The sequence below is a fragment of the Paenarthrobacter sp. CCNWLY172 genome, from assembly GCF_037402035.1.
Taxonomy (GTDB): Bacteria; Actinomycetota; Actinomycetes; order Actinomycetales; family Micrococcaceae; genus Arthrobacter.
In genome coordinates this window covers 1-55,061 of sequence record NZ_JBBEGB010000005.1, presented here as the reverse complement: position 1 = coordinate 55,061, position 55,061 = coordinate 1, and the positions used below count along the sequence as shown (strand labels likewise).

The 55,061-nt window shown below is 64.4% G+C and carries 55 protein-coding genes (1 of these 55 running past the window's edge); 38 read left to right on the top strand and 17 right to left on the bottom strand.

The window, feature by feature from the left end:
• Nucleotides 1-1,366, bottom strand: the 5' portion of a protein-coding gene (gene pgm / locus WBN73_RS08880) for a phosphoglucomutase (alpha-D-glucose-1,6-bisphosphate-dependent) (RefSeq protein ID WP_337340200.1). The gene continues 296 nt to the left of window position 1, outside the view; 1,366 of the gene's 1,662 nt are visible here — the first part of the coding sequence; the start codon lies at nt 1,364-1,366; the stop codon falls past the left edge of the window.
• A gap of 201 nt (nt 1,367-1,567) precedes the next feature.
• On the bottom strand, nt 1,568-2,323 hold the full coding sequence (locus tag WBN73_RS08875; RefSeq protein WP_337340201.1) for an SDR family NAD(P)-dependent oxidoreductase: 756 nt from the start codon (nt 2,321-2,323) through the stop codon (nt 1,568-1,570).
• A gap of 217 nt (nt 2,324-2,540) precedes the next feature.
• Here WBN73_RS08875 and WBN73_RS08870 point away from each other — a divergent pair, with 217 nt between their 5' ends.
• The gene (locus tag WBN73_RS08870; RefSeq protein WP_207595696.1) at nt 2,541-3,248 is read left to right on the top strand and encodes a DUF4190 domain-containing protein; all 708 of its coding nucleotides are present in this window, start codon (nt 2,541-2,543) and stop codon (nt 3,246-3,248) included.
• 96 nt (nt 3,249-3,344) lie between these two features.
• Here the strand turns inward: WBN73_RS08870 and WBN73_RS08865 are convergent, their stop codons facing one another.
• The 3 genes from WBN73_RS08865 to WBN73_RS08855 form a co-directional block, all read right to left on the bottom strand.
• Entirely contained in the window at nt 3,345-4,844 is a 1,500-nt protein-coding gene (locus WBN73_RS08865; protein ID WP_207595697.1) for a peptide MFS transporter, read from the bottom strand.
• Nucleotides 4,845-4,918: 74 nt separating this feature from the next.
• Nucleotides 4,919-6,322, bottom strand: coding sequence for an amidase (locus WBN73_RS08860; protein ID WP_337340202.1), 1,404 nt, complete (start codon nt 6,320-6,322; stop codon nt 4,919-4,921).
• Nucleotides 6,323-6,347: 25 nt separating this feature from the next.
• Nucleotides 6,348-7,091 (bottom strand): peptidase E, encoded by a 744-nt coding sequence (locus WBN73_RS08855; protein ID WP_337340203.1) that lies wholly within the window; start codon nt 7,089-7,091, stop codon nt 6,348-6,350.
• A gap of 155 nt (nt 7,092-7,246) precedes the next feature.
• Between WBN73_RS08855 and WBN73_RS08850 the strand changes: the two genes are divergently transcribed.
• From WBN73_RS08850 to WBN73_RS08840, 3 genes are all read left to right on the top strand, one after another.
• Nucleotides 7,247-7,573 (top strand): rhodanese-like domain-containing protein, encoded by a 327-nt coding sequence (locus tag WBN73_RS08850; RefSeq protein WP_024818941.1) that lies wholly within the window; start codon nt 7,247-7,249, stop codon nt 7,571-7,573.
• A gap of 30 nt (nt 7,574-7,603) precedes the next feature.
• On the top strand, nt 7,604-8,539 hold the full coding sequence (pheA, locus tag WBN73_RS08845) for a prephenate dehydratase (RefSeq protein WP_337340204.1): 936 nt from the start codon (nt 7,604-7,606) through the stop codon (nt 8,537-8,539).
• A gap of 105 nt (nt 8,540-8,644) precedes the next feature.
• Complete coding sequence (locus WBN73_RS08840; protein WP_280625687.1) at nt 8,645-8,875, top strand: hypothetical protein; 231 nt, start codon at nt 8,645-8,647, stop codon at nt 8,873-8,875.
• Here WBN73_RS08840 and WBN73_RS08835 read toward each other — a convergent pair.
• A complete protein-coding gene (locus WBN73_RS08835; protein ID WP_207595702.1) occupies nt 8,872-9,933 on the bottom strand; it encodes a diacylglycerol/lipid kinase family protein in 1,062 nt (353 codons plus the stop codon). The two genes, WBN73_RS08840 and WBN73_RS08835, sit on opposite strands and share 4 nt — an antisense overlap.
• A gap of 111 nt (nt 9,934-10,044) precedes the next feature.
• Here WBN73_RS08835 and serS point away from each other — a divergent pair, with 111 nt between their 5' ends.
• Nucleotides 10,045-11,325, top strand: a complete 1,281-nt coding sequence (serS, locus tag WBN73_RS08830; protein ID WP_207595703.1) for a serine--tRNA ligase — start codon at nt 10,045-10,047, stop codon at nt 11,323-11,325.
• On the opposite strand, the gene WBN73_RS08825 is transcribed toward serS, so the two are convergent.
• Nucleotides 11,322-12,062, bottom strand: a complete 741-nt coding sequence (locus WBN73_RS08825) for a class I SAM-dependent methyltransferase (RefSeq protein ID WP_337340205.1) — start codon at nt 12,060-12,062, stop codon at nt 11,322-11,324. The genes serS and WBN73_RS08825 overlap by 4 nt on opposite strands.
• A gap of 176 nt (nt 12,063-12,238) precedes the next feature.
• Here WBN73_RS08825 and helR point away from each other — a divergent pair, with 176 nt between their 5' ends.
• The 4 genes from helR (at nt 12,239) to WBN73_RS08805 (ending at nt 16,726) form a co-directional block, all read left to right on the top strand.
• A complete protein-coding gene (gene helR, locus WBN73_RS08820; protein ID WP_337340206.1) occupies nt 12,239-14,437 on the top strand; it encodes an RNA polymerase recycling motor ATPase HelR in 2,199 nt (732 codons plus the stop codon).
• 73 nt (nt 14,438-14,510) lie between these two features.
• Entirely contained in the window at nt 14,511-15,356 is an 846-nt protein-coding gene (locus tag WBN73_RS08815) for an HAD family hydrolase (RefSeq protein WP_337340207.1), read from the top strand.
• Between the two features lie 39 nt (nt 15,357-15,395).
• The gene (locus WBN73_RS08810) at nt 15,396-16,250 is read left to right on the top strand and encodes a helix-turn-helix domain-containing protein (RefSeq protein ID WP_207595707.1); all 855 of its coding nucleotides are present in this window, start codon (nt 15,396-15,398) and stop codon (nt 16,248-16,250) included.
• Nucleotides 16,251-16,330: 80 nt separating this feature from the next.
• On the top strand, nt 16,331-16,726 hold the full coding sequence (locus tag WBN73_RS08805) for a DUF1761 domain-containing protein (protein ID WP_337340208.1): 396 nt from the start codon (nt 16,331-16,333) through the stop codon (nt 16,724-16,726).
• A gap of 37 nt (nt 16,727-16,763) precedes the next feature.
• Here the strand turns inward: WBN73_RS08805 and WBN73_RS08800 are convergent, their stop codons facing one another.
• Nucleotides 16,764-17,504, bottom strand: a complete 741-nt coding sequence (locus WBN73_RS08800; RefSeq protein WP_207595709.1) for a GAF and ANTAR domain-containing protein — start codon at nt 17,502-17,504, stop codon at nt 16,764-16,766.
• A 133-nt stretch (nt 17,505-17,637) separates the two neighbouring features.
• Between WBN73_RS08800 and WBN73_RS08795 the strand changes: the two genes are divergently transcribed.
• Entirely contained in the window at nt 17,638-18,414 is a 777-nt protein-coding gene (locus WBN73_RS08795) for a sigma-70 family RNA polymerase sigma factor (RefSeq protein ID WP_207595710.1), read from the top strand.
• A gap of 42 nt (nt 18,415-18,456) precedes the next feature.
• On the opposite strand, the gene WBN73_RS08790 is transcribed toward WBN73_RS08795, so the two are convergent.
• Complete coding sequence (locus tag WBN73_RS08790) at nt 18,457-19,407, bottom strand: glycosyltransferase family 9 protein (protein ID WP_337340209.1); 951 nt, start codon at nt 19,405-19,407, stop codon at nt 18,457-18,459.
• 86 nt (nt 19,408-19,493) lie between these two features.
• Here WBN73_RS08790 and WBN73_RS08785 point away from each other — a divergent pair, with 86 nt between their 5' ends.
• The 7 genes from WBN73_RS08785 to WBN73_RS08755 are packed head-to-tail and all read left to right on the top strand — an operon-like array spanning nt 19,494 to nt 26,299.
• A complete protein-coding gene (locus WBN73_RS08785; protein ID WP_207595712.1) occupies nt 19,494-20,048 on the top strand; it encodes a D-glycero-alpha-D-manno-heptose-1,7-bisphosphate 7-phosphatase in 555 nt (184 codons plus the stop codon).
• A complete protein-coding gene (locus tag WBN73_RS08780) occupies nt 20,045-21,133 on the top strand; it encodes a glycosyltransferase family 9 protein (RefSeq protein ID WP_207595713.1) in 1,089 nt (362 codons plus the stop codon). Before WBN73_RS08785 ends, WBN73_RS08780 begins: the two co-directional genes overlap by 4 nt.
• Nucleotides 21,130-22,197, top strand: a complete 1,068-nt coding sequence (locus tag WBN73_RS08775; RefSeq protein ID WP_337340210.1) for a glycosyltransferase — start codon at nt 21,130-21,132, stop codon at nt 22,195-22,197. The genes WBN73_RS08780 and WBN73_RS08775 overlap by 4 nt, the downstream gene beginning before the upstream one ends.
• A complete protein-coding gene (locus WBN73_RS08770; RefSeq protein WP_337340211.1) occupies nt 22,194-23,462 on the top strand; it encodes a glycosyltransferase in 1,269 nt (422 codons plus the stop codon). The genes WBN73_RS08775 and WBN73_RS08770 overlap by 4 nt, the downstream gene beginning before the upstream one ends.
• A complete protein-coding gene (locus tag WBN73_RS08765; RefSeq protein WP_207595716.1) occupies nt 23,462-24,145 on the top strand; it encodes a D-sedoheptulose-7-phosphate isomerase in 684 nt (227 codons plus the stop codon). Before WBN73_RS08770 ends, WBN73_RS08765 begins: the two co-directional genes overlap by 1 nt.
• A complete protein-coding gene (locus WBN73_RS08760) occupies nt 24,142-25,545 on the top strand; it encodes a PfkB family carbohydrate kinase (RefSeq protein WP_337340212.1) in 1,404 nt (467 codons plus the stop codon). Before WBN73_RS08765 ends, WBN73_RS08760 begins: the two co-directional genes overlap by 4 nt.
• 58 nt (nt 25,546-25,603) lie before the next feature.
• Complete coding sequence (locus tag WBN73_RS08755; protein ID WP_337340213.1) at nt 25,604-26,299, top strand: SDR family oxidoreductase; 696 nt, start codon at nt 25,604-25,606, stop codon at nt 26,297-26,299.
• Here WBN73_RS08755 and WBN73_RS08750 read toward each other — a convergent pair.
• A complete protein-coding gene (locus tag WBN73_RS08750) occupies nt 26,265-27,431 on the bottom strand; it encodes a glycosyltransferase family 9 protein (RefSeq protein ID WP_337340214.1) in 1,167 nt (388 codons plus the stop codon). The two genes, WBN73_RS08755 and WBN73_RS08750, sit on opposite strands and share 35 nt — an antisense overlap.
• Before the next feature lie 110 nt (nt 27,432-27,541).
• Here WBN73_RS08750 and rfaE2 point away from each other — a divergent pair, with 110 nt between their 5' ends.
• Both rfaE2 and WBN73_RS08740 read left to right on the top strand, forming a co-directional pair.
• Nucleotides 27,542-29,110 carry a D-glycero-beta-D-manno-heptose 1-phosphate adenylyltransferase gene (gene rfaE2, locus WBN73_RS08745; RefSeq protein ID WP_337340215.1) on the top strand — a complete coding sequence of 523 codons (1,569 nt, stop codon included), beginning with the start codon at nt 27,542-27,544 and terminating at the stop codon, nt 29,108-29,110.
• Nucleotides 29,111-29,121: 11 nt separating this feature from the next.
• Nucleotides 29,122-30,156: an NAD-dependent epimerase/dehydratase family protein gene (locus WBN73_RS08740; protein WP_207595721.1), complete on the top strand. Its 1,035-nt coding sequence runs from the start codon at nt 29,122-29,124 to the stop codon at nt 30,154-30,156.
• A 3-nt stretch (nt 30,157-30,159) separates the two neighbouring features.
• Here the strand turns inward: WBN73_RS08740 and WBN73_RS08735 are convergent, their stop codons facing one another.
• Nucleotides 30,160-31,242 carry an FUSC family protein gene (locus WBN73_RS08735; protein WP_337340216.1) on the bottom strand — a complete coding sequence of 361 codons (1,083 nt, stop codon included), beginning with the start codon at nt 31,240-31,242 and terminating at the stop codon, nt 30,160-30,162.
• Between the two features lie 184 nt (nt 31,243-31,426).
• On the opposite strand from WBN73_RS08735, the gene WBN73_RS08730 reads away from it, so the two are divergent.
• The 3 genes from WBN73_RS08730 to WBN73_RS08720 are packed head-to-tail and all read left to right on the top strand — an operon-like array spanning nt 31,427 to nt 33,380.
• Entirely contained in the window at nt 31,427-32,359 is a 933-nt protein-coding gene (locus WBN73_RS08730; RefSeq protein WP_337340217.1) for a hypothetical protein, read from the top strand.
• Complete coding sequence (locus WBN73_RS08725; RefSeq protein ID WP_207595723.1) at nt 32,356-32,787, top strand: phage holin family protein; 432 nt, start codon at nt 32,356-32,358, stop codon at nt 32,785-32,787. Before WBN73_RS08730 ends, WBN73_RS08725 begins: the two co-directional genes overlap by 4 nt.
• The gene (locus tag WBN73_RS08720; protein ID WP_337340218.1) at nt 32,784-33,380 is read left to right on the top strand and encodes a DUF3618 domain-containing protein; all 597 of its coding nucleotides are present in this window, start codon (nt 32,784-32,786) and stop codon (nt 33,378-33,380) included. Before WBN73_RS08725 ends, WBN73_RS08720 begins: the two co-directional genes overlap by 4 nt.
• A gap of 120 nt (nt 33,381-33,500) precedes the next feature.
• Here WBN73_RS08720 and WBN73_RS08715 read toward each other — a convergent pair whose 3' ends face one another.
• From WBN73_RS08715 to WBN73_RS08690, 6 genes are all read right to left on the bottom strand, one after another.
• On the bottom strand, nt 33,501-34,100 hold the full coding sequence (locus WBN73_RS08715) for a hypothetical protein (RefSeq protein WP_207595725.1): 600 nt from the start codon (nt 34,098-34,100) through the stop codon (nt 33,501-33,503).
• A gap of 71 nt (nt 34,101-34,171) precedes the next feature.
• Nucleotides 34,172-34,807, bottom strand: a complete 636-nt coding sequence (locus tag WBN73_RS08710; RefSeq protein WP_337340219.1) for a hypothetical protein — start codon at nt 34,805-34,807, stop codon at nt 34,172-34,174.
• Nucleotides 34,794-35,429, bottom strand: a complete 636-nt coding sequence (locus tag WBN73_RS08705; protein WP_337340220.1) for a hypothetical protein — start codon at nt 35,427-35,429, stop codon at nt 34,794-34,796. The genes WBN73_RS08710 and WBN73_RS08705 overlap by 14 nt, the downstream gene beginning before the upstream one ends.
• A gap of 46 nt (nt 35,430-35,475) precedes the next feature.
• On the bottom strand, nt 35,476-36,279 hold the full coding sequence (locus WBN73_RS08700; protein WP_280625731.1) for a hypothetical protein: 804 nt from the start codon (nt 36,277-36,279) through the stop codon (nt 35,476-35,478).
• The gene (locus WBN73_RS08695) at nt 36,276-37,256 is read right to left on the bottom strand and encodes a hypothetical protein (protein WP_280625733.1); all 981 of its coding nucleotides are present in this window, start codon (nt 37,254-37,256) and stop codon (nt 36,276-36,278) included. The genes WBN73_RS08700 and WBN73_RS08695 overlap by 4 nt, the downstream gene beginning before the upstream one ends.
• A gap of 213 nt (nt 37,257-37,469) precedes the next feature.
• The gene (locus WBN73_RS08690; RefSeq protein WP_024818962.1) at nt 37,470-37,958 is read right to left on the bottom strand and encodes an inorganic diphosphatase; all 489 of its coding nucleotides are present in this window, start codon (nt 37,956-37,958) and stop codon (nt 37,470-37,472) included.
• Between the two features lie 212 nt (nt 37,959-38,170).
• On the opposite strand from WBN73_RS08690, the gene dacB reads away from it, so the two are divergent.
• The 16 genes from dacB (at nt 38,171) to WBN73_RS08610 (ending at nt 54,392) form a co-directional block, all read left to right on the top strand.
• The gene (dacB, locus tag WBN73_RS08685; protein ID WP_337340232.1) at nt 38,171-39,613 is read left to right on the top strand and encodes a D-alanyl-D-alanine carboxypeptidase/D-alanyl-D-alanine endopeptidase; all 1,443 of its coding nucleotides are present in this window, start codon (nt 38,171-38,173) and stop codon (nt 39,611-39,613) included.
• A 61-nt stretch (nt 39,614-39,674) separates the two neighbouring features.
• Nucleotides 39,675-40,796 carry a zinc-dependent metalloprotease gene (locus WBN73_RS08680; RefSeq protein WP_207595730.1) on the top strand — a complete coding sequence of 374 codons (1,122 nt, stop codon included), beginning with the start codon at nt 39,675-39,677 and terminating at the stop codon, nt 40,794-40,796.
• A gap of 119 nt (nt 40,797-40,915) precedes the next feature.
• On the top strand, nt 40,916-41,986 hold the full coding sequence (tilS, locus tag WBN73_RS08675) for a tRNA lysidine(34) synthetase TilS (protein ID WP_337340233.1): 1,071 nt from the start codon (nt 40,916-40,918) through the stop codon (nt 41,984-41,986).
• A gap of 31 nt (nt 41,987-42,017) precedes the next feature.
• The gene (gene hpt / locus WBN73_RS08670) at nt 42,018-42,569 is read left to right on the top strand and encodes a hypoxanthine phosphoribosyltransferase (RefSeq protein WP_011772910.1); all 552 of its coding nucleotides are present in this window, start codon (nt 42,018-42,020) and stop codon (nt 42,567-42,569) included.
• Between the two features lie 160 nt (nt 42,570-42,729).
• Nucleotides 42,730-43,560: a hypothetical protein gene (locus tag WBN73_RS08665; RefSeq protein ID WP_337340221.1), complete on the top strand. Its 831-nt coding sequence runs from the start codon at nt 42,730-42,732 to the stop codon at nt 43,558-43,560.
• Nucleotides 43,561-43,799: 239 nt separating this feature from the next.
• Nucleotides 43,800-45,869 (top strand): ATP-dependent zinc metalloprotease FtsH, encoded by a 2,070-nt coding sequence (gene ftsH, locus WBN73_RS08660; protein WP_089593194.1) that lies wholly within the window; start codon nt 43,800-43,802, stop codon nt 45,867-45,869.
• Nucleotides 45,870-45,879: 10 nt separating this feature from the next.
• Entirely contained in the window at nt 45,880-46,512 is a 633-nt protein-coding gene (gene folE / locus WBN73_RS08655; RefSeq protein WP_337340222.1) for a GTP cyclohydrolase I FolE, read from the top strand.
• Nucleotides 46,513-46,517: 5 nt separating this feature from the next.
• Complete coding sequence (gene folP / locus WBN73_RS08650; protein ID WP_337340223.1) at nt 46,518-47,423, top strand: dihydropteroate synthase; 906 nt, start codon at nt 46,518-46,520, stop codon at nt 47,421-47,423.
• Nucleotides 47,424-47,434: 11 nt separating this feature from the next.
• On the top strand, nt 47,435-47,794 hold the full coding sequence (folB, locus tag WBN73_RS08645; RefSeq protein ID WP_337340224.1) for a dihydroneopterin aldolase: 360 nt from the start codon (nt 47,435-47,437) through the stop codon (nt 47,792-47,794).
• Entirely contained in the window at nt 47,791-48,336 is a 546-nt protein-coding gene (gene folK, locus WBN73_RS08640) for a 2-amino-4-hydroxy-6-hydroxymethyldihydropteridine diphosphokinase (protein WP_207595734.1), read from the top strand. The genes folB and folK overlap by 4 nt, the downstream gene beginning before the upstream one ends.
• Complete coding sequence (locus WBN73_RS08635) at nt 48,333-48,854, top strand: DUF3180 domain-containing protein (RefSeq protein ID WP_207595735.1); 522 nt, start codon at nt 48,333-48,335, stop codon at nt 48,852-48,854. The genes folK and WBN73_RS08635 overlap by 4 nt, the downstream gene beginning before the upstream one ends.
• Nucleotides 48,835-49,347 carry a PH domain-containing protein gene (locus WBN73_RS08630; RefSeq protein ID WP_207595736.1) on the top strand — a complete coding sequence of 171 codons (513 nt, stop codon included), beginning with the start codon at nt 48,835-48,837 and terminating at the stop codon, nt 49,345-49,347. The genes WBN73_RS08635 and WBN73_RS08630 overlap by 20 nt, the downstream gene beginning before the upstream one ends.
• Nucleotides 49,344-50,966: a PH domain-containing protein gene (locus WBN73_RS08625; protein WP_337340225.1), complete on the top strand. Its 1,623-nt coding sequence runs from the start codon at nt 49,344-49,346 to the stop codon at nt 50,964-50,966. The genes WBN73_RS08630 and WBN73_RS08625 overlap by 4 nt, the downstream gene beginning before the upstream one ends.
• Nucleotides 50,959-51,867 carry a Rossmann-like and DUF2520 domain-containing protein gene (locus WBN73_RS08620; protein ID WP_280625764.1) on the top strand — a complete coding sequence of 303 codons (909 nt, stop codon included), beginning with the start codon at nt 50,959-50,961 and terminating at the stop codon, nt 51,865-51,867. Before WBN73_RS08625 ends, WBN73_RS08620 begins: the two co-directional genes overlap by 8 nt.
• Nucleotides 51,868-51,872: 5 nt before the next feature.
• On the top strand, nt 51,873-52,775 hold the full coding sequence (panC, locus tag WBN73_RS08615; RefSeq protein ID WP_337340226.1) for a pantoate--beta-alanine ligase: 903 nt from the start codon (nt 51,873-51,875) through the stop codon (nt 52,773-52,775).
• Nucleotides 52,776-52,880: 105 nt separating this feature from the next.
• Nucleotides 52,881-54,392, top strand: a complete 1,512-nt coding sequence (locus WBN73_RS08610; RefSeq protein ID WP_207595740.1) for a DHA2 family efflux MFS transporter permease subunit — start codon at nt 52,881-52,883, stop codon at nt 54,390-54,392.
• Nucleotides 54,393-55,061: the final 669 nt, after the last annotated feature.

Genomic DNA, 55,061 nt, shown 5'->3' with positions numbered 1-55,061 from the left:
GGGCGTAAACGGGTGCTCCGAACTGGTCCGTCAGTCCCTTGTACAGCTGTGAAGGAGAGGACCCCGTGACGGCGGTGATCTCCGAGGCCAGGAGGGCCAGCAGGATGCCGTCCTTGTCCGTGGTCCAGACGCTGCCGTCGAGCTTGTTGAAGGAAGCGCCGGCGGATTCCTCGCCACCGAAGGCGCCTTCGCCGGACAGCAGGCCCGGAACAAACCACTTGAAGCCCACGGGAACCTCAACCAGCTTGCGGCCCAGTCCACCGGCAACGCGGTCGATGATCGAGGAGGAAACCAGCGTCTTGCCCACCACGGATTCCGGGTTCCAGCCGCTGCGGTTCCGGTACAGGTAGTCGATGGCGACAGCCAGATAGTGGTTCGGGTTCATCAAGCCACCGTTCGGTGTCACGATTCCGTGGCGGTCGGCGTCGGCGTCGTTACCTGTGGCGACGTCATAAGCGGCGGTGCCATCAGCACCAACGGCCATCCGCTTGATCAGGGACGCCATGGCCGACGGCGACGAGCAATCCATGCGGATCTTCTCGTCCCAGTCGAGGGTCATGAACGCCCACTGTGGATCGACTGTGGGGTTCACAACGGTGAGGTTGAGCTGATGGCGCTCACCGATCTCGCCCCAATAATCCACGGAGGCGCCGCCCATGGGGTCGGCTCCGATGCGGACACCGGCGTTGCGGATGGCGTCGAGGTTCAGCACCGAGGGGAGATCGTCCACGTAGCTGCTGAGGAAGTCGAACTTGCCGGTGGTGTCAGCACTCAGGGCATCGATCAACGGGATGCGCTTGACCCCACGGAGACCATTTTCCAGAAGCTGGTTGGCGCGGTCGGCGATCCATCCGGTGGCATCCGTGTCAGCAGGGCCGCCGTGGGGAGGGTTGTATTTGAAGCCGCCGTCGCCGGGAGGGTTGTGGCTGGGAGTGACCACGATGCCGTCGGCCTGGGGGGTGCCTGGCGCCGCTTCGCGGTTGTACTTAAGGATCGCGTGGCTCAAAGCCGGGGTGGGAGTGTAGCCGTGGCGGGCGTCCACCAGGACGGTCACGCCGTTGGCGGCGAGCACCTCCAAGGCGGAGTTCTGCGCCGGCTCGCTGAGGGCGTGGGTGTCACGACCAATGAACAGCGGGCCGGTGATGCCCTGGCGTCCACGGTATTCAACGATTGCCTGCGTGATCGCGAGGATGTGCGGCTCGTTGAAGGATGCCTTCAAGCTGGATCCGCGGTGTCCCGACGTTCCAAACGCCACACGCTGCGCGGGATCACCCAAGTCCGGAGCTACGTCGAAATACGCGTCCAGCAGGGCTGTGATGTCAACAAGGTCCTGGGGAAGGGCAACTGTGCCCGCTCGGCTAGCCATGGGGTCCAGCATGCCAGACCCTCGCGGCTGCTGACAGGAAATGACCGTGTTGAGCGCCCTGTGACGCCGAAAGGCACCCAACTTGCCGCGACCGAAGCCCAGCAACGCGAAGATTAAGCGTTCGTTCAGCGGCGGGTGGTATGGCAGAAAAATGCTCCGGCCCGGTTGGTGAAACCGGGCCGGAGCGGTCCAAAACCAGTGCTAGACGGCCGTGTAACCGCCATCGACCAGCACGTAGGAGCCGGTCATGAAGCTGGCCTTGTCGGAGAGGAGGAACGTGGTGACGTTCGCGATCTCATCGGCCTTACCCAAACGACCCAGCGGGTGCTTGGCCTCAAGCCCGTTGATGACTTCCTTCGGGGCCGCGGCCAGCAAGGGAGTGTCGATGTAGCCAGGGCCGATTGCGTTGACGCGGAGACCCTGCGCGCCGTATTCGGCAGCAGCGTTCTTGGTCAAGCCCACCACGGCGTGCTTGGCAGCGGTGTAGGCGGCGTTGCCGGGGGCAGCGACGGCGCCATGGATCGAGGCCATGTTCACAATGGCGCCTTCGGAAGCGCCAGCGGCCAGGATGGCCGGGATCTGGTAACGCATGCCGTACAGGACGCCGCTCAGGTTGATGGCGATGACCCGGTCCCAATCCTCGATATCGACGTCGCCCACCGGAGCGCTTGCCCCGCCGATGCCCGCGTTGTTCACGGCGTAGTTGAGGGCGCCGTACGTCTCCACGGCAAAGTCGACCGCCTTCTTGCTGTCCTCGGCCACGGCAGTGTTGGCCTGGAACGGAACTGCAGTGCCGCCGTCGGCCGTGATCTGGTTGGCCACGCGGGTGGCGGCGTCGAGGTTGACGTCAGTAACTACTACCTTGACGCCGTTCTTGGCGAGGTCCTTGCTGATCGCTTCCCCAAGCCCTGAGCCGCCGCCGGTGACGAGCGCGGTCTTGCCTTCGAAGTTAGCCATGATTCCTCCTTCGCGGGACGGATCCCGCCGATTTACTTGGTGAGCGCTGCTTAAGTCGCTACTCCTATAAACCGAGTCCGACTCGAGAATATTCCATGCTTATGCATGAATCTTTGCGGATGGGTTGTTATGCCCATGCCATCAATGCGCGCTACCTTATGCGGCGCCCCGGACGGCGGTAGTGTTGGGAGCAAAGACCACTTTCAGGGGGATTCCTATGTCAGATCAACCATCCAAGGCCAACGAGGACAAGCCGGCGGGCTACGAACCGCCGCAGTACGTCCCGCCGGCACAGTTCAGCGCACCCGAGTCGAGCGCGCCGGGCCAAGGCGCACCGCACCAGGGCGCACCGGACCAGGGCGCATCAAGCGAGAGCGCCAACGCCACGCAGCCCCTCCCGCCCTATGAGCAGAGCGCGCACGGGGACTCCTACGCGCAGGACGCGTACACGCATAACGCCCAGGGCCAGAATGACTTCTACGCCCAGCCGCAGCCGCCCGCCAGCACGGGTTCCTACACGCCGGGCGACTACAGCCAGCAGCCGCCGTCGCCGTACGGCCAGCCGCCCAGCCCGTACCAGCAGCAGCAGACGTTCGGTCAGCAGCCCTATGGCCAGCAGCCTTACGGCCAGCCGCAGTCGCCGTACGGCCAGCCTGCGTACTACGCCATGCAGGCCGAGCCCAAGGGTTTGAGCATTGCCAGCATGTGCTGCGGTATTGCCATCTTTGTTGGGTTCGGATTCTTCATCCTGCCGCAGATCGCCGCCGTGATCCTGGGCCACCTCGGCCTCAAGCGCGAGCCTGCCGGCAAGGGCATGGCCATCGCCGGCCTGGTGATGGGATACATCGGCATTGCGCTGACGGTGATCTTCGGCATCATCTTCTTCGCTGCGATCGGCGCTTCCACCAGCAGCTACAACTACTAAATAAACGCGTACGACGGCGGCCCTTGCGTCAGGTGGGAAACCCACCGAACGCAAGGGCCGCCGTCGTCGTCGTTTAACGTCAGTCCGTTACGGCTGTTACCGAACGCCACCCATCAGCTTCTTGATTGCCGGCGACGCTGCAGCCAGGCCAACAGCCAGGACCACTGCCACGCTGCCGATGCCCAGGAAGTACGGGAGCTCGTCATCGGGGTTGTAGAGGCCGGCGAGGATTCCGGCCAGCGTGGTGCCGAGCGAGACGGACAGGAAGAACAGCGCCACCATCTGGGTGTGGAAGGCCTGCGGGGCGAGCTTGGTGCTCACGGACAGGCCGATGGGGGAGAGGAACAGTTCCGCCAGGGTGAACATGAACAGGATTCCCACCAAGGCCAACAGCGGGGTCTTGCCTTCGCCGGCCAGCGGGATGAACGCAAGGAACGCCAGGCCCATGATGAACAGGCCGGCGGAGAACTTCAGCGGCGAACTCGGCTGCTTGGAGCCCAGCTTGGTCCACAGGGCAGCCATGACGCCGGCGAAGATGATGATGAACACCGGGTTGATGGACTGGACCCATGCGGCAGGCATTTCCCAGCCGAACAGGTTGCGGTCCAGCTTTTCCTGGGAGTACACGGCGATGAACGTGAACTGCTGCTGGAACAGTGCCCAGAACCCGGCTGAAGCGATGAACAAGGGGATGAAAGCGACCACGCGCTTGCGCTCCACGCCAGTGACCAGCGGGCTGCGGAAGATCAGGAACAGGTAGACCACTGCGGCGCCGATGGCAGCGTAGGCCATGCTCCGGGCCAGGTTGTTGGCGTTGACGATGCCTGTACCGAGCAACACGCCAATGACGATCAGGATGGCCAGGAAGATCAGGCCGTACTTTGTGCGGTCCTTCGCCGGGAGGGGGTTGGGGACGCGGTGTGCTTCCTCGGGGAGCCTCTTGCGGCCCAGCGAGTAGATGACCAGGCCGATCGCCATGCCCACGGCCGCGGCGCCGAAGCCGATGTGGAAACCGTAGCTCGTCTGGAGCCAGCCGGTGACCAACGGGCCGATGAGCCCACCGATGTTGATGCCCATGTAGAAGATGGAGAAGCCGGCGTCGCGGCGCTCATCCTTCTCGCCGTAAAGGCTGCCGACCAGCGCCGTGGCGTTGGCTTTCAGGCCACCGGAGCCGATGCCCACCAGCACCAGGCCCGCGATCAAGCCCGGAATGCCGGGAAGCAGGGCCAGCGCGATGTGGCCGGCCATGATCATGATGGCTGAGCCGAAAAGGACTTTTTCTGAGCCGAAGAGACGGTCGGCGAGCCAGGCACCGAGAATCGTCGACAGGTAAACGCCGCCACCGTACGCGCCCACCAAACCAGCGGCGAGGCTCTGGTCAATGGAGAGACCGCCCTGCTCGGCGGTGAAGTACATGTAGTAGAGCAGGATTCCCTGCATGCCGTAGAAGGAGAATCGCTCCCACATTTCCACGGAGAAGAGGCTGGCCAACATCTTTGGGTGGCCGAAGAATGACGTATCGCCCGCTGGCTTTGCGGACTCAGCCGTGGTTTGAGGTGTGCTCATTTTCTTAATGCTGGCACTGACTGCGGGCATTGTCACATCGATGAATGCCCGGGGCAACCACTTTCCATATGTTAGACGCGCGACCCAGGCACGCCCAGGGGGCCTCAGCGGCTCTCGAGGACCGCCGCGAGCTGGAGGAGCACCAGTTCAGATCCCGGCTGGCCAACCAGCTGAATCCCCATTGGCAGTCCGCCCTGCGTCGTATGCACCGGAATGCTGATCGCCGGAAGCCCGCACACGTTCACCATGGACGACCACGGGGCGTACTCGCACTGCCGTTTGTAGTCCTCGTCGGCGTCACCGGCCCACTCGCCCGGCCAGAGTTCACCACTGTGCCCGCCTCCGGTAAACCAACCGATCGGCCGCGGTGTCTGGGCCAGCGTCGGCATGAGCATCAGGTCCCAGCCCGAGTACTGCGTGACGGTGTCGTGCTCGAACTGCCGCAGGAAACCCAGGGCCTCGTTGACCTTAAACGCGCTCCGCTGTTGTGCCCGACGCCGGAACGTCCTGGTCAACGGGGTCAGCAACGCCTCGCGCTGGGGTGCTATCCGAGCACTCCCGACGCCGGCGGTCCAGGCTGTGGTGAATGCCTCGGGATAGCGGTTGTCGTAGCGGATTTCGGCTTCGGTAACGCTGTGGCCCGCCTTTTCCAGCAGCCGGATCCCCAGCGATAGGGCGTCCATCGCTTCCTGCCCGATCTGGAACGGGTAGATGCCGGCCCACGGGCTATCCAGGGTCACGCCGATTCTCATGGGTTCCGGTGCCCGCCCCACGTTGGCGAGGTATCCGCCGTCGGGCGCTTGGTCGCGAGGGACCAGCGCGTCCATCAGGAGCGCTGCATCTGCTGCCGTTCTTGCCAGCGGCCCGGCAACCACCAACTTGGCGGCGTCGCCCGCGCTCGCACCCGATGGCACCACGCCCCGCCCCGGTTTCAACCCGACCAGGCCGCACGCGCCGGCCGGGATCCGGATGGACCCGCCGCCGTCGGTCCCCGGAGCGAACGGCACCAGGCCGGCGGCCACAGCGGCAGCGCTGCCACCCGACGACCCACCAGAGCTTCGACCCAGTGAATGCGGATTGCGCGACGGCGGTGCAACGCGGTTTTCGCTGTAGGCCGTCAGTCCGAACTCCGGAACCTGGGTCTTGCCCAGTGAGATGGCGCCGAGGCCCTTCAGCGTCGCGGCGAGGGCGCCATCCTCGGGCGCGGGCTTGTGCTCAAGGGCCGCGCTGCCGTGTGTGGTGGGAACGCCGGCAACATCGGTGAGGTCCTTGAAGGCCGTGGGCATGCCGTGGAGGACGGGAAGTTCATTCAGGCGTCCCTCCCGGTTCAGCCTGGCGTGCAGCCCATCCGCGGCGGCCGCGTCCTGCAGGGCCTGTTCCGCGGTGACCGTGACGAAGGCGCCCAGCTGCTTGTTTCCGGCTTCGATCATGGACAAGAAGTGGGTGGTGGCTTCACTGGCTGAGACTTCGCCCGAAGCCAGGGCATCACGGAGCTCAACAGCCGTCATTCGCGATATGTCATGCACGTAAGGATCAGCCAAGGAAACGCGACTCCAACCGTTCCTCCACAGCAACAGCATCTACGCTCTCGCCCGCTCCGGCGGTCACCCGGAAGGCGGCCTTGTTCTTCACTTCGGACACCACCTCTACAAGTTCCGTCCCCCGGTAAACCAGCCCGACGCCGTCGTCCGTGCAGTGCGTCTCACCCAGAGTGCCGTTGGCCACCAACTGGTGAATGGCAGGCGCGCGGCGAAGTTCTGAGTCATAGTGGACCCCGTTGCCGTAAGGGAGGAAGCCCAGGGCGTTGGTAACGGGCTTGAGCTCAGGCCCAAAGGAATCAGTCACGCCGCCTTGGTACCAACAGATGGAGCCAGCGGAAACCCCGGCCAGGACAACGCCGCTTTCCCAAGCCTGCCGCAGGATCCCGTCCAGGCCATGCGCGCGCCAGACGGCCAGCAGATTCACCACCGAACCGCCATTAACCCACACCACGTCCTGCTCCAGGAGATGGGCCTCCGGGTCCTCGATGTTTGGCATGGTGAAAAGGTTGAGGTGGCTGAAATCGAAGCCTGCGATGCGGGCGGCCTGGTCCATTTCCGCGGCCCACCAACGCTGGTCACCGGAGGCCGTGCCGATGTGTGTGACGCGGGGAGCCCGGCCGGTGACGCCGGACAGTTCCACGGCGTAATGCATCAGGTGGTTGAACTCGATCCTGGTCCGATCGCCGGGCCTGTAGCCGCCGGATGTCGCCAGAATCGTGGGGTGCCCAGCAGCCATGGGGTACTCCTAACGCGCGAGTGTTGGGGGAGTGCTTGGGTCCCAGTCTTAGCGTCCCGGGCTTCGGGCGCAAGCGTGGTCCGGCTGCGAAGTTACGGTGCCACGCAGTGGGGACTAGGCTGGATCCTGGACTTAATCGATGGGAAGGGACCGCCATGAGCGACTTCGATACCGTGCCTGTGGGCGACATTCCGGCCGACGCCAGCATTCTGGACGTCCGCGAAGACTACGAGTGGGTGGCAGGCCATGCCGAAGGAGCGCGCCACATTCCCATGGACCAGCTTCCGGCACGCCTGGATGAGCTGGATCCAGACGACGACCTCTTTGTCATCTGCCGCACCGGCGGTCGCTCTTTCCGCGCCGTGCAGTGGCTCGTAGGACAGGGCTACTCTGCCGTGAACGTAGCAGGGGGCATGGATATGTGGTTCGAGACCGGCAAGCCGATGGTCTCGGACAATGGACTGAAGCCGGTTGTTCTCTAGCCTGTTTATATAACCAGCAAGGAATATCTCTTGACGCCACCAGTGACCTACACGTTCCTCGGTCCCGAGGGTACCTTCACCGAGGCCGCCCTCCTGCAAGTACCGGGTGCTGCTGACGCCACGCGGATTCCCTGCACCAACGTCAACACGGCCCTGGATCGGGTCCGTGCCGGCGAGGCTGATGCGGCCATGGTTCCCATCGAGAACTCGGTGGAGGGCGGGGTCACTGCCACCTTGGACGCGATCGCCACTGGCCAAGAGCTCCGGATCATCCGTGAGGCCCTTGTTCCCATCACCTTCGTGCTCGTGGCGAGGCCCGACGTCGAACTTTCCGACATCAAGAGGATCTCGACGCACGGGCACGCCTGGGCGCAGTGCCGCTTGTGGGTGGATGAGCACCTTCCGAACGCCGATTACGTTCCGGGGTCGTCCACGGCGGCCTCCGCGATGGGCCTGCTGGAGGACGATGCGCCGTATGAAGCCGCCATTTGTGCGCCGCTGGTCGCTGCGGAACAACCCGGCCTGAATGTTCTGGCGGAGGACATTGGCGACAACCCCGAGGCCGTCACGCGGTTCATTCTGGTGAGCAAACCCGGCCTTCTTCCGGGCCGCACCGGAGCTGACAAGACCACCGTTGTTGTCCCGCTGCCTGAGGACCATCCCGGCGCGCTCATGGAGATCCTGGACCAGTTCGCGTCCCGCGGAGTGAACCTCAGCCGCATCGAATCCCGGCCCACCGGACAGTACCTGGGCCACTACTTCTTCAGCATCGACGCCGACGGTCACGCTACGGATTCACGGGTAGCGGACGCCCTGGCCGGCCTCCACCGCATCAGCCCGGCCACGCGGTTCCTGGGCTCCTATGCCCGCGCCGACAAACAGCCGGCCGTGGTGGCCCCGCATACTTCCGACGCCGCCTTTGCCTCGGCGCACGCGTGGGTTGACTCGATCCTCAAGGGCTCCTAGGCGCTTTCCACAGCGTGGAAAGCGTGCTCTTTCGCAGTCATGCTTCTATGCGTATGCTTGCCTGATCCATCAACGATGGCTGAATGCCAAACGAAGGGAGCGGTCATGACTGTCCACAGCGATGACAAAGACGGCCAGGGCATGATCGTCAATCCCAAGCCCTCAAGTGAAAACAAAGATGACTGGGACGGCGACGACGCTGACCGTGCGGATCGCCTGCGCTTCGAAGAGGAGCAGGCCATGATCAAGGAGCAGTCCGAGGCCCGGGCCGCAGCCAAGGCAGCGGCTGAAGAAGCCGGGAAGAACGCGGCACAACCCGAAAAGGGCGCTGTTTAGCCGGTTTTGGCTTTAGGCACGCGCACCAGCAGGGACCCTGGCGCCACCTGGACGGTCACCGTTGTAGCCTCGCCCGAGGGGTCGCCGTCCAGCTGTGTTGCCATGGGTTCCTGGCTGCGGATGACCACCTTGCCGGAGCGGTAGAAGCTCATCATCGGCAGGTTCGCGTTGTGCTTGAAGAGGACCTTGGTGTACATGGCGAGCCAGCCGAAAGCGCTGCGGGGACTCATGACCACAATGTCCAGCATGCCGTCGTCGACCATGGCCTGGGGGATGAAGTCGATGCCGCCGGGGATCAAACCACAGTTGGCAAACAGTACGCTGCGGATCTTCCGGGCCTGCTCGGGCTGGTCATCCATGGTGATGGTGACGCGTTTGCGGCGGCCGGGAAGGTGGCGGACGCCGGCTTCGGTATAGGCCAGCCAACCGACGCTCTTCTTGAGCTTGTCCCTGGTATCGCCAACAACCTCGGCATCAAGGCCCATGCCGGCGATGACCAGGAACGTGTGCTCGGCGGACTCGCCGGTGATGTCGTTGTCCACGCCCATGGTGGCGGTATCGATGTAGCGCTGGTGGCCGAACAGCGCCACCTGGATGCAGTCCTCGAGGTCGGTGACGTCCAAATCCACGTTGCGCGCCAGCAGGTTTCCGGTGCCCAGTGGGATGAGGCCCATGGCAACGTTCTTGTGCGCCAGGGACTCAGCCACCACGCGCACTGTACCGTCGCCGCCGCACGCCAGGACGACGTCGGCCCCGTACGCAAGAGCCTCCCGGGACTGGCTGTAACCGGGATCTTCCAGGGTGGTTTCGTAGAATTTGGGGGCGTCCCATCCCGCGAGGTCGCAGGCGTCCAAGATGGCCTGCCGGGCAACATCCGCGTTGTTCTTCACGGGGTTCAGGATGACTGCCACCCGCTGGTCCCCGGCTCCGGGCTTGTGCGTATCCTCCCGAACAGCGCTTCTGATGTGCCGGGCTTTCAATCGGCGCACACCCCACCAACTGGAGACGGCAAAGGCCACGCCCCCAGCGAGAATCACGTACAGGATCCAGTCGCTCATGGTGATCCAACACTATCCCCTGGGCAGGTCCCTCCATGCCGAGTCTCCGCGACGGGTGTCCTTTGCCCGCTGCGGGCCGGAAATCCGCGGCGCATTCGATACTCTTGTCTGGTGATCGACGTAAAAGACCTCAGCGAAAATCCGGACAAGTTCCGTGCCAGCCAGCGCGCCCGTGGCGCCGACGAGTCCGTTGTGGACGCGATCATCTCCGCTGACTCCGACCGCCGTGCCGCGCTGATCCGCCACGAGACGCTCCGCGCAGAGCAAAACGCTTTCGGCAAGAAGGTTGCGCAGGCCAAGGGCGAGGAAAAGCAGGCGCTGCTTGCTGAGGTCAAGGAACTGGCCAACTCGGTCAAAGCAGCTGCCGCTGAAGCCTCAGCCGCCCAGGCAAAGCAGGAAGAACTGCTCCGGGTCATCCCCAACCTCGTGGTGGACGGTGTCCCCGAGGGTGGCGAGGACGACTACGTCGTGGTCAAGACCGTCGGTACTCCGCGCGAATTCACGGACTTCGAGCCGAAGGATCACCTGGAAATTGGTGAACTGATTGGCGCGATCGACATGGAACGCGGCGCCAAGGTTTCCGGCTCGCGTTTCTACTTCCTTCGCGGTGTTGGCGCCCGGCTGGAAATGGCCCTCCTGCAGATGGCCATGGAGCAGGCCATCGACGCCGGTTTCGTCCCCATGATCACCCCTACTTTGGTGCGCCCGGAGACCATGCAGGGCACCGGTTTTGATGTCAAGCACGACGCCGAGATCTACCGTCTCGCTGAAGACGACCTTTACCTTGTTGGAACCTCGGAGGTGGCCCTCGCCGGCTACCACGCAGACGAGATCCTGGACCTCTCCGCAGGCCCCATCCGCTACGCGGGCCAGAGTTCCTGCTACCGCCGTGAGGCAGGTTCCCACGGCAAGGACACCCGCGGCATTATTCGCGTGCACCAGTTCAACAAGGTGGAGATGTTCATCTACACCACGGTTGAGGAAGCAGCTGCCGAGCACGAGCGCCTGCTCGCGTGGGAAGAGGAAATGCTGGCAAAGTGCGAGCTTCCCTACCGCGTGATCGACACTGCCGCCGGCGACCTCGGCATGTCCGCGGCCCGCAAGTTCGACTGTGAAGCGTGGGTTCCCACCCAGAACGCCTACCGCGAGCTCACCTCGACGTCCAACTGCACCACGTTCCAGGCGCGCCGCCTCAACATCCGTGAACGCGTGATCAATGACGAAGGTGTTGCCAAGGGAACCCGGGCCGTTGCCACGCTGAACGGCACGCTGGCCACCACGCGCTGGATCGTTGCCATCCTTGAGCACCACCAGAACCCGGACGGCTCCGTCAACGTTCCCAAGGCACTGCAGAAGTACCTTGGCGGGCTTGAGGTTCTGCCGGTTATCTAGCGGGGCTTGCGGGCAAGCACGATCAGTTCGCCTTGCCCGCTGCCCACGTCCTCGCCGGCCCAGCCGCCGCAGACGTGGTCCACCGTGAAGCCTGCTGAGGCTAGATCGTGGCGGAGCTGATCTTCCGTGCGGAAGGCCAGCACGGATGTCTCGGGTTTGTCGATGCTCCCGTTCACGACCCGGTGTTCAGTCAGTGCAACAAGCCCGCCCGGCCGAGGATCACAGTCCATCCACGTTTCCAAGGCAGTGCCGTCGGGGAGGGCGCAGCGCCGCCGCGTCTTCGCCGGAGTCCAGTATTCCCACGCTCTGGCTGCAGGGTCTCGGGAATCGAAAGCCAATCGACCTCCCGGGACGAGCGCACGGTTGATGTCGGCAAGCGTTCGGGACCAGTCGCCGTCGTCGTAGATCGCTTGAGCCACGTGCGCCGTCATGATCGCTACGTCAAAGGCAGCGTCGCGGGGTATCGCCGCCGATGTCCCGTCCAACCAGGTGACGCCTTCAGCCCCGGGTTTCTGTCGCGCAGCCGCAAGGGAACCAGGGTTGGGGTCGATGCCAACAACGGCATGGCCAGCCGCGGCAACCGCCAAGGTGATCCGACCGGTACCGCAGCCCAGATCCAGCACCTGGCTGTCCGGCCGCTCATTCACGAAAGCCAGGAAAAAGTCGTCATCCGCGGCCCACTGATTCTCCGCGTCGTAGAGGGCTGACAGTTGGGCTGAGGTCATTCGGGAAGACATCCGCCCACCCTAACGGTCTCGTCGCCGGATCCCCGGGAAATCGGGCACAAAAAAGGAAGGGAAATGATCCCTTCCATACTCAATTTATAACCCACCCGGGGGCTTGCGGCAAGGCCCCCTGCATGCCGAACAATGGATCCACGAACCCCATCGCCCAGAGAAAAGGGACTCGTGCCATGCCCGAAACCAGCCCCCTGAAAACCAGGGCATTCGCCCTGCCGGAGCACCTTGCCCGCAAGGCCGTGCCCATGTTGATCGGCAGCGATGAGCAGCAGTTTGAAGCCATCGCAACCAGCCTTTCAGAATCCCTCACGGAGTTGTCCAACCGTCTCGATGCCGTGCGAAAGCAGCCCGGCGGCCGGGGCCAGGCGGCCCTGGACCGGGACCAGGAAATTCATCGGATCACCGCGCGGCTGCGGGCTCTCAACCGCTTCGGACTGGACCTTTGCTTGGGCCGTATGGTCACCGCTGACAATCCGGAGCCCACCTACATAGGGCGGCTGGGACTCAATGACACAGAAGGCCGCAGGCTCCTGATCGATTGGCGCTCGCCGGCGGCGGAGCCCTTCTTCGGAGCGACCCACGCCAACCCGATGGGTTTGGTGAGTCGCCGCCGCTACCGCTGGACCAGAGGGCGGATCAGTGACTACTGGGACGAAGTGTTCACGGCGGATGGCTTGGAAAGTAACGCTGCACTGGATGACCAATCCGCCTTCATCGCCAGTTTGGGCAGCAGCCGCACGGCTCGAATGCGGGACGTGCTGGGGACCATCCAGGCGGACCAGGACCAGATCATCCGGGCAGGCTCGCGGGGTGCCCTGGTGGTCGACGGCGGTCCTGGTACCGGTAAGACCGTGGTCGCCCTGCACCGCACGGCATATCTGCTCTATTCGGACCCTCGGCTGAGCCAGCGAGGTAACCATCGAAGGAGCGATGTCCTGTTCGTCGGCCCCCACCAGCCCTACCTCGCTTACGTTGCGGATGTTCTTCCCAGCCTGGGCGAAGAGGGAGTCCAGACCTGCACGCTGCGGGACCTGGTCCCGGAAGGTGCCACGGCCGTCGTCGAAAGTGATCCCGACGCCGCCCGGCTCAAGTCGTCCGTTGAGATGGTGAAGGCGATTGAGGCTGCCGTGAGGTTTTACGAGGCGCCGCCGTCCAGGGGCATGGAGGTTGAGACGCCGTACGCCGACATCTGGCTCAGCACCGAAGACTGGGCCGAGGCCTTCGATGCCGCAGAGCCCGGCACCCCGCACAACGAGGCACGCGACGACGTGTGGGAGGCGCTGCTGGAAATCCTCATGGACAAGGTGGCCGAGCGCGATGTTCCCACGGGCTTGCTCCGGAGGATGTTGGCCCACAACGCGGGGCTGCAGGAGGAATTCAACAAGGCCTGGCCGTTGCTCTCCTACGGGGCGCTGGTGGCCGACCTCTGGCGTGTGCCTGCCTATCTGCAGCTGTGCGCACCATGGTTGCAGCCTGATGAAAGGGCGGTACTGCGGCGTCAAGACCCGGAGGAATGGACGACGGCGGATCTGCCGCTTTTGGATGCAGCCCGCCAACGCTTGGGCGACCCTGAAGCTTCCCGACGCAGGCGGAAGCAGGAAGCGGCGCTGGCCGCGGAACGGGAGCTCATGGATCGGGTGGTAGATGACCTGATTGCAGCTGACGACTCAGAAAACCTGGAGATGTACATGTTGCGGGGCGATGACATGCGGGACAAACTGGTGGGCCGTGATGCGGTGCCCGCAGCTGATCCCGATGTCCTGGCAGGACCGTTCGCGCACATTGTGGTGGACGAGGCCCAGGAGTTGACCGACGCTGAGTGGCGGATGCTGCTTCTTCGCTGCCCGTCGCGGAGCTTTACGGTGGTGGGGGACCGCGCCCAAGCCAGGCACGGGTTCACTGAGACCTGGGAGGAACGCCTGGAGCGGGTGGGCCTGGGTGTCATTTCCGTGGCCAGCCTCAGCATCAACTACCGCACGCCGGAAGAAGTCATGGCGGAAGCAGCGCCGGTCATCAGGGCGGCCCTCCCGGACGCCAACGTCCCCACATCGGTCCGCAAAAGTGGCATCCCCGTGGTCCATGGGAAAGCTCAGGAGCTCAACTCCATCCTGGAAGTCTGGCTCGCCAAGAACCCGGAGGGCACGGCCTGCGTCGTCAGCCAGCCGGACGCCGTGGCAACGAAGCCCACACTGGACCGCGTCAGCTGGCTCACGCCTGAATCATGCAAGGGTCTCGAGTTCGACCTGGTGGTTGTCATCGACCCGGCCGAGTTCGGCGCAGGCATGGAAGGTGCAGTGGACCGCTATGTCGCCATGACCCGGGCCACCCAGCAACTCGTGATCCTGGGGAGGAATGTGGAACCATCCGAATGATTCACCGTCCGTTAATCCACAGCTGTGGCGCCGGTCCTAGTTCAGTGTCGGAAGTGTCTGCTCTACTGTAAGCATGACTATTTTGACTGATACTCCAGTTGCTGGCATCGATGACCAGCCAAATAACAACAACAACCTCATGGTCGCCTTGGACGTTGACGGCACCTTGGTTGACCACGACGGCCACATGTCACCAGCCGTTCGCTCTGCTGCGCAGGCAGTGGTTGCCAGCGGCCACGACGTCATGATCGCCACGGGCCGCTCACTCAACGCGACGCTGCCCATTATTGAACAGATCGGCCTCGAGCGAGGTTACGCAGTGTGCTGCAATGGCGGCGTGACACTTCGACTGGATCCCTCGCTGGACAAGGGCTACGAGATCATCCACAAGGCAACCTTCGATCCCGCTCCGGCTCTGAAGGCCCTGCGCGAACGGCTGCCCAACGCCAAGTACGCGCTGGAAGACGAGGACGGCAACTTCCTCTCCACCGAGCGCTTCCAGGATGCCAGCTTCGGTGTGGAGTCCATCGGCGTGGACTTTCAGACCATGCTGGATGCCACCGCGGTCCGCGTGGTGGTCTTCAGCAGCGAGAACACCTCGGATGAGTTCAACGAGGCCATCAAGCACATCGGACTTTCCGGCGTGACCTACTCGGTGGGTTGGACCGCCTGGCTGGACATCGCCGCGGAAGGTGTCACCAAGGCAAGCGCCCTTGAAGCCCTGCGCCGGAAGCTCGGCACGGACCGGGCCAACACGGTGGCCGTCGGTGATGGCCGCAACGACATCGAGATGCTCACCTGGGCAGGCCGGGGCATTGCCATGGGCCAGGCCCCCGACGAGGTACTCGCCGTTGCGGACGAGGTCACCGCGTCAGTGCTCGACGACGGCGCAGCCTTGGTTCTGCGCGGCCTGCTGTAACTGCGCATTAGCGGGCGGCGGGGTACCTAGACTGGGGCTGTGTTCTATGAAGAGTGCCCCGCGCCGCCCGGACTGCAGCCGTTCGTTACCCAGCTGTGGTTTGTCCGTGCTCAGCCTCAGGCCCGTTACGAGAAGATTCTCCCCGGCCCTTCGGCACACCTGATTCTGAATCTGTCTGACCCGTACAGGCTGATCACCCCGCCTGAGGGTGGAACAGCCCCCACCCTGTCGGAAGCCGGCGCAACTGAAGTTTCCACGGGCTTTTACGCAGGCCTGCAACGCAGTTATGTCATCAGTGAAAACCCGGACCAGCTGTTCAACATTGGTGCCCGTCTGGCTCCCTATGGACTGGCAGCGTTTACCAACCGGCCGCCGTCGGAATTTCAGAACCGGGTGGTGGATGCTGAAAGCATCTTTCCTGGTTTTTCCTTGCTCCGCTCTCAACTGACCACCGCAGGTCCTGAAGAGGCCTTCGCGGCACTGGCAAGTTTTCTGGAAGCGCAGCTCAGGCCGGGGTACGCGGCCGATCCCCGGACACTGCACGCCGTGGAAACCCTTGCTAAAGAGGACGTCGAAATCAGCGTGGTGGCTGCGGGATTGGGGATCAGCGCGTCCACGCTGGAGCGCATCATGATGCGGGATTGTGGGACCACGGCCAAGGCTTATTCGGACGTGTGCCGGTTCAACAGGCTCGTGAACCAGGCGGCAGCCCTGCCTATGGGCTCCATCCCGGGCCGGGAACTCCTTCACTTGGCCGATTACTACGATCAGCCTCATCTGATCCGGTCTTTCAGGCGCTTCAGTGGTTTTACCCCCACCGAATACCTTCAGGTGGTGCAGAACTACGGGGCGGAATATGCCACGTTTATCCCGCTCGAGGAAGTAGCCGGATAGCCTGCGGGTTTTTTACAAGACCGCGAGCTTGACCGGGCGTACTGTCCATTCAGGAACAGCTCACCCTGGAGAGGACACTGATGGACGTTCAGATCAATTGGCTCGCTGTGTTGTTGGCTGCGTTGGCCACGTTCGTAGTGGGTGGGCTCTGGTATTCGTTGCTGTTCGCCAAACCGTGGCAGAAGGCGGCCGGGGTGGGCGATGAACAGTTGAAGTCCGGGACGGCTCGCGTCTTTGTGGGCTCGTTCCTCCTGGCGGCTGTGATGGCCGTTGTTCTGGCTGCGTTCATCGGCCGGGCCGGGTTCATGTTCGGGACCTTTGCCGGCTTGGCCGCGGGCCTGGGATGGGTGGCAACAGCCTTGGGTGTTAATTACCTGTTCGAGCGCCGCAGCCTCACACTTTTTGCCATCAACGGCAGCTACAACGTGGTCACTTTCACGGTGATGGGCGCAATCATCGGAGCCATGCAGGGGTAGCGCCACGTAGGTACAAGAACTAGTTGAACTACTTGAACTACTTGAACACCGTCTGGACCGGCCCTCCGCCGGCGGACTCAACAATGGCTTGCGCAACCACCCGGAGCTTGACGTTGCGGTTGCTGGAGGCCTTCTTGATGAGTTCCATCGCCTCCTCCTGGGTGCAGCGGTTCTGCGCGATGATGATCCCGGTGGCGATGTCGATCACGGTCCTGGACTCCATGGCCGCCCGCAGGTTGGCGGCGGTTTGGCTGTGCTGGGCAATCAGGATGGCCAGCTGAAGGCCCTTGGCGGCCTGCCCCACGTAGTCGTTGGCGCGCTGCACGGCTGCCTGGTCAAAAGCGTTGGGGCGGTCGGAGTACAGGTTGAGACCCGCCATGGCTGTGTCGTCCGGCAGTGGGAAGGGAACCGCAAGCACGGAACGAAGGCCATGGTCGGTGATGGCCTCGTTATATTCCGGCCAGGTGTCGTCTTTTTCAAAGTCGGGAATATGGACCTGGGTGCCCTCGCGGCAGGCATGCAGGCAGGGCCCGTCGGCAAACGCGTATTGGACCTCATCCAGTTGCCGTGCACGTTCGCTGCTGCTGGCCACTGTGCCGGCTGTGCGGTGACGCATCAGCGTAATTCCGCAGTAAACCTCGTGGTCAGGGCTGCTGAAGATACTTGCTGAGTGCCGGGCCAACTCCTCAAGGAACGCCTCGACGTCAGGCGTGCCCAGCAGCAAATCCTGAATATCGGACAGGACCGTACTCGGCTCTGCGAGTTGTGGTTCTTCCATGTAAATCTCCGATTCGGTGGACGGGGCTACCTTTTGAGCCTAACCCCGTTGAAAGCTAATAGTAAGTGTGCTTCTCTTTTTAAAGAGTCTTGCCGTGGGCTCACCTAACCAGCAGGTAGAGGATTGAAGCCCCATGCGACAGATCCCACGCTTTGACGTCCCCTCACGTCCCCCCGCCAACGCACCGCAAGGGAGCATCCAGCAAAGCTTTCAGGACAGCCTGATCCTGGACCACCTCAATCTGGCCAAGTCCATTGCCTCCAGGTACTCGGCCCACACCCACGACCTCGACGACGTCAGGCAGGTCGCATACATGGGCCTCATCAAGGCTTCGCGGGGTTATGACGAATCAAAAGGCGTTAGTTTTCCTGCCTACGCCGCGCCCACGATCGCCGGCGAGGTCAAACGCTACCTCCGCGATCATTGCTGGGTGGTGCGCCCTCCGCGAACCATTCAGGATGTCCGCCGCCAAGTGCTGGCGCGGACGGAGGAAATGACCCAAACTCTGCAACGAACGCCAACGCCCGAGGAAGTGGCCCAGGACCTGGCCCTGGAGCCGTGCCAGGTGCGCGAAGCACTGATGGCCGGCACCAGCAAACGCCCGGATTCCCTGGATGCTCCAGTATCCGAGGGCCGCGAGGGCCTCCAAGGCTCGCTTTCGGCTTTCGGGTGCCCCACGGACCGCCTCGAGGACGTGCTGGCTCTCCGCAACGCCATCCGCGGACTGAGCGCCGAGGACCGGCACTTGCTCTACCGCCGCTACTACCGCGAGGAAACGCAGTCCACCATCGCCGAGGCCCTGGGGATGTCGCAAATGCAGGTATCGCGCAAGCTGTCCAAGATCCTGGTTTCCCTTCAAACCCAACTGCTGGACGAACAAGCCCATTTGCAGGACGGGACTGCCCCCTAGAATCCGATGATTACAACCCGCGTTACCGCCGGAAGAGGGTCCCTATGTGCCCAGCCTCTCCACGGCGTCCACAACATCGCGGACGCTGACGGCCAAAAGCGCCGGATCAGGATCGGCTGAGAACACATCACCGCGGCGGAGTTCGACGGCGGTCAGCACCTTGTGCGGTCCGGGCGGCGGTCCCCATTCTTCCGCGGGGGCGGGGCCGAACAGCACCACGGACGGGCGCCCATAGGCGGACGCCAAGTGCGCTGCGCCGGTATCGGCGGATACCACCAACCGCGCTTCGGCGATGGTGGCCGCGAACTCGGCAAGGCCTTGCCGCCCGGCCAGCAGGCCGTCGTCGAGGTTTGCTCCTTTGAGTTTCGCCAACGCGGCTGTCTGCTCAGCGCGCCCGCGCTCCGACGCGCCACCAGTGAGCACTACGTCGTGCCCGGCTCCCGCGAGTTCCACCGCCACGTCAGCGAACCGATCCACGGGCCACAGCCGGCTGCCGTAAGCCGCGCCCACGTGGATCACGGTGGCTCCCGGGCGCGACGAAGGGACAGCGGGGAGGTTCAACCGGTAGTCCAGGGGGTCGGCTTCGATGCCGTGCCAGTTGAGCAGTCGGGTCCAGCGCTCGCGTTCAGGCAAGCCCGAGGTCCAGGCCGGCCCATCGATCCCGGGTGCCTCGTGCGCGACCACCCGGTTGGCCCCCAGTTCCTCGATCCGGAGGCGGCTCTCGGCGCCGTTTCCGTGCAGGTTCACGGCAATGTCCACGGCCCCGTGCGGGACGGTCAGGGGGTCGTCGAGGCCCGGGGTAGGCAAGTGATGGATGCCGCCCACCAGTTCCAGGGCCTCGGCGATCCAGGCCGGTGCGGCGTACAGAATGCGGTGTTCGGGAAAGGCCCGCCGCAGGCCTCGAAGCGCCGGAACTGCGACCAAAAGGTCACCGAGCTTCAAGGCGCGCAGGGCAAGCAAAAGAGGTTGATCGTTGCGTTCAGCTGTATTCATGGTGGCCTCCCGCTAGGAGTCTAGCGGCACGAAACTTCTCAGCGCCGCACTGTTTAGCGTCCGGAGAACCGGGGAACGTTGCGGGTATGGGAGGAACCGGAACGTTGAAGGCGGTCCTGTTTGACCGCGATGGAACGCTGGTGGTTGACGTGCCTTACAACGGCGACCCGCAGCTGGTGCGGCCCATGGAAGGCGCCCTTGCGGCGCTGGAAGAAGTGCGCAGGGCAGGGCTTGCCACAGGGGTCCTCAGCAACCAGTCGGGCGTTGCCCGTGGGCTGCTGTCGATGGACCAGGTGGATGCCGTCAACCAGCGGGTGGAACAGTTGTTGGGCCCGTTTGACGTGTGGCAAGTATGTCCGCACGGGCCCGAGGACAGCTGCGAATGCCGTAAACCTGCGCCAGGCATGATCTTGGCTGCCTGCCATGCCCTGGGGATCGAACCGTCCGAGGCTGCCTATGTTGGCGACATCGGTACTGACATGGACGCAGCCGCGGCAGCTGGTGCCCGCAGTGTGTTGGTGCCCACGGAGATCACCCTGCACGAGGAGATTGAGGCTGCGGCCAATGTGGCCGTGGATCTTGGCCACGCGGTGAAGATCCTTCTTTCCGGGGTACCGGAAGAACAGGACACCCCTGTATGAGCCGGATCCTGGTAGCCCGCCTGGACAGCATGGGCGACGTCCTCCTTTCAGGACCCGCCCTGCGTGCTGTGGCCAACGGAAACAGGCCGGATGGCAGCCGCCCAAACGACGTGGTCCTGCTTTGCGGTCCCGAAGGGTCAAGCGCGGCGGAGATGCTGCCCGGAGTCACCGAGGTTTACACCTGGGCCTGCCCCTGGATCGTGAACCCCGCACCCCCTGCAACCGAAGCGACGGCCCGCCGGCTGATCGACTTTGTCCGCAATTCCCGCATCGAGGAAGCCCTGATCCTCACGTCCTTCCACCAATCCCCCCTCCCGCTCGCACTGCTCCTGCGCTTGGCAGGCGTCAAGAAGATCACGGGTGCGTCCACGGACTATGCAGGCTCCCTGCTGGACGTCCGGCTCAAACCCGGCGAGGACTTCCCCGAGGACCAGCCGGAGGCGGTCCGCGCCCTCACCATCGCTGAGGCCGGTGGCTACGTTCTTCCCGACGGCGACGACGGGAAACTGCGCATCACTCCGGGGTCGGACCCGGGCGGCGTGGCGGACGAACTGGCTGAAGGTGGCCCGTACATCGTGGTCCACCCGGGAGCCGCAGCACCCGCCAGGGCGTGGCCGGCCCTCCACCACGCCGCCACCGTGGAACTGCTCGAAGCATACGGGCATCGTGTGGTGGTCACGGGAGGTCCCGGGGAAACGTCCCTCACCGCAACGGTGGCAGGACCTTCGGCCAGGAACCTCGGCGGCGGAACCAACCTGCGGACGCTGGCAGCGGTACTTGCCGGTGCCGCCGTCGTGGTGACCGGAAATACAGGTCCCGCCCATCTGGCTGCAGCGGTGGGTACGCCGGTGGTCTGCCTGTTCGCACCCGTTGTCCCTGCGATCCGCTGGGCACCTTACGGCGTTCCGCTGGAGCTGCTCGGCGACCAGGAAGCGGGTTGCAGGAACAGCCGCGCACGCATTTGTCCTGTTCCCGGGCATCCCTGCCTGAGCTCGGTATCCCCGGAACAGGTTGTCGAAGCTGTTGAAAGGCTCCTGGGAGGCGTGTCGTCACTGTCCACTCGTCGGAAGGTGTGGAAACCATGAGGATCCTGGTGTGGCATGTCCACGGCGGATGGATGGAGGCATTCGTCCGTGGCCGGCATGAGTACCTGCTGCCAACATCGTCCGACGGCGGCGCGTGGGGTTTGGGGCGTGGGGGCCGTGAATGGCCTGCTGCCGCCCGGGAAGTTGACCTGGAGACGCTCGATCCGGACAGCGTAGATGCCGTCGTCCTCCAACGGCCCGAGGAGATCACTGCGGTGGCCCGCACGCTGGGCCGGCGCCCGGGCCACGACCTCCCAGCCGTCTACCTCGAACACAACACACCCAAGGGCGACGTCCCGTTCACGCTTCATCCCTTGGCGGACCAGGGCAGCATCCCGGTGGTCCATGTGACCCATTTCAACCAGCTCTTCTGGGACACGGGCTCGGCGGCCACCACGGTGATCGAGCACGGCATCCCCGACCCCGGGCACCTGTACACCGGCGAACAGGTAGAGATGGGCGTGGTGATCAACGAACCCGTCAGGCGTGGCCGTGTCACGGGAACCGACCTCCTGCCCGGATTCGCCGGCGTGGGTCCGCTGCGGGTGTTCGGCATGGGGACGGAGGCGTTGCCGGAAGCACTGAATCTCAAGGGATTCGGTCTTAGCGAAAAACGGCTCCACATTGCCGGTGACGTGCAGGCGCCCAAACTCCATCAGGAACTGGCACGCTGCCGCCTGTACCTGCATCCGTTGCGGTGGACGTCGTTGGGGTTGGCCCTGCTGGAAGCCATGCATCTGGGCATGCCGGTGCTGGCACTGGACACCACCGAGGCGGGCCGCGCCGTACCGCATGGCGCAGGCCTCGTCTCCAACGACGTCGACGACCTCCAAAAGTTCGCCCGGCGGCTGCTGGACGACCCCGACGACGCGTACGCCATGGGGATCATCGCCCGTGAGGCCGCCTTGCAGCGCTACGGACTCGGTAGGTTTCTTCGGGCTTGGGACGAACTCCTGGCCGACCTGCCCCAGCACACCCACGGAGGAAGCCGTCCGCAACCCGGCACGGCTTTCGCCAGCCATGACACAGAAGCCAGCCATGACACTGAGAGGACGCACCCATGAAAATCTCCATGGTCTCCGAACACGCCAGCCCACTGGCTGCATTGGGAGGCGTTGATGCCGGCGGGCAGAACGTCCATGTGGCCGCGCTTTCGTCAAGCCTTGCCGATCGCGGCCACCAGGTCACGGTGTACACGCGGCGCGACGATCCGGACCTGCCCGCAAAGGTGCAGGTTGGTCCGGGACTCACCGTGGTCCACGTCGACGCCGGCCCTGCCCGCCGCATTCCCAAGGACGGGTTGCTGCCGTATATGGGTGCGCTGGCGGACGGGATCTGCGCGGACTGGGCCGGCCAGTTGCCGGACGTGGTCCATGCGCACTTCTGGATGTCCGGCCTTGCAGCCATCCAGGCCTCCCGGCGCGCCGGAGCACCAGACCCCGTGCCTGTAGTTCAGACCTTCCATGCCCTGGGTTCGGTGAAACGCCGACATCAAGGGTCCGCAGACACCAGCCCGCCGGCCAGGGAGTGGCTGGAACCCTGGGTTGGCCGCACGGCTGACTGGATCATCGCCACGTGCCCCGACGAGGTCTTCGAGCTCAAAGCCCTGGGCATCAGCCGGTCCAAGGTCTCCATTGCCCCCTGCGGCGTGGACCTCACGCTGTTCCCGGGAACCTCCGACGCCGAACCCAAGTCACGGGCGCATCGCATCCTGAGCGTAGGGCGCCTCGTGCAACGGAAGGGTGTGGACACGGTGATCCAGGCCCTCCCGATCCTCGCTGAGGCAGGCTTCAAGGACGTGGAGCTGTTGATCGTTGGTGGCTCCGGCGACGCCCTGACACTTGAGGAAGACCCGGAAGCCCAACGGCTCCATGCGTTGGCGAAGGAACTCGGGGTGGAGGACAAAGTGACCATGCGCGGGCAGGTTCCACGCGATGCGATGCCCGGCATTTTCCGCAGCGCCGACGCCGTGGTCTGTGCGCCTTGGTACGAGCCGTTCGGCATTGTGCCGTTGGAGGCCATGGCCTGCGGAGTGCCAGTGGTTGCGGCTGCAGTGGGCGGACTCCGGGAGACCGTCGTCGACCAAAAGACCGGGCTGCATGTCCCGCCGCGTGATCCGGAAGCCCTCGCCGAGGCACTCGGCAAGCTGCTGGCCGACCCGGAGCTGCGCGCCGACATGGGCCGGGCGGGCGCTCGCCGGGCACGCTCCCGCTACTCCTGGGAACGCGTTGCCGCCGACACCGAGAAAGCCTACCGATCCGTCCTGGCGGCCGGGCTGTCCCGGCAATCCGAGCAAGTCCTGGAACCATTGGAAGGAACGGCGCTGTAATGATCAAAGGCCTTGCGACCACCGGGTCCAGCACCTCGACCACTGTCCAGGCGCGCTGGGTACCCAACGTCACCGACCCTACCCACACCGCTGAAGTCACCACACACCTGGACAACGTCCTGCCAGCGCTGGAGTCGCTGCGCTCGCAGTCCGGGCGCCTGTCCGCATGGGGAACCGAACTCGCCACCAGGCTGCTCTCCGGACAACGACTGCTGGCGGCAGGCAACGGCGGCTCAGCTGCGGAGGCGCAACACCTGACAGCTGAACTGGTGGGCAGGTTCGACGAAGAACGCGCGCCCTTCTCCGCCATCTCCCTGCACGCAGAGTCCTCCGCCGTCACCGCACTGTCCAACGACTACGGCTACGAGGAAGTCTTCGCCCGGCAAGTCCGGGCACATGGACGGGCGGGCGATGTGCTTCTCCTTCTCTCCACCAGCGGACGCAGCCCCAATCTGCTCAAAGCCGCCCGTGCGGCAAGGGAACGCGGCATCGCAACGTGGGCTCTCACCGGTCCGGGCCCCAACCCCCTTTCCGATGCCTGCGATCAAGCCATCACCGTGGACGCCATCGCCGCCAACGCCCAGGAAGGCCACCTCATCGCAATCCATGCAGTGTGCCGGGCCTTCGATGCCGAGGTCGCCCAGCGCGCAGGTTCAAGCTCCTTCGGGGCGGGGCAACCATGAGGATCACAGTCGTAGGCGACGTCCTTCTGGACGTTGACATCAACGGGGCAGCCACCCGGCTCAGCCCCGACGCGCCGGTACCGGTGGTGGACGTCGGCGACATCCGGCGTCGTGCAGGAGGCGCCGGGCTCGTGGCCACCGTCTTGGCCCAGGACGGCCACAGCGTTTCGCTGGTCACCGCACTATCGGACGACGACGGCGCCAGCCACCTCAAGCGCGCCCTGTCCGGGGTGTCTGTGCTCACCGGAGTCCCGCTCGCCCCCACGCCCACCAAGACACGGGTGCGGATCGGGACACACCCGATGGTCCGGTTCGACGAAGGGTGCGCCCCCGCCCCTGTTCCCGCCAGCACGGGGGAGATGCTCGCAGCCATCGCCTCGGCGGAAGCCATTGTGGTGGCCGACTACGGCCGGGGAATGACCGCCAACACCGAGATCCGTGCCGCGCTCGCCGATGCTGTACGCCACGTCCCCGTGGTGTGGGATCCGCATCCTGCCGGTTCCGAGCCCGTGCAAGGCGTCGCCGTCGTGACGCCGAACCTTGCCGAGGCCATCGCGGCAGCGAAGGCGGCCGGGCTGGAACCGTCCACGGGTGCCGAGGAAGCAGGCCGGTACCTGCTCGAAAGATGGGGAAGTAGCGCCGTTTTGGTGACCAGGGGTGCGGACGGGGCGCTCTTGATGTCAGCCGGAGCCGCGCAGGGTATCCCCGCCCCCAGAACCAACGTCAGCGACCCCTGTGGAGCCGGCGACCGACTGGCCGGCAGCCTTGCCGTGCACTTGGGATCAGGGATGGACCTCGCACAGGCCGCCGCCCGGGCAGTGGAGGATGCGTCCGCCTTCCTGGCAGGGGGTGGAGCGGCGGCGTTGGCGGTGGTGACCGAAGCGCCCGACGCCGGCCCCGTCGTCGAGCTTAAAGGTCTGGAACTCGTGGGAGCCGACGACTTTGACCCGGATGGTGTCCAGCTGGCTCGGGCGGTGCGGGCCGGAGGAGGCACTGTGGTGGCCACGGGCGGATGCTTCGATCTCCTCCACGCCGGTCACGCCCGGACGCTGGCCGCCGCGCGTGGCATGGGCGACTGCCTTATCGTTTGCCTGAATTCCGATGAATCGGTCAGGCGGCTCAAGGGTCCACACCGGCCAATCGTCAGCGTGGAGGACCGCGCGGAGTTGCTGCTGGCACTCGAATGCGTCGACGCCGTGGTGGTCTTCGGCGAGGACACTCCCGAAGCCTGCCTCACCGAACTGCGGCCCGATATTTGGGTCAAGGGTGGCGACTACACTCCCGAAGAATTGCCGGAAGCCCGCTTGGTGGCGGGTTGGGGAGGGCGCTGCGTCACTGTGCCCTTCCATCCGGCACGCTCCACCAGCGGCCTGGCTGCAGCCCTGGCCAAGGTCAGCTGACAACAACACCGTCAGCTGAGAACAAGCACCCAAGCACCGATCAACCGAGAGGAACCGCATGAACACGCAAACACCTGGTCGCGTCATCGTCACTGGAGGCGGCTCCGGCCTTGGCGCTGCGATCGTGGAAGCCATCCGCGACGCCGGTGGCACGCCCTTCGTCTTCGACCGCGATGTCAGCAACGTCTCCGGGGCCAAAGCCCTGGAAGTGGACGTCTCCAACCGGAAAGCAGTGGAAGCCGCCGTCAAGGAGGCCGCCGACACCCTGGGCGGGCTCGATGGCGTGGTGACCGCGGCAGGCATCGACCGCTGCGGCAAGCTGGGCGATGTCCCTGCCGCCGAATGGGAAAAGGTCATTGGGGTGAACCTCCTGGGCACGGTGTCCGTAGTCCGGGCGGCCTTGCCGTACCTCAAGGAATCCCGCGGACGGGCCATCACCATTGAGTCCACGCTGGGTTTGAGGGCACTGCCCGATGCCACTGCCTACTGCGCCTCGAAGTTCGGTGTGATCGGCTTCAGCCGCGCATTGGCTGCCGAAACCGGGGGAGTCATAGGCGTCACCACCATCATCCCGGGCGGTATGAAGACCCACTTCTTCGATGATCGGGATGAGCAGTACAAGCCGCAGGACGATTCCAAACTGAACGATCCCGCCAATGTGGCGCAGGCAGTGGTGTTCGCGCTCTCGCAGCCGTTCGGCAGCGAAGTCCGTGAGCTGCTTATCTGCCCCGCAGAAGAAGGCTCGTGGCCGTAAGGTCCAGCACGTCCTGAACAACGTCGGCCACGGCGATGCCCTCGATGAGGGTGTCGTCGTGGCCGCAGTGCGGTGCTGTCCATCCCACCTGGGTCACGTCCACTCCGCAGCGCGGGCACTGCGTAGCCCACGACATATGGACGCGGTGCAAGGCCCGCCCTCGAGGGCCCGCATTGAACGCGTTCCCCACCCAATAGATCCCTACCGTCGGGGTCCCCACTGCCTGGGCAAGGTGCCGGGGACCGCTGTCACTGGCGAGCATCACCGTGGCTTCACCCAGGAGTGCCGCCAAGTCTCCGATCTCCAGTTCGCCGGCCACGGAGCGCACGGCCTGCCGCTGCTTCTCCGGCAGTTGCCTGCCCGCGAGCTCGGACACTTCCTGCGTCAGCGCCTTCTCCGAACGGTCGCCCACAATCAACACTTGCGCACCTTCCCGCACTAGGGTTGCCGCCGCTTCAGCAAAATACGATGCCGGCCACCGCCTCCGCGGATCGGTGGCACCCGGATGGAGCACCACCAACGATGTCCGCTGATGGTCCTTGAAACCCACAATGTTCCGTTGATGTTCCAGCGTCGGGAGCAGGGGAGGGGCGACGATCGACGGAGCGCCGGCCAGGCCTGCGACCTCCAACCAGCGGTCCGGTTCATTCTGGTAGTAGACGTAATCAAGGTTCCGCTCCAGCCGTTCCGCGTCCCGGGTGCGCGTGCCCACGGTATGCCGGGCGCCCAGGCGGAGCAGGAAAGGGTTGGAGAAGCGCCCTCCGCCGTGCATCTGCAACGCGATGTCGAATTTCCTGGCACGCATGGCCTCGAAAAAGGCCTCTTGCGCCGCGACGTCCCCAGCATCATCCTCGAAGCGCTCGCCGTTGCGCGGACCGTCGTGGACGCCCTGCGTCACTGGCAGCATTTCGACGTCGTCTACCGGACCTTCCGTCGCGGCAACCACTGCCGCGTGGATCGGTGTGCCCAGGACGGTGATGGTGGCAGCAGGGTAGGCCTCCTTGAGGGCGTGGAGGGCGGGGAAGGTGTAGATCAGGTCGCCCAAGCCGCCACCCCTGAGGACCGCAATCCGCTTCACGTCGCTGAACATTTCCAGCACGGGACCGACGCCGGGCTTGGGAGGAAGATTCATGAGCAATTCCTTCTTCAGGGTGGCGGAAACTCCCGGGCCGGGCGTGTGAAGCGCCTGCCGCGGGGTACCTGAGGGGAACAGGAAACTGTCGCCCAACCGGAAGGTACCCCATGGCACGCCTATCCAATCAAGAAGGCCTGGCCAATCAAGAAGGCCTGGCTGACTGGTTGCCAGGCCGCTTGGCCGAGGAACGTCCTGTTGTGACGGTCATCGGCGATTCCATACTGGACGGCTGGTGGGATGGGACCATTGAGCGGTTCTGCCGCGAAGCCCCGGCTCCCGTTGTCCAGGTCCAGCGCCGCGACTTCGCCCCGGGAGGAGCCGCCAACACGGCGATGAACCTCGCTGCGATGGGGGCGGAGGTTCGTTTCATTTCGCTGATCGGAGAGGACCCGGCGGGCCGCACGCTCCTTGACCAGCTCCGCTCGGCAGGGGTGGACGTCTCGCATGTGGTCTCGCACCCCGCGATGACCACCACCACCAAATTCCGGGTGAGCAGTGGCGGGCAGGTCATGCTGCGGCTGGACGACTCGGCAACCGACCTTCCGGCCGAAGGCCTCCGCCGCATGGCCAATGCCATTCCCGAAGCACTTCCCGGCTCGTCGGCCGTGGTCCTCTGCGACTACGGGGCGGGTGCTTTGGAAGGAGCTGTGCGCGAGGCCATTCTCGAAAATTTGGGGCCGGGGAGTGAGGGCGGGCAAGCCACCCCAGCAGTGGTTCGGCAGGACATCCTGGTGGTAGTGGACGCCCACTATCCCGGACAGTGGGCCGACCTCAAACCTGACCTCGCAACCCCAAACGCCCAGGAAGCGGCCAGATTGCTTGGGACCGAGTTGCCCGGAGGCGCTGCCAGGTGCCCCTTCGTGGAAGCCCACGCAGACCAGCTCCTTCGCGCCTCAGGTGCGGGCGCCGTCGTCGTGACGTTGGACCGGGAGGGCACGCTGACGGTTCGCCCCGGCGGCACCTCCCAGGAGCCGGCCACCCACCGAACGTGGGCGCGACCCCAGGCGGAAAAACAGGCCTCGGGCGCCGGGGATACCTTCGTGGCCGCGTTGACCATTGCCCGTGCTGCCGGATTGCCGCTGACCACCAGCGTGGATCTGGCCCAGGCTGCAGCAGATGTTGTCGTCCACCGGCCAGGCACCTCCGTATGCACCACCGACGAACTCGCCAAGCACCTCCGGGGCTTTGCGGATACAGCACTGACGGACGCCGAGTTGGCGCGGCAGGTGGAGGAGCACCGCAGGGAGGGTAAGCGGATTGTGCTCACCAACGGGTGCTTCGATGTCCTTCACCGCGGCCACACCCGATACCTCAACCAGGCCAAGCAGTTGGGTGATGTACTGGTGGTCGCACTGAACAGCGATTCTTCGGTGCGGAAGCTCAAGGGCCCGGACCGGCCGGTCAACCATGAAGCTGACCGTGCGGCAGTCATCGCTGCCCTGAGTTGCGTGGACCATGTCATCGTTTTTGATACCCCCACTCCCATACCGCTCATAGAACTCCTGCAGCCCGACATTTACGCCAAAGGCGGCGACTACACGCCGGAGATGCTCCAGGAAACCGTGGCCGTGGAGCGCTATGGCGGCACCGTGACCATCCTGGACTACGTGGCCGAGCACTCCACAACAGCCGTGCTGGAGCGCATCCGCGCTACGGGCGACGGTCCGCAAACCTAAGGAAGGATGCCATGCGTATTGTGATCACCGGTGCCACCGGGCACGTTGGCACCGAAGTCCTGAAGCGGCTCCAGGCTGCGCGCTCGGAAGAAGGAGCAGACCTTGACCTTGTGGGCATTGTCCGTCGGCAGCCCGACCAGGACGCGCCTCCCTACCAAGGGGTCGAGTGGCACACTGTGGATATCGGCGATCGCAAGGACCAGCCTGCGCTGGAAGCCGCCCTGGCCGGAGCCGACGCCGTGGTGCACCTTGCCTGGTTAATCCAGCCGAACCACAACCGCGAACTGCTTCGCCGGACCAACGTGGCGGGAACGGCCCACGTGTTGGCCGCAGCCCGGAAAGCCGGGGTCGGGCACGTTGTGTGTGCTTCGTCCGTGGGTGCCTATTCACCAGCACCCAAGGGCCAGCGGACCAAGGAGGGTTGGCCGGCGGCGGGTATCCGCACGTCCCACTACAGTGCGGACAAAGCCGCGCAGGAGAGGATCCTGGACAGCTTCGCGAAGGAGAACCCGGAGATCGTGGTGGCCCGTCTTCGTCCTGCGTTGACGTTCAGCGACGGGGCAGGCAGCGAAGTAGGCCGGTACTTCCTGGGCCGGGTGCTGCCGCGGCTGGTTCCCCGCAAGCCCCGGTTGCCGCTGCTGGCTCTTCCCAAGGAACTGGTGTTTCAGGCTGTACACGCCGCCGACGTCGCCGACGCCTATTGGCGCGCGCTGGAGCGCAAGGCCGAAGGTGCCTTCAACATCGCCGCAGAACCCGTGATCGACCCCAACGCCTTGGCGTGGATTTTCAACGCCCGGCGGTTGCTGCCGTTCCCGCTTCCGGTGCTTCGCGCCGCCGTCGAGGTCAGTTGGCGTCTCCGTTTGCAGGCGACGGACGGCGGGTGGGTGGATATGGCAGCCAATGCGCCCATCATGGACACTTCCCGGGCACATGGTCTCCTGGGCTGGTCGCCCAAGCATTCCTCGCTGGAATCACTGGCGGAAATGCTCGACGGGATCGGTGCAGGAAAGGGCCGTAAAGCCTCGCCGCCACTGCATCCGCGCTAGCCCTTACTCGGCCGTCAGCACTACCGTGAGGATCCGGCGGAGACTCATGGCGACGGACGCCGGTGCGTTCACCGGTGCATGATCGGCGGCAGCGCCGGCTACAGCATCGCTGAGGGCAGAGATGCTGTCCTTCGCTGCGGCCAGGCGGTTGGCGAGTTCCCCGGACTCTGCATCCCGCCAGCGATCGATCACTGCGGCTACCGCTTCCAAGGATTCAGCCAGGTTTCCCACTACTGAGTCGGGGATGACCGTCCCTGCACCTTCTTCCCAGATGGCGCTTGCCAGGACATCGGTGATGTCCTGGACGTGGAACGTGAGCCGCTCAAGGGTCCTTAATCCGGCGAGGTCGCCGGGGATCCGGGTTGCCCGACGGCGGGACCTGGGGTTTGCTTTGGCGCTCAGCTCTGCCTGGTGAACGGCAGTCCGCACAGCTGCGGCGGTGAGCGAGAGATCATCGCTTCGGCTGGCCCAAGCCTCGTGGTTGGGCGGCCAGGACTCTTGCATGGCTTCGGCCATGTCCTTAAGTTGACGGGACAATGCTCCCTGGTGTCCGGCGATCGCGGGATCAATGTCGTCAAGGTGCAGGGGTGGAAACACGAGCCAGTTCACGGCGAAGCCGACAGCAACCCCCAACCCCATTTGAAGAACGTAGGCAAAGGAGAATCCTTCGGCGTTGGAATCACCCAGCACCAGCACGAACAACGCCGCCATGGGGATCCATTCGGACGCTGTCCCCAGCCGTGGGAGACCGCCAATGAGAACGCCAAGTCCAACTACCAGGGCAACGGCCAAGGCGGTCGGTGCGGCCACGGTGGTGATGGCGAAGGCCATGCCGATGCCCAACACCAGCCCGGCCAGGCTTTGGAGCCCATGTTTGGCGGAGTCGGCCACAGTGGGGTGCATGCTGACCAGGGCGCCCAGGGGCGCGTAGTACGGGTACGCAGCGGCGGAGCCGGGCATGAAGGGCGCGAGGTACCAGGCGAGGCCTGCTGCAGCGGCCGTTTTGGCAGCGAACAGGAGTCGGTGGCGGGTGACAGTTTTTCGAAGCGCGGGAATCAGCCGTCGCCTCGCGGGCAGTTGGCTCATCACCCCAACATTCGCAGGTATGGTCCCGGCTGTCGAGCCGAAAGCGCAGAACGTGAGCAGGGACATCAATACGTTCGATTGGGTGATTAGAACCCCCGCAAACGGGTACACACCCATTGATAGTAACGATACTTACTATCCCGGCTGCTGTCCGCAGCCTGCCAACTGTGGAAAGAGAGCGATAATGACTGAGAGCAAATCGCCGCAGGACGGAAGCTTCGCGGCGCCAACCACCGGTGCCCATGCAGGCACCGAACCGTTCACGGGAAATTACCTGGATTCAGCCGACGTTGAGACCCAAACGGCTGGTACCACCGGCATCAGTGGTACCCCCACTGGCTCCGGAACAGGCTCCGCCAGTTCCGGCAAGGTGGATACTGCCAAGGAAGAAGCCGCAGGCGTGGCCGGTGCCGTAGGCGACGCCGCCGGCGGAGTTGTAGACACCGCCAAGACCGAAGCCGGGCATGTTGCCCACGAGGTTAAGGTGAATGCCCGCCAACTGCTCACGCAGACCAAGGGCGAGCTGGCCGATCAGGCCCAAGCACAGCAGCAGCGCGTGGCCGAAGGGTTGCGGTCTATCTCGGACGAACTCTCCACCATGGCCAACTCGACTGAAAACGGTGGTGTGGCGACGGACTTGGTCCAGCAGGCAGCCCAGCGTTCCTCCTCTGTTGCCCAGTGGTTGGAAGGCCGGGATCCCGGTTCCCTGTTGGATGAAGTCAAGGGCTTCGCCCGCCGTAAGCCAGGAACGTTCCTGCTGCTGGCTGCAGGAGCCGGCGTCCTCGCCGGCCGTCTGGGCCGGGGCATGGCAGGCAACGCCTCCGACGCAGCCTCAGCAAGCGCTACCCCAGCCACCACTGAGACGCCTCGAGCTGTCTACTACCCGACGCAGGGCGGTGCCGTGACTCCTCCCGCCGTGGACCTTCCCGGACCGACGGCCACCACCGCTGGATACGGTTCAGCCACCACCACCGGATACGACGCCGGTACCACCGGTGGCTACGACGGATCCACCCTCCCATACCCGGAGACTGACGCCGGCGGAGTTAAGGCCCAGGGCGACCCGCTTGCCGGACCGCTTGATCCCGATGACCCGCAGTACGGAGGACCCCGATGAGCAGTCCCGCCGATCTGCCCCCCACAGAAGCCCACGTGAAGGCGGAAACCCTTCCCCTCGGCGAGATCCTGAGCGACCTGACGCGTGATGTTTCCACGTTGATGCGCCAGGAAGTGGAGCTGGCCAAGGCGGAGCTGAAAGAGTCCGCCACCAAGGCAGGCAAGGGCGCAGGGATGCTGGGCGGAGCTGCATACGCCGGCCACATCACCGTGCTGTTCTTGTCCATTGCTCTTTGGTGGGCCTTGGGCCAACTTGTTGGACTCGGATGGTCCGCTGTAATTGTCGCGGTCATCTGGGGAATCGTCGCAGCCGTTTTGGCTGCCAAGGGCCGCAAGGAACTGAACACCATCAAGGGCATGCCCCAGACCGCTGAGACGGTCAAAGAAATACCCCCCGCTTTGAAACCGAACACTGAGGAGACACGATGACGCAGAACCCCGACGCCCTGCGCGCCGATATCGAAGAAACTCGCCGGCGGCTCAGTACCAACGTTGACGCCGTGGCTGACAAGGTCACGCCTTCGCACATCGTTAACCGCAGGGTGGACAAGATCAAGACCGCTGTGTTCGGCGCCCGCGACGACGTCAGTGACGCTGCAGGCAACGCTGCCCACCGGGCCGGGGACGCTGTCTCCGGTATGGCCGGCACCGTTTCCGGGGCCGTATCGGACATCGGTGACGCGCCGCAGGCAATCACCCGCAAGGCCCAGGGCAGCCCTATCGCCGCTGGCCTGATCGCGTTCGGAGCAGGCTTGTTGGTGTCCTCGCTGTTCCCGGCCTCTGAAAAGGAGCGCGAAGCAGCCCAGGCCGTCAAGGAAGCAGCCCAGCCACTGACCGATGAGCTGAGCCACGCTGCCCAGGAAGTCGCCGAGCACCTGCGCGAGCCAGCGCAGGACGCAATGCAGAACGTCAAGGACAGCGCCACGGAAGCCGCCGCCAACGTCAAGGACGAAGGCCAGGCAGCAGCCGCCGATGTCCAGGGCCGCGCGCAGACGGCCAAGGACAACGTCAGCAACCAGTAAGTTCCACCGCTGACCCAACTGAGTCGCAGCAGATGCCCTTTTGAGCCTTCAAAACGGCATCATCTGCGACTCAGTTGGTTTAACGCTGCGTTCCTGGGATGTGTCGGGCTGGGTCTTGGATCAGCGCACTTCCAGGATCATCTGCAGCAAGCGGGCTGCGGCAGGCCGGGCTGCGTGTTCCTCGGACCACTGCGCACGGGCCAGGGCCTTGCTGACGGCCTGCGTGGTGATGCCCAGCTCCTGGGCCACGGCTTTTTGCTGGCCTCGGACGCCCGGCGTGAGCAGGTCAAGGACCCGCCATTCCGCTGCGCTGCGGTGTTGGACGATGTGTCCCAAGAGTCGCAGCACAGCTTCGGCTTCTGAAGCCAACGCGGTCAAAGGTCCGTCCACTGCCACCGGGATCCGCTCTTTGCCGTTGCGCAGCCTGTCGACGGCCCGGCGCGCGTAGACCAGGCCGTGGCCCGACGCGTCCTTCACCAGGTTGGGCAGCGGCTCATTGATGGGTCCGACGCCGATTCCTACGTACCATTGGCTGGACCGGAGCGCGATCAAGGCAGTCTCCACGGCCTGGTGGCCCGATTCGACGATGCCCTGCACCTCATCCTCAACCGAGCGGTCAAAGTCGAGCCGCGCAGGAATGTGCCGCAGGTCCTTGAGCAGCTGCGGCACGAGGTCGCCGTCGCGCCGGCTGTCGCGTTGGTTGATAGTGAGAGTGAACATAGTGGATCACATGCTACCGGCTGGTAGACGGTCTGCAAGGGCAAAATTCGCCCATTGTTCAGTCCAGCCGTTCAGTCGAGCGCCGTCCGCCCGGTAAGGACGACGGCGGGCAGCGCACCTGCCGCTGCCCGTGCCGCGCCGGGCGTTCCTGCATCATTCATCGCCCCGTGGATAGCGAGGACCAACGGGGCGGGATCCTGGTTCGAAGCGAAGACCCAGAACGTGTCGCGGGCTTGGAAAACCACGGCACTCCGGCCTCCAGCACCCAGGGAAACCTTCCGGCGTGCCACCAATCGGCGGTCGGGATCGGTGCCGTCGGAGGTGGTCACGGCTTTGATGGTTGCGGGCGTAATGTCGGCCCAGGGAATCACCACGCGGGTGTGTTTCTGCGAGTACTTGGCGACCATCCCGCCGTCGAAGACCAGCAACTTCCGGAAGCTGCCCAGAAGCGTCATGGACCACAGCACCACACCCGTGAGAATGCTGGTCAGCACAAAGAAGGCGGGATCGTTGAAGTGCCCGGCTTCCCGGGTGGATCGGATGGGGCTGACGAACTCTGCGATGGTCCCAAAAATGAACCCCAGCACGAGGCAAGGGATGAGGACCTTCCAGTAGATGTGCCGGGAAGACGCTACGCAGCGGAGCTGTCCCAGGTCGGGGGCGAGCTCGCGCTCAACACGGCGGACCAGCCAGTTACGGCCGTGCATCCGGGCGCTGGCCGTAGAGGTTGGGCAGGTCCTGCCGATCGGCCGCAGCGGCTTGTTCGGCGGCGGGGACCTTGGGGTCCGGAACCGGTGCCTGGCCCTGCGCAATGCCGGAGCGGCGGTCGATGGCGGCGAACTTCGGATCCCAGGTGTCGTCTCCGCCACCACTGATGGCGGAAGCGATGAGCATCACCACGAAGAACGGAAAGAAGGACCAGCAGATGGCGCGCCATCCGCCCAGCCAGGCGCCCGCCGTCGTGCCGTTCTTGATCCGCACCGAGCGCATGCCCGCAGCGGCGTCGCCTACGCTGCCCACGGTTCCCCAGATCATTCCGTAGACCAACAGGCCCACGAACCACAGGACAACGTAGAGGGTCAGCCACAAACCGTCGTTGTAACCGATTGCCGAGCCGCTGTTCATCATGGACTCACGGACCACCGCGGCAATCGCGGCCAGGATCAAGTAGCCCACCAGGAAGACGACGGCATCCAGGACGCGACCCCAGAAGTGGGCACTACCCGAAGCCTTGACGAAGTACGCGCCGGTGTCAGGATGGCGGCGAACGGGGCGGCCGTTGACAGGGTCAAGCAGCCCAGTGAGGGTGGTGGACTTGGAAGTGCTCATGAGGGACTTTCAGCTCGACGGCGGTGTGCAGCTTGGGTGCGGAACGTCAGGCCAGTCCGGCCAGTCCGCCCAGGACGCGGGCCAACGATGCCGCAGAGGTTTCCTGCAGCTCGAACGTTACTGATTCCGCCTGCTCCGGGCCGGATTCTGGCGAGCCCTCCACGCGGGGGGTGAGAACGTGGACGCCGGACGGACCGGTGTACACGGTGACAGTGGGGAATTCGTTGGTATTGGAATTGAAGGCCACAACGTTGCTTGCGGCCTGGGTGTCGGCCAAGGCGGTAGCGGCGTGTGCCTCGAACTGGGCTTCAGTGTAAAGGGCAGGCTCAGTATCGCGGGCGGCAGCCTGCTGGGGGTCGACGAATTCGGCCAAACGCGGAACCAGTTGGTCACGGGTGACCACGGTGAAGCCGTGCAAGCCGCTTTCGTCTACTTCCTCGAGCAGAACACCTTCGTCGTGAAGGTAGCCGTAGAGCCAACGTTTGCCGGTGGACACCGTGCGTTCCACGGAGACAACGCTGCTGCCGCTGCGGCGCAGGGTGAGGGCGCCGGTGATTTCTTCCGTGGCGTGCAGGCGGGAAGGCTCGGTCTCGCCCTCGAAGACCACCGGATACACGAGTTCCTTGGCGAGCAGGCCGCGCAAGGCGATGGCGCACATCAGCTCCTTGCTGGCGTCCTGGGCCGAAAGCCACGGCAGCGCCACCAGCTGTTCGTGCTGAACGCCGTCCAGGGCTACAACTTCTTCATCGGTCAGCGTAGGCAAGGGCGCACCGACGGCGCTGGCCGTGGCCAGGACCTTGGCTGCGGCCTCGATGTCCCTCTGGGTCCATTTCATGGTGCTGGTGGTCATCCGAATATCCCTCCGACAAAGTTTCCGACTGACTTGGCGGCGTCACTGACCCCGTCTGCCACCTTACTGCCTGCGTCCTTGACGAAGCCCGCCACCTCCTTGGCGCCGTCGGCGATGTAGCTGCCAGGGTTGCGTGCGAAGTTGCTGATGGAGTCCCAGTTGTCGGCTACGAGGTTGCCCAGCGCCCACGCGCCGGCGACGATGCCCGCACCGATCACGATCGGAGCACCGATCGGCCCCAGCAAGGCGGCCCCGCCGGCTGTCATGAGCATGATGCTGCCAACGCCACCCACCACGGACAGGCCGCCGGCAACGCGGTCGCCGGTGCCGCGCCAGCCATCGTGCTCGGGGTTGATCATGTCGCTGATGCCGCCCACGATGTTCAGCGGTGCCGCCAGTGCCCCGGCCACACGGAGGCCCTTGGAGAACTTGCTGGCGTCCTGGAACGCCTGGCTGTAAGGGATGTTGGCTTTGAGGTCGGTGAGGACGTCAGTGACTTTCTCGCCGTTCCTCAGCGCGGTCATGGCGTCGCGGACAACCGTTCCGCCGGCCCGCCAGTTGGTCAGGACCTCGCGGGTCTTCACCCATTCCGCGTTGCCCAGCTTGAGGTATTTGTAGGCCGTCCACAGCGGGGCAGCCAAACCCTTGACGCCCATCGCGGTGTCATAGACGTCCTTGAGGACACCCACCGACGAGCCCGAGCCATCATTGTGGCTGGCGAACTCCTGCTGGTTGGCGTGCTTCTTCAGCTGGCTGGCATTCTCGCGCAGCATGGTGGCGGCCTTGACCAGGCTCTGCCGGTGCTGGGAGTTCCAATCGCCCTTGAACACCGTAGCGTCCCGGCCCTGCCACGCTGTTGTGGAATTGATGGCGTTGGACAACTGCGTGCTTTGCAGGCTGATGGCGTCGGCAGCTTTGCCCATCACGCCGGCCAGACTGCGAAGCTGCGTGATGTCCGCGCCGTAGAACCCAGCCATATGAACCCCCTGTGTAAGGCATCGAAAAGTCTCGTCCCAGCCTAAGCGGACCCGGGAGCTACCGCGATGGGGAGACATGCCCATGTGTACAGTCCGGGCAAAAGACGTTAAAGAACGACGGCGGCTGGTGCGGTTCGCAGGGAACCGCACCAGCCGCCGTCGAGCATCACGTGCAAGTACGCGACGCGGAAGCGTAACGCGAAGGACTAAGCCCTAGTGTGCTGCCGGAACGTAGCGCTTGATGGAAGCTTCCAGCTCGGCTTCGGCAGCGGCGCGGTCGCCCCAGCCCTCGGCCTTGACCCACTTGCCGGGCTCCAGGTCCTTGTAGCGCGTGAAGAAGTGCTCGATTTCCTTGATCAGGAATTCGCTGACGTCGCTGACTTCCTGGATGTGGTCGAAGCGTGCGTCAACGGGGACGCAGAGGACCTTGGCGTCTCCGCCGCCGTCGTCGGTCATGTTGAAGACGCCGATGGGGCGGGATTCAACGATGACGCCCGGGTGGAGGTCGAAGTCCTGCAGGAGCACCAGTGCGTCCAGCGGATCGCCGTCTTCGCCCAGGGTGTTCTCGAAGAAACCGTAGTGCGTGGGGTACTGCATGGAGGTGAAAAGGACGCGGTCCAGGCGGACACGGCCGGTTTCGTGGTCAACTTCGTACTTGACGCGCGATCCCTTGGGGATCTCGATGGTCACGTCGTGCTTCATGGAATGCTCCTTGACGGGTGTGGGTGGGGCGTCGCTCCGCCGAAGCGGCCGTCACGGGTGACGGTGCCTCAGGCAGGCTGCTCAGCCCGGGGCTGGCGGCAGGCAAAAGTACAGCCGGTGCCGCCGACTACTATTGAGGATATAGCGAGAGGCCCGGGTTTCTTGAACCGGCGGGGACATTTCAGGACTGACAGGACCAAGCAACTTCCATGATGGGCGTTAAAAACGGGGATACCCGCTGGGTATCTGCGGCGTGGGGGCGCTTGAAATGGCCGTTGCTGTTGGCCGGAGTCCTGCTGTGCCTCGGTGCCGTGGTGGTGGCCGGTATGGTGCCGGGCCTGCTGACCATGCCCAAGCCGTCGCCGTCGGTTCCCGCTTGGCACCAGGAGCCGGACCGCTTGGCTGACGTCAGCGGAGTGCTTCCCCTGGACGCCAATGCCCCCGTTCCCATGCCCGCTGAGGTTGCCCGGCAGCTTGACGCCACCCTGAAACCGGCCGGCGGGGGCAGTATCAGTGGCATGGTGATGGACGCGTCCACCGGCAAGGTCCTCTTTGACCGTGACGCCAACGCCAACCGGATCCCGGCCTCCAATATGAAGTTGCTGACCGCCGTGGCTGCGCTGAAAGCCCTCGGTCCGGAGACGCGTTTTACCACCCGGGTGCTCGCAGCCGAGGATCCCTCCACCGTGGTGCTGACCGGCGGAGGGGACGTACTGCTGGGTGCTTCAGCATCGGATCCGTCGGCGGTTCTTGGACGCGCCGGTCTGGCTTCGCTGGCCTCGGATACTGCGGCGGCTTTGGCTGCGGCAGGCGTCAAGGGACCTGTCACCGTGCGAGTGGACGATTCACTCTTCGCCGGCGCACCCCTTAACCCTGCGTGGAGCCTGGACGACGTCGCCGCCGGCGAGACAGCACCGTTGTTTTCCCTCGCGTTGAACTCAGGCCGCTATGCTCCGGATGTCGTGACCGGTCCGCGCCCCCAGGATTCCGCCGTCACCAGCGCCGAGGCGTTCGCCGAGCAGTTGGCGGCTGCCGGCGTTGCGGTGGGTCCCGGCGTCGAACGCGGCAAAGGCCTCCCCGCCAAGGTGCTGGCGGCCGCCGAATCAGCCACAGTCAGCGATCAGGTGGACCTCATGCTTGAGTCCTCGGACAACTTCCTCGCCGAGGCGCTGGGGCGGATGACCGCCTTGGCTTCCGGTCAAAAGGCCACGTACGACGGCGCCACCGCGGCCGTGCGCCAACGGTTGGGGGAGCTGGGGATCGCCGCCGGTTCGATGCAATTGGCCGACGTCTCCGGACTGGCCTTGGAAAACCAGGTCAGTGCCCGCCAGTTTGCCGAGGTGGTCCGTGCCATCACCAGCGGACCGGACCTCTCCCTGCGCACCGCGCTGGACGGGTTCCCGGTGGCCGGCCTGACCGGAACCCTGGATGACAGATATGTGGACGCCTCTACCGCGGAGGGCGCCGGGCTGGTCCGGGCCAAGACGGGGACGCTCAATACGGTGATCGCCCTGAGTGGTTACGTGGTGGACGCCGACGGGCGGTTGTTGGTGTTCTCCTTCATCGGCAACGACCTTGAACCGGGGGCTGCTGCCAACAAGGTGGCCATGGACCGGTCGGCGTCGGTGTTGGCCTCGTGCGGTTGCCGGGGCTGAATGCTCCGCGTGGAGCGAACTTAAGAGCCCGCTGTCAGTCTCGTGTGGTGTGATGGTCCGTATGGTGTCATCTGCCCGCGATTCGTCAGCAGGGGCCCCGTCCCTGATCAATTGGGACCTGGCCGCCTCTACGGCTGCCCGGCTTGCCCCTCCCGGTCCGGAGCTTAGCGCCGGGGAGATTGGCAAGGCGGTGGAGAACCTGCGCTTCAACGCGGACATCTCCGTCCCGCACGTCCACGACATCACCGGGTTGGACGCTGCCCGGGATCTGCGTGACTCGCACGTCCTGGTGGTGGACCGCGCTTCCTGGTCCAAGGCCAACACGCAGAGCTTCGCGGTGATGCTCCAACCCGCGTTGAAAACGATGCTGGACAGCCGCAGCGGAGTGTCCATGACCCCAGCCGCAGCCGCTGCCAGCGGTGCCATCACCGGCACCCAGCTTGGCGCTGTGCTGGCCTTCCTTTCCAGCAAGGTCCTTGGCCAGTACGATCCCTTTGCTGCCCTGGCCCCGGAATCCAACGTTCCGCCCGGCGGCCGGCTCCTGCTCGTAGCGCCGAACATCATCTCCGTGGAGCGCGAACTCAACGTCCACCCGGACGACTTCCGCCTCTGGGTCTGCCTGCATGAACAAACACACCGCGTGCAATTCGCTGCCGCGCCGTGGCTCCGGCACCACATGCTCGACGAAATCGAGAAGCTCAGCGGCAACCTCCTGGGCAACATGGACTCCCTGGTGGAGCGCGCTGGTGCGGTGGCCAAGTCCCTGCGTGACCGCACTCCCTCAGACAAGACTCCGGGCCGCGGCGCCATCCTGGACCTCCTCCAGAACCCTGAGGAGAAGGCGTCCCTGTCCCACATCACGGCCGTTATGAGCCTCCTCGAGGGCCACGCCAACGTGGTGATGGACGCTGTGGATTCGAGCATCGTTCCTTCGGTGAAGACCATCCGCCAGCGCTTCAACGAGCGCGGCAAGGACCGCGGGGTAGTGGAGAAGTTCATCCGCAACCTCCTCGGCCTGGACGCCAAGATGCGCCAGTACACCGATGGCGCCAAGTTCGTCCGCGAAGTCGTAGCCGTGGCAGGCATGGACGGCTTCAACCGGGTGTGGGAATCTGCCGACTTCCTCCCCACCGAAGAAGAGATCCACAACTCCAAGCTGTGGCTTGAGCGGATGGGCCTTTGAGCATTCCTTTCGGTTCCGCCGCCGCTGGCTCCGGCGTCGATTCCGCTGCCGGTCGCGGCGGTAAGGGTCGACGACGGCCCGGGCGCCTTGCGCCGGTGGTCGGCAAGGCCCGGAAACAGTTGCAGAACGCCTTGGCCTCCGCGGGTCATCCCCAGCGGGTGCTCGTAGCCTGCAGCGGTGGGCCGGATTCGTTGGCTTTGGCAGCCATAGCCGCGTACTTCGGCCGGCGTGGCCACGTCGATGGACATCCGGTAACGGTTGCCGGTGTGGTGGTGGATCATCAGCTGCAGCCGGGCTCTGCAGAGGTCGCCTCCCGGACTGCCGCGGTGTTGCGCGAGCTGGGTCTGTCTCCGGTGGAGGTGCGCACTGTGGAAGTCGCGGCCACTGGGTTCGGCCCTGAGGCCGCGGCCAGGGATGCCCGCCATGCTGCGTTGGAATCTGCTGCCGCGGACCTGGCGTGTGATGTGATCCTTCTTGGCCACACCCTGGACGACCAAGCCGAGCAGGTGTTGCTGGGCTTGGCCCGTGGTTCAGGGACTCGGTCTTTGGCGGGGATGAGGCCTGCCCGCGGTCGCCTTCTCCGCCCTTTCCTGGGCCTTCGCCGAGCCGAGACCCTGGAAATTTGCGAGGTCGAGGAACTTTCCCCTTGGCACGATCCCAGCAACGCCGACCCTTCCTTCGCCCGGTCCCGGACCCGCGTGGAAGTCATGCCTGTCCTGGAAGAGAAGCTGGGGCCGGGGGTCGCCGAGTCGCTTGCCCGGACCGCCGCAATACTGCAGCAGGATGCCGATTTCCTCGAAGATCTGGCCAACGAGACCTATCTCTCACTTGTCCAGCGTGAAGACGGCGGCGCATGGCTTCCGGAAGACGCCGTACGTGAGCTGCCCGCAGCGCTGAGGTTCCGGGTCATCGCGAAGGCTGCCGCCGACGTCGGGGGTCAACAACCTGGCTACGGACGGCTCCAAGCCGCGGAAGCGCTGCTGCGGCGACAAGGGTCGGCCGGACCCGTGGAGCTTCCCGGCCACGTCAGTGTTTACCGGTTGTCCCTGAGCGATTTGGAGCAGGAGCGTTCGGTTTCCGCCGGTGCTCCGGCTGCCAGTAGTCCGCACGATTCGGCCGGCGCCGGTCCCCGCGAAGCCGCGCGCTGTGGGAAGCTAGTATTCCGGCATCAGAAACCGTCCCAACAGTAGCCGCACCCGAGCATCAAAACAGGAGCCATTGGTGGATTCAAACGACGTCCAGGCAGATCTCAAGCACGTTCTTTACACCAAAGAGCAGATCCAAACGCGCATCGCGGAACTCGCAGCGCAGATCGACAAGGATTACGAGGGCCGCGACATCTTGATCGTCGGTGTCCTCAAGGGTGCGGTCATGGTCATGGCTGACCTGGCGCGCGCTCTGCACAGCCACGTCAGCATGGACTGGATGGCTGTCTCGTCCTACGGTTCCGGTACCCAGTCTTCCGGCGTGGTCCGGATCCTCAAGGACCTTGACACCGACCTCATGGGCAAGGATGTCCTGATTGTTGAGGACATCATCGATTCCGGACTGACCCTTTCCTGGCTCAAGTCCAACCTCGAATCCCGTGGCACGGCCAGCGTCGAGATCTGCACGGCCTTCCGCAAGCCGACCGCCGCCAAGGTGGAGATCGACGTCAAGTACGTTGGCTACGACATCCCCAACGAGTTCGTGGTGGGCTACGGCCTCGACTACGCCGAAAAGTACCGCAACCTGGACTTCGTGGGCACCTTGGCCCCGCACGTTTACGAGTAAATACCCCGTCGCCTTCCGCCGCATCACGTTCCGCCAACGTATCTGTCATCTCAGGATGCGTTTGGGCCGGGCGGGTGCGGCGTTCGCGTTAACGGCATCATTCGTTGGGCGGCCGCATTCAAGGGGTGCCCTGGGGGAGCCCCCGGAGCTACACTGAACCATGACCGGTGCCCTTGCCCGTCTCCTGGCATGGCTCGTCGTCTTGTCGACGTTTCTCACGGCCTGCACTCCTGCGGTAGATGTCAACGGGACAGCTGCCGTCCAGTCCAGTGCGGCCGCGTCGGCCCCGCCAATCGCCGGGGACGTCGCATCTCTTGCGCCCGCCACCGTCCCCACACTGCCCCCTGCGCCTGCTCCGCCTCCCGCGCCTGCACCTCCACCGCCGGTACCCCAGGCTTTCGCGCTGAACCTCTACCAAAAGGGTGACTTCGTGCCGCAGTACACGTTTGATTGGTGCGTAGCCGCGAGCATCCAGATGGCACACAACCTCATTGACGATACGGGCGGCGCGTCTTGGGCAGCCCCCGCACAGCAAAGCGAGCTGTGGGAGATGGCCCGCGCCCGGTCATCGAATTCATTCAACGGTGCCAACCCCCGGGGCTGGGCGCAGGTGTTGACTGAGGTTGGAATGGGCCCGTACTCGGTGGTCAGCGTCGCGACCTACGAGGACACGCTGCAGACGGCGGCGCGTGCCATAGCGGAAACTGGCCGGCCAGTGGGGTTGGTCATGTGGAGCGGCCGGCATGCTTGGGTGATGAGCGGCTTTGAGTCCATCGGTGATCCCGCGCAGTTCCCGGAGTTCCAGGTAACGGGGATTCGCGTCCTGGATCCGCTTTATCCCCACGGCAGCGGGCAGTGGGGTCCCTCTCCGGAGCCCAACAGCCTGCTTACTCCGGAGCAGTTGGCCACACAGTTTGTGGTCCGTGAACCCCGGCGCTGGAGTACGGACCTGCCCGCTGGTTATTTGCTGGTGCTGCCGGTCGCAGCCTGACCAAGCAGCATCGAGACCACTCGGATGTATCCAACCTGGTGCACTGCCCACCAAACGTAAACCCCTGTCCCAGCGCCCTCGAGGCGAGTATCCTGTGTACGCCCAGAGGGAACTTTTGGACTTTCCGGTGCGTGAATTACTGGGAACGGTGTATAGCTTGAAACTGAAGCAGCACCACTCGCGCGCAGAAGTTGCGCCTTGCAGCACTACCAGGAGGGACGGGGCAAAACCCCGATCAGATGAAAGCTAAGAGTTTCTTCAAGGGCCCGGGCATCTGGATTGTTGTCGTCGTTGGCTTGCTCCTGGTGGCATTCGCAACACTGGCTCCGGGCGGTTCAACGCGCATTGACACCAAGGAAGGCCTGGAGCTCCTTTCCCAAAGCGGGAAGGTTGAGCAGGCCAAGATCTTCGACGCCGAAAACCGCGTTGACCTGGTGCTCAAGGACAACCTGAACCTGGACGGCCAGGACAAGGGCAAGAACGTTCAGTTCTTCTACGTCACGGATCGTGGTCCGGATGTGGTGAAGGCAGTCACCAACGCCAACCCGGAAAAGGGCTTCACCGACCAGCCGATCGAGAACAACTGGTTCTCCGGCCTGTTCTCGCTGCTCATCCCGGTGCTGCTCCTCGGTGTGCTGTTCTGGTTCCTTCTTTCCCGCATGCAGGGCGGCGGCTCCAAGGTGATGCAGTTCGGCAAGTCCAAGGCCAAGCTGGTCAACAAGGACATGCCGCAGGTGACCTTCTCCGACGTAGCCGGTGCTGACGAAGCTGTGGAAGAGCTCCAGGAAATAAAGGAGTTCCTCCAGGAACCGGCCAAGTTCCAGGCTGTTGGCGCCAAGATCCCCAAGGGTGTGCTGCTTTACGGCCCTCCAGGTACCGGTAAGACGCTGCTTGCCCGCGCTGTTGCAGGCGAAGCCGGCGTTCCCTTCTTCTCCATCTCCGGCTCGGACTTTGTTGAAATGTTCGTCGGCGTTGGTGCTTCCCGCGTCCGTGACTTGTTTGAGCAGGCCAAGGCCAGCTCTCCGGCCATCATCTTCGTGGATGAGATCGACGCCGTTGGTCGTCACCGTGGTGCCGGCATCGGCGGCGGCAACGACGAACGTGAGCAGACGCTGAACCAGCTCCTCGTGGAGATGGACGGCTTCGACGTCAAGACCAACGTCATCCTCATCGCTGCCACCAACCGCCCGGACGTCCTGGACCCCGCGTTGCTGCGCCCGGGCCGCTTCGACCGCCAGATCACCGTGGAAGCCCCGGATATGATCGGCCGCGAGCAGATCCTGAACGTTCACGCCAAGGGCAAGCCTATGGCGCAGGGCATCGACCTCAAGGCTGTTGCCAAGAAGACCCCGGGTTACACGGGCGCTGACCTGGCCAACGTCCTGAACGAGGCCGCACTTCTGACCGCGCGTTCCAACGCCAACCTGATTGACGACCGCGCACTGGATGAGGCAATCGACCGTGTCATGGCCGGCCCGCAGAAGCGCAGCCGCGTCATGAAGGAACTCGAACGCAAGATCACCGCGTATCACGAAGGTGGGCACGCTTTGGTTGCCGCTGCCCTTCGTAATTCGGCACCGGTCACCAAGATCACCATCCTTCCCCGTGGCCGCGCACTCGGCTACACCATGGTGATTCCTGAGGACGACAAGTACTCGATCACCCGTAACGAACTGCTGGACCAGATGGCCTACGCCATGGGTGGCCGCGTTGCTGAGGAAATCGTGTTCCACGACCCCTCCACCGGTGCTTCCAATGACATCGAGAAGGCAACCTCCACAGCCCGCAAGATGGTCACGCAGTACGGCATGAGCGAACGCGTTGGTGCTGTGAAGCTGGGCCAGGGCGGCGGCGAGCCGTTCCTCGGCCGCGACGCCGCACAGGAACGCAATTTCTCCGACCAGATCGCCTACGTGGTGGACGAAGAAGTGCGTCGACTCATCGACCAGGCGCACGACGAGGCCTATGCCATCCTCACGGAAAACCGGGACGTCCTGGACCGTCTGGCACTGGAACTCCTTGAACGGGAAACCTTGAACCAGGCTGAGATTGCCGAGATCTTCCATGACATCCGGAAGCGTGATTTCCGTGAGATCTGGCTGTCCAAGGAATCCCGTCCGGTCCAGTCCATCCCGCCCGTGGAAAGCCGGGCAGAAAAGGCCGAACGCGAAGCCCAGGAGGAAGCCAAGCAGGCGCGTCTGGACGAACCCCTGGACGTCGTCGCTCCGCACGCGCAGGGGGTCAGCAGCCAGGACTCCTTCCAGGCACCGCGACCTGACGGCGGCAACGACTCCACGCATCACGGCTAAGCTATCTGCCGTGACTCATTTCGACGACGACGACCTCGCCGCCGCCCACGGCTCCGCCGCGGGCTCCAAGCACGCCCATAAAGTAGACCGTCCGCGCATTGAAGCGGCGGTCCGCGAGATCCTCTTGGCTATTGGTGAAGACCCTGACCGTGGCGGCCTCCAGGACACGCCCAAGCGCGTGGCCAAGGCGTACGCCGAGGTTTTTGCCGGGCTCCACCAGCATCCGGCGGATGTCCTTTCCACCACGTTCGACCTCGATCATGAAGAGCTCGTCCTGGTGAAGGACATTCCGTTCTATTCGACCTGCGAGCACCACCTGGTGCCGTTCCACGGAGTGGCGCATGTCGGTTACATCCCGTCACATGACGGGAAGGTGACAGGCCTCAGCAAGCTGGCGCGGTTGGTCGACATCTACGCGCGCCGGCCGCAGGTGCAGGAGCGCCTCACGACGCAGATCGTTGAGGCGTTGGTGAAGCACCTCAACCCGCGTGGTGCCATTGTGGTCGTCGAATGTGAACACATGTGTATGTCCATGCGCGGCATCCGCAAGCCCGGCGCGAAGACCGTCACCAGTGCGGTGCGCGGTCAGCTCCATGACCCGGCCACCCGCGCCGAGGCCATGAGCCTCATACTCGGAAGGTAATCTCTATGGACTCCCTCGCTGCAGCACCCGGAACCGGCCCGGCCACAAGCCCGTTGCCGGTTCTCCGTAAGCCGCGGCCCGCGGCCAGGTTCGAGGACCTGCCGACGGACCGCACGCTCGTCATGGGAATCCTCAATGTCACCCCGGATTCCTTCAGCGACGGCGGCACCCACCGGACGCCGGACACGGCCATCGCGCTTGGTTTGCGCATGTTTTACGCCGGCGCGGACATTATCGACGTCGGTGGCGAGTCCACGCGCTCTGGCGCCGAGCCGGTTTCCCCGGAAGAAGAACAGCGCCGTGTCATTCCGGTGATTCAGGCGTTGGTCAAGGCTGGCGCGCTGGTCAGCATCGACACGATGCACACGTCCACGGCCGCCGCGGCAGTGGAGGCTGGTGCGGCCATCATCAACGATGTTTCCGGCCTCACCATCGAGCCCGGTATGCCGGAGCTCGTAGCCCGGACCAAGGTCCCGTACATCCTTACGCACCGCCGCGGCGATGCCATGACCATGGACAGCCTGACGGACTACCACAACGTGACCCAGGACGTGGTGGCTGAACTCAGCGGCGTCCGCGACAAGTTGTACGCAGCGGGCGTTGCCCCGGAGCAGATCATCATTGATCCCGGAGTCGGTTTCTCCAAGAACGAGGACCAGAACTGGGAAATCCTCAAGAACCTTGATCAGCTCTTCGGGTTGGGCCACAAGGTGATGGTCGCTGCTTCCCGCAAGCGGTTCCTCGGTTCGCTGCTCACTGTTGCGGGCAAGTCGGCTGCTCCGCTGGAACGAGACGCCGCCACCGCTGCAATCACCGCTTTGAGCGCCGCCAAGGGCGCCTGGGCTGTCCGCGTCCACGACGTCGGACCCAGCCTTGACGCCGTCAAGGTCACCGCCCGCATCGCACGCTGATAGGAAACGCTGTGGACAGGATCACGCTGACGGGCGTCACCGCCGTGGGTTATCACGGGGTGTTCGATTTTGAGCGCCGTGACGGCCAGCCTTTCGTGGTGGATACAGTGCTCCACACGGATTTCACCAAGGCCGCGGAGACAGATGACCTGCAGTACACAGCGCACTATGGTGAAGTTGCCGAGCTGATCACCCGGCACATCGAGGGCGAGCCCTTGAACCTGATCGAGGGTCTGGCCGTCAGGATCGCGGAGGGCATCCTCGCGAACTACAGCGTGGCCGCCGTCGACGTCACCGTCCACAAGCCCAAGGCTCCCATTGAGGTGCCGTTCGGCGACGTTACGGTCAGTGTGCACCGGGAGCGATCATGACATCCGGCTACACCAAGGCCATCCTGGCCCTCGGCAGTAACCTGGGGGAGCGCAACGACACCCTTTCCACTGCGGTTGCGGCCTTGGTGGATCCGCCGGAGGTGCGGCTCCTTGGAGTTTCCCCGGTGGTGCAGACCAAGGCAGTCGGTGGTCCGGAAGGGCAGCCGGACTTCCTGAACATGGTCATGGCCGTGGAAACCACGTTGACCCCGCTGGAACTCTTGAGGCATTGCCACGACGTCGAACAGCAGCACCACCGTACGCGCGAGGTTCGCTGGGGTCCCAGGACGCTGGATGTGGACATCGTCGTGTTCGGCGACGTCGTCAGTGACGATCCCATTCTTACTCTTCCCCATCCGCGGGCAGCTGAGCGTGCATTCGTGCTCTATCCGTGGTCGTTGTTGGAACCGCACGCACAGTTGAACGGGCGCAGTGTTGCTGAGTTGGCTGCCGTCGCCGCTGACATGCCGGATATCCGGCGCTTCGATGGTTATGGCGACGTAGCCGGCGTGCCTGCGACGGGAGCAGTGGAACAGCCATGAAAGCAATGCGCCCGGTGGTTCTGGTGCTCATCGCCGTCATCGCTGCGGTCATTGGATGGTTGGCAACCGCCACCACCAACCGCTTCAGCATGCCCACCCCGGTCCTGCCGGTATCCGCGCTGGTGACCATGGCCGTTATTGCCGGCCTCACACTCATCATGGGCATTCGTGTGCTGCGCTGGCGCAACGGCAAGAAGAAGAACCTGCTCAATCCGATTCTGGCGGCCAGGACATTGATCCTTGCCCAGGCCTGCGCCTATGCGGGAACCTTGCTCCTTGGCTGGCATGCCGGAATCTCGATGGACCTTCTCCGGATCGGCAGCTTGCGCGGCGGCGAGGGAATACTGTGGAACGCCTTGCTGATGGGCGGCGGTGGCGTGGTCATGGTGGTGGTTGGGCTCGTGGTGGAGCGTTTCTGCCGGATCCCACCCGAGGATCTTGAAGGTGGCACTGCCGGACCGGGGCCCCGTCGCGGCGAAACCAAAGGCGAAGGCGAGTATGCATACCGAGGCGATTGATCCTCCCGGCGTCCAGTGGCTTCGGGTTTCCCCGAAGTACGTCACCGTGCGGTTGGTGGAGTGGGCCATCGGTAATGTCCTGATGCTGACAGTCCTCAGTTTGCCGCTCATATTCGTGCTGCTGGGTTGGTGGCGTTGGCCTCCTTTGTGGCTCGCCATCACGGTTCCCGCAGTGATGCTGGTCCTGGCGCTGTGGCGGCTGGTGTTGATTCCCCGCCAGGTACGCGCCATCGGCTACGCAGAACGCGACGACGACCTCCTCATCCGCCGCGGCATCTTCTTCCAACGCACCATGGTGGTTCCCTACGGCCGGATGCAGTACGTGGACGTTGCGGTTGGTCCGGTTGAACGCAGCTTGGGACTGTGCACGCTCAAACTCCACACGGCATCGACCGGAACCAACGCGCACCTGCCAGGTCTTCCGGCAGAGGAAGGCGCACGGCTGCGCGAACAGCTTTCGGCCCGTGGAGAAGCCAGGCTGGCCGGGCTGTGAGCCCGGAAGGCAACGCGGCGGTGAGCCTGCCGGATCAACCGGAAGCAAAGGTCGACGGCGACTGGAACCGCGTCCACCCGGCATCACCTTTCGTTCGTGGCTGGGTGGCGCTGGCCGCCGTCGGGTTCTTCTTTGGCCGTGACGCATTCGAACGCATGTTGCAGGGCAGGGATTTTCTGGATCCAAACCTGAACGGCCGTGTGCCGTGGCTTTTGGCCGGCGGCGCCGTGGTGCTGCTGTTGACGGTGGGCAGTTTCATCCTGACCTGGTACTTCACGCGTTACCAGGTGGCCGAAGGGTACGTGCGCGTCAACACTGGTTTCCTGTTCAAGCAGCAGCGGCAGGCCAGATTGGACCGTGTCCAGGCCATCGACATTGTTCAGCCGCTCTTGGCGAGGATATTTGGCCTCGCTGAACTCAAATTTGAAGTGGCCGACGCCGGCGAGTCGGCGGTGCGGCTCGCTTACCTTCCGCTCGCCCAGGCGAAGCAATTGCGCGCCACCATCCTTGCGCGGGCGGCCGGCGTTGTCAGCGAGCCCGGTAAGGAAGAGGAAATTCCTGAGGCACCCGAGCATGTGGTGCTGTCTGTGCCTCCGGCACGGCTCATTGGATCCCTCGTGTTGAGCGAGCAAACCGTCGGAATCCTGGTCGGTGCCGCTGTGGTGGTAGCTGTCTCTGTTTTCACAGATAACCAGACGCTGTTCTTGGCGCTCATCCCCGGCATCCTGGGCATCGGCGCAGCCTACTGGAATTCCTTCAACAAGGGCTACAACTTCACGGCAGCCATTTCGCCGGACGGTATACGCCTTCGATACGGTCTCCTGGACACTCAGGCGCAGACCCTGCCTCCCGGACGCATCCAGGCAGTCATGGTGACGCAGCCGCCTCTCTGGAGGATCTTTGGCTGGTACCGGATGCACGTCAACGTGGCGGGTTATGGGGTATCGGGCAGTACCGAGGGTGCCGCCCGGACCATGCTGCTGCCCGTCGGAATGAAGCCCGATGTCCTGCGGATGATGTCCTTGGTGCTGCCGGACCCGGGGGTTGAGGACCCGGAGCGCGTCTTCACGGCCGGACTGGATGGGTTGGCTCCGGCCGCGCCCGACGCCGCCCCGACAGATGAATTTGTCACCACACCCCGCCGCGCACGGTTGCTTGCTCCACTTGGCCGGCGCCGCAACGGATTCCTTGCCACGCGCACGGCGTTGTTGATCCGATCCGGCCGTTGGTGGCACACGCTGGTCCTTGTGCCGCATCAGCGGACGCAGTCCATGGCGCTCCACCAGGGGCCGCTGGCTCGCCGCTTCGGAGTGGCCGACCTTGTCCTCCACACCACCGCCGGACCTGTTTCTCCCAGGGTCTTCCAAGCTGATGCGGCCCAGGCCGTGGAACTCTTCGACCAACAGGCTGCCCGCGCCCGGGAAGCCCGGAAACGGCAGACGAGCGAGCAGTGGCTGGCGCAGGTGGCACCGCAGGCCCCGGAGGTTGCAGCCGCAGCGGAGGTTGCGACCACAGCGGAACAGCCGCCCCCGCCGGCACAATCCGCGCAGCCGGCCCGGCCAATCCAGCCGGAACACCCCCACACTTCACCGCAACAGGAGGACCGCCACGATGGCTAGGCCAGGACGACTCGGAGTCGGAATCATCGGCGCCGGCAAGGTGGGTGCCGTGTTGGGTGCCGCTTTGCGCGCGGCCGAGCACGCCGTCGTCGGGGTTTCTGCTGTGTCGGAGGCGAGCCGTGAGCGTGCCGAAAACCTGCTGCCCGGTGTTCCGGTCCTGGAGATCCAGGACATCGTGGAGCGTTCGGAACTGGTGCTGTTGGCCGTTCCGGACGACGCCCTCGGGGAGTTGGTGGCGGGGCTCGCCAAGCTGGGCGCCTGGCAGCCGGGCCAACTGGTGGCACACACGTCCGGCCGGTTCGGCGTGGGAATCCTCAACCCTGTCCGTGCGGTGGGCGCGATCCCGCTGGCGCTGCACCCGGCCATGACTTTCACGGGCATGAGCTTGGACCTGACCCGGCTCATGGATTGCACTTTTGGTGTTACCGCGGATGCGGCCATGCTGCCGATCGCTCAAGCCCTCGTGGTGGAGATGGGTGCCGAACCGGTGGCCATTGCCGAAGCCGACCGCACCCTCTACCACGCGTCCCTTGCGCATAGCTCGAACCACATGGTCACGCTGGTGGCCCAGGCATCCCAGATGCTGCGGGAGATCGGCGTCGAAAACCCGGAGTCCATGCTGGGTCCGCTGTTGCGCGCCACACTGGAGAACGCCCTTGCATCCGGCGAATCGGCGCTGACCGGTCCGGTGGCGCGTGGAGATGTGGGTACCGTTTCCGCGCATGCCCAGGCACTGAAAGAGTACGACGGCGGTGCGGGCGGCGATGTTCTCGCGGCCTACCAGGCCATGGCGCGGGCCACCGCACGCAGGGCGGAAAACCGCGGGCTCCTGCGGCCCGAACAACTGAATGAGATCGACGAAGCCTTGGGTGCCGACCCCAAGTCGCCGGAAGGACACTGAACAGCATGGCCATCAAACTCGTGACCACCGCGGCGGAACTGCGTGCTGAAAGTGCACGCTTGCTGGCATCGAAGGGCGGGAATTCGCAGGGATTGGTCCCCACCATGGGTGCCCTGCACTCAGGCCACGCGGCGCTGGCACGGACCGCCGCGGCCGAGAACGACGTGGTGGTGGCCACCATCTTCGTCAACCCGCTGCAGTTCGGCGACGCCGTTGACCTGGACCGCTACCCGCGCACGCTCGACGCCGACATGGCCCTGCTGGACGCCGAAGGCGTTGACCTGGTGTTCGCGCCGTCCGTTGGCGAGGTGTATCCCGGCGGACAGCCCCTGGTGCGGGTAACCTCCGGACCGTTGGGTGAAAAATGGGAAGGTGCTTCGCGCCCCGGTCACTTTGACGGCGCCCTGACCGTAGTGGCCAAGCTGCTGCACTACGGACTTCCCGGAGGTGCTGCCGTTGACGGCACGACGGCGGCCTACCGGGCTTACTTTGGCCAGAAGGACGCGCAGCAGTTGGCTTTGGTGAAGCGGATGGTCTCGGACCTGAACTTCCCGGTGGAGATCGTTCCTGTGCCCATCGTTCGCAGTGAGGACGGCCTGGCGCTTTCAAGCCGAAACAGGTTCCTTTCCGATGAGGAACGAGAGGCCGCCCTTGTGTTGTCGCGGGCTTTGCGCCTTATCGAGTCCCGGGCAACCGCGCACGAACCACTGGACCTGGACTCCGCCGTCGCGCTTGTTGAATCCCAACCGTTGGTGGAACTGGACTATTTCGACGTCGTCGACCCCAACACCTTGGAACCGCTCGCCGAAAACTGCAAGGAGACACCGTTCCGCGGGGAAGGGTTGGCGATCATCGCTGCGAAGGTGGGGCCTGTGCGGCTCATCGACAACGCTCCTTTGTTCTCCTAGCGTTAGGAATTTTTCTACTGACGGGAATTGGATAGGCCTTTAGACTGTTCTAGTCTTCACCGGCATCGATCGCCGGACACCAAATCCAACCCTTGGGGAACCCTCATGTCTACCGACGTCACGTCCGACGCCAACGGCAAGCCTGAATCCGGAGCATCCGGTTCGGTCGCCTCTGTAGAGGCAACGCCCTACCAGGCCCCGCCGGCTCCGGCGTCGCAGGCGCCGGTTTCCGGGAAGATGTCCCGTGAATCCGTGACGGTCATCGTCACCCTTTTGGTGGCAACCTTCGTGGTGATCCTCAATGAGACCATCATGAACGTCGCCCTCCAGCGCCTCATGACGGACCTCCAAGTGAGTGCGTCCACTGTGCAGTGGCTGGCTACCGGCTTCATGCTGACCATGGCCGTCGTCATTCCCACGACAGGGTTCATCCTTCAGCGGATGAGCACCCGCGGGGCGTTCATGCTGGCCATGGGTCTCTTCAGCGGTGGTACTTTGCTGGCCGCCTTGGCGCCGGGTTTCCTGGTGCTTTTGCTGGCGCGCATCGTTCAGGCCGGCGGCACTGCCATCATGCTGCCGCTGTTGATGACCACCATCCTGACGCTGGTACCCATGTCCAAACGCGGAGCCGTCATGGGCAACGTCAGCATTGCCATCTCGGTTGCTCCGGCTATGGGCCCCACCGTTTCCGGCATCATCCTGGACCACTTCTCCTGGCGCTTCATGTTCGTATTCGTGCTGCCTGTTGCCTTGGCGGCTTTCGCGATAGGTGCCAAGTACCTCACCAACGTGGGGGAGCGCGAGAAGACCACGCTTGACGTGCCTTCCGTTATCCTCACTGTTCCCGCTTTCGGTGGCCTGGTCTACGGTCTGAGCCAGATTGGTGGCGCCGAGGCCGGCGTTGTTCCCGTGATCGCGCTGGTGGTTGGTGTCCTCTGCCTGGCACTTTTTGTCTTCCGGCAGCTCAAGCTCCAGAAGTCCGACGCCCCGCTGCTGGATCTTCGTGCCTTCAAGTTCCGCATGTTCACGGTGTCCACGCTGCTGATGGTGGTAGCCATGATGGCCCTGTTCGGCGGTGTGATTCTGTTGCCGCTGTACCTGCAGAACACCTTGCACCTGCAGCCGTTGGAGACTGGACTCGCACTGCTGCCGGGCGGTTTGGCCATGGGCCTGCTGGGTCCGGTCATTGGACGGATTTTCGACAAGGTTGGCCCCCTGCCGCTCACCGTCACCGGTTCTGTGCTCATGGTCCTGACGCTGTGGCAGTTCTCCCGCCTGGATGAGGGAAGCTCGCTTGGCTGGGTCATTGCCCTGCACGTCACCCTGAGCCTTGGCCTTGCCCTGCTCTTCACGCCGGCGTTCACCACTGGCCTGAACCCGCTGCCGCCGCACCTCTACTCGCACGGATCGGCGATCATCAGCACCGCGCAGCAGGTAGCCGGTGCAGCCGGTACGGCGCTGCTGGTGTCCATCTATGCGGTGGTTTCTGCATCTTCGAACCAGGTCGCCGGCATGCAGGCGGCGTTCATGGCCGCCACTGTTATCGCGGTTGCTGCTGTGGTGCTCGGTGCCATGATGCGCAAGACCGACGGCGCCGCAGGACACGGCGGCCACTGAACCCGCGGTTGCTGACGACCGGTTTCCCGCAAAGCTCTCCCACCGTGGTGGGGGAGCTTTGTTGGTTAACGGGGTGGCGCCGTTGGTAGGGGGTGGCGCCCTTGGTTAGGGGGTGGCGGTCGGTCGTGCAGCGTCCACCTTCCGACGCTCGCTCACATCCCTCGGGTTTGATGGCGTCGCTCGCTCACATCCCGCGGGTTTGGGGCGGATGCTCTCTCATGTTCCTTGGGTTTGGTTGGGGTTCGACGGCGGTGGTGGGGTTGTGTGATGGGCTTCACTTGGGTTGGTTTGGGGTGTGGTGGGGTGGTTTTGGGGGTGTTTTCCTTGTGTTGGCGGGGTTTTTGGGTGGTGTTGGGGTGGATTTGGTGTGGGGGTGGGGCGCGTGTAAAGTTATTCGAGTCGCCGCCGCTGATGCGGAAAGATGGCGACCGACTCCCTTCAAATTGCCGGTTTCGGTGGTGCTTTTGTGTGCTGCTGGTTGGTGTGGGAGGCCCGGGTTCTGGTTTGCTTTGTGCGGCTGGTTCGGGTAAGTTTGAAAAGTTGCTCCGGAGCGATCCTGGACCCTTGTGGGTGTGGGTGGTGCCGGTAGTGTCTGTTGTTTGAGAACTCAATAGTGTGCCAAGTTTGTTGATACCGATTGTTTTATTGATTGGTTGAAATTATGGCTGG

Bases quoted from the DNA above. Each gene is read 5' to 3' on its own strand.
- WBN73_RS08875 (WP_337340201.1), bottom strand. From the start codon at position 2,323: ATGGCTAACTTCGAAGGCAAGACCGCGCTCGTCACCGGCGGCGGCTCA.
- WBN73_RS08870 (WP_207595696.1), top strand. From the start codon at position 2,541: ATGTCAGATCAACCATCCAAGGCCAACGAGGACAAGCCGGCGGGCTAC.
- WBN73_RS08865 (WP_207595697.1), bottom strand. From the start codon at position 4,844: ATGCCCGCAGTCAGTGCCAGCATTAAGAAAATGAGCACACCTCAAACC.
- WBN73_RS08860 (WP_337340202.1), bottom strand. From the start codon at position 6,322: ATGACGGCTGTTGAGCTCCGTGATGCCCTGGCTTCGGGCGAAGTCTCA.
- WBN73_RS08855 (WP_337340203.1), bottom strand. From the start codon at position 7,091: ATGGCTGCTGGGCACCCCACGATTCTGGCGACATCCGGCGGCTACAGG.
- WBN73_RS08850 (WP_024818941.1), top strand. From the start codon at position 7,247: ATGAGCGACTTCGATACCGTGCCTGTGGGCGACATTCCGGCCGACGCC.
- WBN73_RS08840 (WP_280625687.1), top strand. From the start codon at position 8,645: ATGACTGTCCACAGCGATGACAAAGACGGCCAGGGCATGATCGTCAAT.
- WBN73_RS08835 (WP_207595702.1), bottom strand. From the start codon at position 9,933: ATGAGCGACTGGATCCTGTACGTGATTCTCGCTGGGGGCGTGGCCTTT.
- WBN73_RS08825 (WP_337340205.1), bottom strand. From the start codon at position 12,062: ATGTCTTCCCGAATGACCTCAGCCCAACTGTCAGCCCTCTACGACGCG.
- helR (WP_337340206.1), top strand. From the start codon at position 12,239: ATGCCCGAAACCAGCCCCCTGAAAACCAGGGCATTCGCCCTGCCGGAG.
- WBN73_RS08815 (WP_337340207.1), top strand. From the start codon at position 14,511: ATGACTATTTTGACTGATACTCCAGTTGCTGGCATCGATGACCAGCCA.
- WBN73_RS08805 (WP_337340208.1), top strand. From the start codon at position 16,331: ATGGACGTTCAGATCAATTGGCTCGCTGTGTTGTTGGCTGCGTTGGCC.
- WBN73_RS08800 (WP_207595709.1), bottom strand. From the start codon at position 17,504: ATGGAAGAACCACAACTCGCAGAGCCGAGTACGGTCCTGTCCGATATT.
- WBN73_RS08795 (WP_207595710.1), top strand. From the start codon at position 17,638: ATGCGACAGATCCCACGCTTTGACGTCCCCTCACGTCCCCCCGCCAAC.
- WBN73_RS08790 (WP_337340209.1), bottom strand. From the start codon at position 19,407: ATGAATACAGCTGAACGCAACGATCAACCTCTTTTGCTTGCCCTGCGC.
- WBN73_RS08785 (WP_207595712.1), top strand. From the start codon at position 19,494: ATGGGAGGAACCGGAACGTTGAAGGCGGTCCTGTTTGACCGCGATGGA.
- WBN73_RS08780 (WP_207595713.1), top strand. From the start codon at position 20,045: ATGAGCCGGATCCTGGTAGCCCGCCTGGACAGCATGGGCGACGTCCTC.
- WBN73_RS08775 (WP_337340210.1), top strand. From the start codon at position 21,130: ATGAGGATCCTGGTGTGGCATGTCCACGGCGGATGGATGGAGGCATTC.
- WBN73_RS08770 (WP_337340211.1), top strand. From the start codon at position 22,194: ATGAAAATCTCCATGGTCTCCGAACACGCCAGCCCACTGGCTGCATTG.
- WBN73_RS08765 (WP_207595716.1), top strand. From the start codon at position 23,462: ATGATCAAAGGCCTTGCGACCACCGGGTCCAGCACCTCGACCACTGTC.
- WBN73_RS08760 (WP_337340212.1), top strand. From the start codon at position 24,142: ATGAGGATCACAGTCGTAGGCGACGTCCTTCTGGACGTTGACATCAAC.
- WBN73_RS08755 (WP_337340213.1), top strand. From the start codon at position 25,604: ATGAACACGCAAACACCTGGTCGCGTCATCGTCACTGGAGGCGGCTCC.
- WBN73_RS08750 (WP_337340214.1), bottom strand. From the start codon at position 27,431: ATGAATCTTCCTCCCAAGCCCGGCGTCGGTCCCGTGCTGGAAATGTTC.
- rfaE2 (WP_337340215.1), top strand. From the start codon at position 27,542: ATGGCACGCCTATCCAATCAAGAAGGCCTGGCCAATCAAGAAGGCCTG.
- WBN73_RS08740 (WP_207595721.1), top strand. From the start codon at position 29,122: ATGCGTATTGTGATCACCGGTGCCACCGGGCACGTTGGCACCGAAGTC.
- WBN73_RS08735 (WP_337340216.1), bottom strand. From the start codon at position 31,242: ATGAGCCAACTGCCCGCGAGGCGACGGCTGATTCCCGCGCTTCGAAAA.
- WBN73_RS08730 (WP_337340217.1), top strand. From the start codon at position 31,427: ATGACTGAGAGCAAATCGCCGCAGGACGGAAGCTTCGCGGCGCCAACC.
- WBN73_RS08725 (WP_207595723.1), top strand. From the start codon at position 32,356: ATGAGCAGTCCCGCCGATCTGCCCCCCACAGAAGCCCACGTGAAGGCG.
- WBN73_RS08720 (WP_337340218.1), top strand. From the start codon at position 32,784: ATGACGCAGAACCCCGACGCCCTGCGCGCCGATATCGAAGAAACTCGC.
- WBN73_RS08715 (WP_207595725.1), bottom strand. From the start codon at position 34,100: ATGTTCACTCTCACTATCAACCAACGCGACAGCCGGCGCGACGGCGAC.
- WBN73_RS08710 (WP_337340219.1), bottom strand. From the start codon at position 34,807: ATGCACGGCCGTAACTGGCTGGTCCGCCGTGTTGAGCGCGAGCTCGCC.
- WBN73_RS08705 (WP_337340220.1), bottom strand. From the start codon at position 35,429: ATGAGCACTTCCAAGTCCACCACCCTCACTGGGCTGCTTGACCCTGTC.
- WBN73_RS08700 (WP_280625731.1), bottom strand. From the start codon at position 36,279: ATGACCACCAGCACCATGAAATGGACCCAGAGGGACATCGAGGCCGCA.
- WBN73_RS08695 (WP_280625733.1), bottom strand. From the start codon at position 37,256: ATGGCTGGGTTCTACGGCGCGGACATCACGCAGCTTCGCAGTCTGGCC.
- WBN73_RS08690 (WP_024818962.1), bottom strand. From the start codon at position 37,958: ATGAAGCACGACGTGACCATCGAGATCCCCAAGGGATCGCGCGTCAAG.
- dacB (WP_337340232.1), top strand. From the start codon at position 38,171: ATGGGCGTTAAAAACGGGGATACCCGCTGGGTATCTGCGGCGTGGGGG.
- WBN73_RS08680 (WP_207595730.1), top strand. From the start codon at position 39,675: ATGGTGTCATCTGCCCGCGATTCGTCAGCAGGGGCCCCGTCCCTGATC.
- WBN73_RS08665 (WP_337340221.1), top strand. From the start codon at position 42,730: ATGACCGGTGCCCTTGCCCGTCTCCTGGCATGGCTCGTCGTCTTGTCG.
- ftsH (WP_089593194.1), top strand. From the start codon at position 43,800: ATGAAAGCTAAGAGTTTCTTCAAGGGCCCGGGCATCTGGATTGTTGTC.
- folP (WP_337340223.1), top strand. From the start codon at position 46,518: ATGGACTCCCTCGCTGCAGCACCCGGAACCGGCCCGGCCACAAGCCCG.
- folK (WP_207595734.1), top strand. From the start codon at position 47,791: ATGACATCCGGCTACACCAAGGCCATCCTGGCCCTCGGCAGTAACCTG.
- WBN73_RS08635 (WP_207595735.1), top strand. From the start codon at position 48,333: ATGAAAGCAATGCGCCCGGTGGTTCTGGTGCTCATCGCCGTCATCGCT.
- WBN73_RS08630 (WP_207595736.1), top strand. From the start codon at position 48,835: ATGCATACCGAGGCGATTGATCCTCCCGGCGTCCAGTGGCTTCGGGTT.
- WBN73_RS08620 (WP_280625764.1), top strand. From the start codon at position 50,959: ATGGCTAGGCCAGGACGACTCGGAGTCGGAATCATCGGCGCCGGCAAG.
- panC (WP_337340226.1), top strand. From the start codon at position 51,873: ATGGCCATCAAACTCGTGACCACCGCGGCGGAACTGCGTGCTGAAAGT.
- WBN73_RS08610 (WP_207595740.1), top strand. From the start codon at position 52,881: ATGTCTACCGACGTCACGTCCGACGCCAACGGCAAGCCTGAATCCGGA.